Origin of the sequence: Pseudomonas sp. ICMP 460, from assembly GCF_002723595.1 — a bacterium.
GTDB classification, from domain to species: Bacteria; Pseudomonadota; Gammaproteobacteria; order Pseudomonadales; family Pseudomonadaceae; genus Aquipseudomonas; species Aquipseudomonas kitaguniensis.
In genome coordinates this window covers 228,369-283,885 of record NZ_LKBR01000001.1, presented here as the reverse complement: position 1 = coordinate 283,885, position 55,517 = coordinate 228,369, and the positions used below count along the sequence as shown (strand labels likewise).

Annotated in this window: 56 protein-coding genes (2 of these 56 cut by a window edge); 24 read left to right on the top strand and 32 right to left on the bottom strand. The window is 61.1% G+C overall.

The features are described from left to right. From AO240_RS01315 to AO240_RS01285, 7 genes are all read left to right on the top strand, one after another. Positions 1-31 carry the 3' portion of a heavy metal translocating P-type ATPase gene (locus tag AO240_RS01315; protein ID WP_099234866.1) on the top strand. It extends 2,228 nt beyond the left edge of the window, so 31 of the gene's 2,259 nt are visible here — the last part of the coding sequence; its start codon lies beyond the left edge, outside the window; the stop codon is at positions 29-31. 16 nt (positions 32-47) lie between these two features. After that, positions 48-911 (top strand): LysR family transcriptional regulator, encoded by an 864-nt coding sequence (locus AO240_RS01310; RefSeq protein WP_099234865.1) that lies wholly within the window; start codon positions 48-50, stop codon positions 909-911. A gap of 145 nt (positions 912-1,056) precedes the next feature. Continuing rightward, the gene (locus AO240_RS01305; RefSeq protein ID WP_099234864.1) at positions 1,057-2,121 is read left to right on the top strand and encodes a putative 2-aminoethylphosphonate ABC transporter ATP-binding protein; all 1,065 of its coding nucleotides are present in this window, start codon (positions 1,057-1,059) and stop codon (positions 2,119-2,121) included. Position 2,122: 1 nt separating this feature from the next. Next, positions 2,123-3,847, top strand: coding sequence for a putative 2-aminoethylphosphonate ABC transporter permease subunit (locus AO240_RS01300; RefSeq protein ID WP_099234863.1), 1,725 nt, complete (start codon positions 2,123-2,125; stop codon positions 3,845-3,847). Positions 3,848-3,872: 25 nt separating this feature from the next. Further along, complete coding sequence (locus AO240_RS01295; protein ID WP_099234862.1) at positions 3,873-4,889, top strand: putative 2-aminoethylphosphonate ABC transporter substrate-binding protein; 1,017 nt, start codon at positions 3,873-3,875, stop codon at positions 4,887-4,889. A 124-nt stretch (positions 4,890-5,013) separates the two neighbouring features. Further along, positions 5,014-6,144 carry a TIGR03364 family FAD-dependent oxidoreductase gene (locus tag AO240_RS01290; protein WP_099234861.1) on the top strand — a complete coding sequence of 377 codons (1,131 nt, stop codon included), beginning with the start codon at positions 5,014-5,016 and terminating at the stop codon, positions 6,142-6,144. Further along, entirely contained in the window at positions 6,141-6,695 is a 555-nt protein-coding gene (locus AO240_RS01285) for a phosphonate degradation HD-domain oxygenase (RefSeq protein ID WP_099234860.1), read from the top strand. The genes AO240_RS01290 and AO240_RS01285 overlap by 4 nt, the downstream gene beginning before the upstream one ends. Here AO240_RS01285 and AO240_RS01280 read toward each other — a convergent pair. Together AO240_RS01280 and AO240_RS01275 are read right to left on the bottom strand one after the other, a co-directional pair. After that, complete coding sequence (locus AO240_RS01280) at positions 6,692-8,059, bottom strand: DUF3482 domain-containing protein (RefSeq protein WP_099234859.1); 1,368 nt, start codon at positions 8,057-8,059, stop codon at positions 6,692-6,694. The genes AO240_RS01285 and AO240_RS01280 overlap by 4 nt on opposite strands. After that, on the bottom strand, positions 8,052-9,431 hold the full coding sequence (locus AO240_RS01275; protein ID WP_099234858.1) for a DUF2868 domain-containing protein: 1,380 nt from the start codon (positions 9,429-9,431) through the stop codon (positions 8,052-8,054). Before AO240_RS01275 ends, AO240_RS01280 begins: the two co-directional genes overlap by 8 nt. A 90-nt stretch (positions 9,432-9,521) precedes the next feature. Here AO240_RS01275 and AO240_RS01270 point away from each other — a divergent pair, with 90 nt between their 5' ends. Continuing rightward, positions 9,522-10,034 carry a dihydrofolate reductase gene (locus AO240_RS01270; protein ID WP_099234857.1) on the top strand — a complete coding sequence of 171 codons (513 nt, stop codon included), beginning with the start codon at positions 9,522-9,524 and terminating at the stop codon, positions 10,032-10,034. Positions 10,035-10,128: 94 nt separating this feature from the next. On the opposite strand, the gene AO240_RS01265 is transcribed toward AO240_RS01270, so the two are convergent. Next, on the bottom strand, positions 10,129-11,520 hold the full coding sequence (locus AO240_RS01265; RefSeq protein ID WP_099234856.1) for an L-cystine transporter: 1,392 nt from the start codon (positions 11,518-11,520) through the stop codon (positions 10,129-10,131). Positions 11,521-11,760: 240 nt separating this feature from the next. Here AO240_RS01265 and AO240_RS01260 point away from each other — a divergent pair, with 240 nt between their 5' ends. Next, entirely contained in the window at positions 11,761-12,819 is a 1,059-nt protein-coding gene (locus AO240_RS01260; protein ID WP_099234855.1) for a phosphorylcholine phosphatase, read from the top strand. A gap of 1,338 nt (positions 12,820-14,157) precedes the next feature. Here the strand turns inward: AO240_RS01260 and ilvD are convergent. Further along, entirely contained in the window at positions 14,158-15,999 is a 1,842-nt protein-coding gene (gene ilvD, locus AO240_RS01255; RefSeq protein WP_058413680.1) for a dihydroxy-acid dehydratase, read from the bottom strand. Between the two features lie 385 nt (positions 16,000-16,384). Here ilvD and AO240_RS01250 point away from each other — a divergent pair, with 385 nt between their 5' ends. After that, positions 16,385-18,118: a DUF4153 domain-containing protein gene (locus AO240_RS01250; RefSeq protein WP_099234854.1), complete on the top strand. Its 1,734-nt coding sequence runs from the start codon at positions 16,385-16,387 to the stop codon at positions 18,116-18,118. A gap of 258 nt (positions 18,119-18,376) precedes the next feature. On the opposite strand, the gene AO240_RS01245 is transcribed toward AO240_RS01250, so the two are convergent. Further along, positions 18,377-19,573 carry a class I SAM-dependent rRNA methyltransferase gene (locus tag AO240_RS01245; RefSeq protein ID WP_099234853.1) on the bottom strand — a complete coding sequence of 399 codons (1,197 nt, stop codon included), beginning with the start codon at positions 19,571-19,573 and terminating at the stop codon, positions 18,377-18,379. Between the two features lie 263 nt (positions 19,574-19,836). Here AO240_RS01245 and AO240_RS01240 point away from each other — a divergent pair, with 263 nt between their 5' ends. Beyond that, complete coding sequence (locus AO240_RS01240) at positions 19,837-20,649, top strand: HDOD domain-containing protein (RefSeq protein ID WP_177445763.1); 813 nt, start codon at positions 19,837-19,839, stop codon at positions 20,647-20,649. A gap of 21 nt (positions 20,650-20,670) precedes the next feature. Next, positions 20,671-21,483: a bifunctional DNA-formamidopyrimidine glycosylase/DNA-(apurinic or apyrimidinic site) lyase gene (gene mutM / locus AO240_RS01235; RefSeq protein WP_099234851.1), complete on the top strand. Its 813-nt coding sequence runs from the start codon at positions 20,671-20,673 to the stop codon at positions 21,481-21,483. A gap of 122 nt (positions 21,484-21,605) precedes the next feature. Here the strand turns inward: mutM and AO240_RS01230 are convergent, their stop codons facing one another. The 3 genes from AO240_RS01230 to AO240_RS01220 all read right to left on the bottom strand — a co-directional run bounded on the left by AO240_RS01230 (position 21,606) and on the right by AO240_RS01220 (position 24,133). After that, positions 21,606-21,857 carry a YfhL family 4Fe-4S dicluster ferredoxin gene (locus tag AO240_RS01230; protein WP_008364838.1) on the bottom strand — a complete coding sequence of 84 codons (252 nt, stop codon included), beginning with the start codon at positions 21,855-21,857 and terminating at the stop codon, positions 21,606-21,608. A gap of 171 nt (positions 21,858-22,028) precedes the next feature. Continuing rightward, on the bottom strand, positions 22,029-22,508 hold the full coding sequence (gene coaD / locus AO240_RS01225) for a pantetheine-phosphate adenylyltransferase (protein WP_048722617.1): 480 nt from the start codon (positions 22,506-22,508) through the stop codon (positions 22,029-22,031). A gap of 197 nt (positions 22,509-22,705) precedes the next feature. Beyond that, positions 22,706-24,133 carry a coniferyl aldehyde dehydrogenase gene (locus tag AO240_RS01220; protein WP_099234850.1) on the bottom strand — a complete coding sequence of 476 codons (1,428 nt, stop codon included), beginning with the start codon at positions 24,131-24,133 and terminating at the stop codon, positions 22,706-22,708. A 145-nt stretch (positions 24,134-24,278) separates the two neighbouring features. Here AO240_RS01220 and AO240_RS01215 point away from each other — a divergent pair, with 145 nt between their 5' ends. Further along, positions 24,279-24,950, top strand: coding sequence for a TetR/AcrR family transcriptional regulator (locus AO240_RS01215; RefSeq protein WP_099234849.1), 672 nt, complete (start codon positions 24,279-24,281; stop codon positions 24,948-24,950). A gap of 33 nt (positions 24,951-24,983) precedes the next feature. Beyond that, on the top strand, positions 24,984-25,838 hold the full coding sequence (locus AO240_RS01210; protein WP_099234848.1) for a sulfurtransferase: 855 nt from the start codon (positions 24,984-24,986) through the stop codon (positions 25,836-25,838). A gap of 90 nt (positions 25,839-25,928) precedes the next feature. On the opposite strand, the gene AO240_RS01205 is transcribed toward AO240_RS01210, so the two are convergent. The 4 genes from AO240_RS01205 to AO240_RS01190 form a co-directional block, all read right to left on the bottom strand. Beyond that, positions 25,929-26,963: a hydrolase gene (locus tag AO240_RS01205; RefSeq protein ID WP_099234847.1), complete on the bottom strand. Its 1,035-nt coding sequence runs from the start codon at positions 26,961-26,963 to the stop codon at positions 25,929-25,931. Positions 26,964-27,036: 73 nt separating this feature from the next. After that, the gene (gene rsmD / locus AO240_RS01200; protein WP_099234846.1) at positions 27,037-27,654 is read right to left on the bottom strand and encodes a 16S rRNA (guanine(966)-N(2))-methyltransferase RsmD; all 618 of its coding nucleotides are present in this window, start codon (positions 27,652-27,654) and stop codon (positions 27,037-27,039) included. Continuing rightward, complete coding sequence (locus tag AO240_RS01195) at positions 27,654-29,144, bottom strand: pitrilysin family protein (RefSeq protein ID WP_099234845.1); 1,491 nt, start codon at positions 29,142-29,144, stop codon at positions 27,654-27,656. Before AO240_RS01195 ends, rsmD begins: the two co-directional genes overlap by 1 nt. Then, positions 29,137-30,492 carry a pitrilysin family protein gene (locus AO240_RS01190; RefSeq protein ID WP_099234844.1) on the bottom strand — a complete coding sequence of 452 codons (1,356 nt, stop codon included), beginning with the start codon at positions 30,490-30,492 and terminating at the stop codon, positions 29,137-29,139. The genes AO240_RS01195 and AO240_RS01190 overlap by 8 nt, the downstream gene beginning before the upstream one ends. Positions 30,493-30,830: 338 nt before the next feature. On the opposite strand from AO240_RS01190, the gene ftsY reads away from it, so the two are divergent. The 4 genes from ftsY to rpoH all read left to right on the top strand — a co-directional run bounded on the left by ftsY (position 30,831) and on the right by rpoH (position 34,939). Then, on the top strand, positions 30,831-32,258 hold the full coding sequence (gene ftsY, locus AO240_RS01185; RefSeq protein ID WP_099234843.1) for a signal recognition particle-docking protein FtsY: 1,428 nt from the start codon (positions 30,831-30,833) through the stop codon (positions 32,256-32,258). Beyond that, positions 32,255-32,926 carry a cell division ATP-binding protein FtsE gene (gene ftsE, locus AO240_RS01180; RefSeq protein WP_003213784.1) on the top strand — a complete coding sequence of 224 codons (672 nt, stop codon included), beginning with the start codon at positions 32,255-32,257 and terminating at the stop codon, positions 32,924-32,926. Before ftsY ends, ftsE begins: the two co-directional genes overlap by 4 nt. Further along, a complete protein-coding gene (gene ftsX, locus AO240_RS01175; protein ID WP_099234842.1) occupies positions 32,923-33,945 on the top strand; it encodes a permease-like cell division protein FtsX in 1,023 nt (340 codons plus the stop codon). Before ftsE ends, ftsX begins: the two co-directional genes overlap by 4 nt. A 139-nt stretch (positions 33,946-34,084) precedes the next feature. Further along, positions 34,085-34,939, top strand: coding sequence for an RNA polymerase sigma factor RpoH (rpoH, locus tag AO240_RS01170; RefSeq protein WP_058413665.1), 855 nt, complete (start codon positions 34,085-34,087; stop codon positions 34,937-34,939). A 739-nt stretch (positions 34,940-35,678) separates the two neighbouring features. Here rpoH and mtgA read toward each other — a convergent pair. Beyond that, positions 35,679-36,401, bottom strand: a complete 723-nt coding sequence (gene mtgA / locus AO240_RS01165) for a monofunctional biosynthetic peptidoglycan transglycosylase (protein ID WP_099234841.1) — start codon at positions 36,399-36,401, stop codon at positions 35,679-35,681. A 74-nt stretch (positions 36,402-36,475) separates the two neighbouring features. On the opposite strand from mtgA, the gene AO240_RS01160 reads away from it, so the two are divergent. The 4 genes from AO240_RS01160 to trmB all read left to right on the top strand — a co-directional run bounded on the left by AO240_RS01160 (position 36,476) and on the right by trmB (position 38,705). Beyond that, positions 36,476-36,856 carry a DUF423 domain-containing protein gene (locus AO240_RS01160; protein WP_099234840.1) on the top strand — a complete coding sequence of 127 codons (381 nt, stop codon included), beginning with the start codon at positions 36,476-36,478 and terminating at the stop codon, positions 36,854-36,856. A 70-nt stretch (positions 36,857-36,926) separates the two neighbouring features. Next, a complete protein-coding gene (gene thiS, locus AO240_RS01155) occupies positions 36,927-37,127 on the top strand; it encodes a sulfur carrier protein ThiS (RefSeq protein WP_058414559.1) in 201 nt (66 codons plus the stop codon). 48 nt (positions 37,128-37,175) lie between these two features. Beyond that, the gene (locus tag AO240_RS01150) at positions 37,176-37,970 is read left to right on the top strand and encodes a thiazole synthase (RefSeq protein ID WP_017845016.1); all 795 of its coding nucleotides are present in this window, start codon (positions 37,176-37,178) and stop codon (positions 37,968-37,970) included. A gap of 9 nt (positions 37,971-37,979) precedes the next feature. Then, positions 37,980-38,705, top strand: a complete 726-nt coding sequence (gene trmB / locus AO240_RS01145; protein ID WP_058414558.1) for a tRNA (guanosine(46)-N7)-methyltransferase TrmB — start codon at positions 37,980-37,982, stop codon at positions 38,703-38,705. Positions 38,706-38,868: 163 nt separating this feature from the next. On the opposite strand, the gene AO240_RS01140 is transcribed toward trmB, so the two are convergent. From AO240_RS01140 to AO240_RS01100, 9 genes are all read right to left on the bottom strand, one after another. Continuing rightward, on the bottom strand, positions 38,869-39,192 hold the full coding sequence (locus AO240_RS01140; RefSeq protein WP_058414557.1) for a DUF3392 domain-containing protein: 324 nt from the start codon (positions 39,190-39,192) through the stop codon (positions 38,869-38,871). A 17-nt stretch (positions 39,193-39,209) separates the two neighbouring features. After that, a complete protein-coding gene (gene hemW / locus AO240_RS01135) occupies positions 39,210-40,412 on the bottom strand; it encodes a radical SAM family heme chaperone HemW (RefSeq protein ID WP_099234839.1) in 1,203 nt (400 codons plus the stop codon). Position 40,413: 1 nt separating this feature from the next. Then, positions 40,414-41,007 carry an RdgB/HAM1 family non-canonical purine NTP pyrophosphatase gene (gene rdgB / locus AO240_RS01130; protein ID WP_058414555.1) on the bottom strand — a complete coding sequence of 198 codons (594 nt, stop codon included), beginning with the start codon at positions 41,005-41,007 and terminating at the stop codon, positions 40,414-40,416. Continuing rightward, positions 41,008-41,442, bottom strand: coding sequence for a DUF4426 domain-containing protein (locus AO240_RS01125; protein WP_058414554.1), 435 nt, complete (start codon positions 41,440-41,442; stop codon positions 41,008-41,010). A 21-nt stretch (positions 41,443-41,463) separates the two neighbouring features. Continuing rightward, the gene (metW, locus tag AO240_RS01120; protein WP_099234838.1) at positions 41,464-42,084 is read right to left on the bottom strand and encodes a methionine biosynthesis protein MetW; all 621 of its coding nucleotides are present in this window, start codon (positions 42,082-42,084) and stop codon (positions 41,464-41,466) included. Between the two features lie 7 nt (positions 42,085-42,091). Beyond that, positions 42,092-43,231: a homoserine O-acetyltransferase gene (locus AO240_RS01115; RefSeq protein ID WP_058414552.1), complete on the bottom strand. Its 1,140-nt coding sequence runs from the start codon at positions 43,229-43,231 to the stop codon at positions 42,092-42,094. Positions 43,232-43,423: 192 nt separating this feature from the next. Further along, positions 43,424-44,011, bottom strand: a complete 588-nt coding sequence (locus tag AO240_RS01110) for a YggT family protein (protein ID WP_058414551.1) — start codon at positions 44,009-44,011, stop codon at positions 43,424-43,426. Between the two features lie 24 nt (positions 44,012-44,035). Further along, a complete protein-coding gene (gene proC, locus AO240_RS01105; RefSeq protein ID WP_099234837.1) occupies positions 44,036-44,854 on the bottom strand; it encodes a pyrroline-5-carboxylate reductase in 819 nt (272 codons plus the stop codon). Between the two features lie 32 nt (positions 44,855-44,886). Continuing rightward, positions 44,887-45,573 carry a YggS family pyridoxal phosphate-dependent enzyme gene (locus tag AO240_RS01100; RefSeq protein WP_099234836.1) on the bottom strand — a complete coding sequence of 229 codons (687 nt, stop codon included), beginning with the start codon at positions 45,571-45,573 and terminating at the stop codon, positions 44,887-44,889. Between the two features lie 57 nt (positions 45,574-45,630). Here AO240_RS01100 and AO240_RS01095 point away from each other — a divergent pair, with 57 nt between their 5' ends. Continuing rightward, positions 45,631-46,665 carry a type IV pilus twitching motility protein PilT gene (locus AO240_RS01095; RefSeq protein ID WP_099234835.1) on the top strand — a complete coding sequence of 345 codons (1,035 nt, stop codon included), beginning with the start codon at positions 45,631-45,633 and terminating at the stop codon, positions 46,663-46,665. A gap of 76 nt (positions 46,666-46,741) precedes the next feature. On the opposite strand, the gene AO240_RS01090 is transcribed toward AO240_RS01095, so the two are convergent. Further along, positions 46,742-47,380: a C40 family peptidase gene (locus tag AO240_RS01090; RefSeq protein ID WP_099234834.1), complete on the bottom strand. Its 639-nt coding sequence runs from the start codon at positions 47,378-47,380 to the stop codon at positions 46,742-46,744. A 248-nt stretch (positions 47,381-47,628) separates the two neighbouring features. Here AO240_RS01090 and AO240_RS01085 point away from each other — a divergent pair, with 248 nt between their 5' ends. Beyond that, positions 47,629-48,057 (top strand): TM2 domain-containing protein, encoded by a 429-nt coding sequence (locus AO240_RS01085; RefSeq protein WP_099234833.1) that lies wholly within the window; start codon positions 47,629-47,631, stop codon positions 48,055-48,057. A gap of 42 nt (positions 48,058-48,099) precedes the next feature. Here the strand turns inward: AO240_RS01085 and AO240_RS01080 are convergent, their stop codons facing one another. From AO240_RS01080 to AO240_RS01040, 9 genes are all read right to left on the bottom strand, one after another. Next, the gene (locus AO240_RS01080) at positions 48,100-49,371 is read right to left on the bottom strand and encodes a dihydroorotase (RefSeq protein WP_099234832.1); all 1,272 of its coding nucleotides are present in this window, start codon (positions 49,369-49,371) and stop codon (positions 48,100-48,102) included. Then, on the bottom strand, positions 49,368-50,372 hold the full coding sequence (locus AO240_RS01075; RefSeq protein ID WP_058414544.1) for an aspartate carbamoyltransferase catalytic subunit: 1,005 nt from the start codon (positions 50,370-50,372) through the stop codon (positions 49,368-49,370). Before AO240_RS01075 ends, AO240_RS01080 begins: the two co-directional genes overlap by 4 nt. Before the next feature lie 24 nt (positions 50,373-50,396). Next, positions 50,397-50,903: a bifunctional pyr operon transcriptional regulator/uracil phosphoribosyltransferase PyrR gene (gene pyrR, locus AO240_RS01070; RefSeq protein WP_058414543.1), complete on the bottom strand. Its 507-nt coding sequence runs from the start codon at positions 50,901-50,903 to the stop codon at positions 50,397-50,399. An 82-nt stretch (positions 50,904-50,985) separates the two neighbouring features. Beyond that, complete coding sequence (gene ruvX / locus AO240_RS01065; RefSeq protein WP_003213744.1) at positions 50,986-51,423, bottom strand: Holliday junction resolvase RuvX; 438 nt, start codon at positions 51,421-51,423, stop codon at positions 50,986-50,988. Beyond that, a complete protein-coding gene (locus tag AO240_RS01060) occupies positions 51,423-51,992 on the bottom strand; it encodes a YqgE/AlgH family protein (protein ID WP_058414542.1) in 570 nt (189 codons plus the stop codon). The genes ruvX and AO240_RS01060 overlap by 1 nt, the downstream gene beginning before the upstream one ends. Positions 51,993-52,119: 127 nt before the next feature. Continuing rightward, on the bottom strand, positions 52,120-53,025 hold the full coding sequence (locus AO240_RS01055) for an energy transducer TonB (RefSeq protein ID WP_058414541.1): 906 nt from the start codon (positions 53,023-53,025) through the stop codon (positions 52,120-52,122). Positions 53,026-53,133: 108 nt separating this feature from the next. Then, positions 53,134-54,105 (bottom strand): glutathione synthase, encoded by a 972-nt coding sequence (gshB, locus tag AO240_RS01050; protein WP_099234831.1) that lies wholly within the window; start codon positions 54,103-54,105, stop codon positions 53,134-53,136. Between the two features lie 114 nt (positions 54,106-54,219). Next, positions 54,220-54,585: a DUF6572 domain-containing protein gene (locus AO240_RS01045; protein ID WP_099234830.1), complete on the bottom strand. Its 366-nt coding sequence runs from the start codon at positions 54,583-54,585 to the stop codon at positions 54,220-54,222. A gap of 18 nt (positions 54,586-54,603) precedes the next feature. Continuing rightward, positions 54,604-55,517, bottom strand: partial view of an S-type pyocin domain-containing protein gene (locus AO240_RS01040; protein WP_099234829.1) — the 3' portion only. The gene runs 295 nt beyond the window's last position; 914 of the gene's 1,209 nt are visible here — the last part of the coding sequence; its start codon lies beyond the right edge, outside the window; the stop codon is at positions 54,604-54,606.

Below are 55,517 nucleotides of genomic sequence, written 5' to 3'. Positions count from 1 at the left end.
GTTCAATGGCCTGCGCCTGTTGCGCAAATAACTGAGGTGAGGGTGGTGTGCTGAGTGCCGAACTGAAGGCGTTTTACAGGGTGGCCCGCCTGGGCAGCATTACCCAGGCGGCGAAAAAACTCGGCCTTAGCCAGCCCACGGTCACCACGCAGATTCGCAACCTCGAAAGCCAGTACGGCGTTGAGCTGTTCTACCGTGGTGGCCGCCGCCTGACCGTCAGCGACGACGGCGCGCGCCTGCTGCCGATGGTCAAGGCGCTGTTGCAGCAAGAAGCCGATATCGAGTTTTTCCTGCGCAACAGTGGTCAGCTCCAGGGCGCGCTGAGGATTGCCGCGACAGCGCCGTATTACATCCTCGACCTGGTTAAAGCCTTTCGCGAACGCCTGCCGCATGTGGAGGTGTCGGTGGAAATCGGCAACTCCCAGTCGGTGCTGGAGGCACTCGAAGAGTACCGGGTGGACGTCGCCGCCTCCTCACAGTTACTTGAAGACCCGCGGTTGATCCGTCGCGTGCTTGGCACCGACCCGCTGGTGCTGGCGGTGCACCGCAATCACCCGTTGGCGGCCTTGGACACTGTGCCGCTCACCGCACTGGCGGGGCATACCTTGCTGATGCGCGAAACCGGGTCCACCACACGGCGCTTGACTGAAGAGATGCTGCAAGGCGCTGGTGTCAGTTACGGCCCACTGCTGGAGATCGGCAGCCGCGAATCGATTCGCGAGGCGGTACTGCGCAATATCGGCATCAGCATCATCGCCCGTCAGGAAGTGCCGCATGACCCGCAGTTACGCGTGCTGACTATCGAGCGCGCACCGCAGATCGCCGAGTATTTGTACTGCCTCAAGGAAAGAAAAGGCGCGCGGCTGCCTGCCGCGTTTCTCGGTTTGGCGCAAGAAATGTCGCCGCTCTGACCGACAAGCCCAATCGCCACACAAACCCACTCTGAATTCCTACACAAATCCACCAATACCACTATCGCCACGTTTTGCCTTTCTGCCACACCAGGGACGCATTGCCTGCCTAGCATGGCCTTCATCAGTTTGATGAGGTGCCTCCATGAACACTGCCCCAACCAACCCCGGCGCGCCGATGACGGTGCGCGGTATCCAGAAGCGCTTCGGCGCCTTCAAGGCGCTGGACAACGTGTCGCTGGACGTCGCCGCCGGCGAGCTGGTGTGCCTGCTGGGCCCGTCCGGTTGCGGCAAAACCACCTTGCTGCGCTGCATCGCCGGCCTGGAACGCCAAGACAGCGGTGAGCTTCACTTGGGTAACCGCGATGTGTCGCAACTGCCGCCTCAGGCTCGCGACTACGGAATTTTGTTTCAGTCCTACGCGCTGTTTCCCAACCTCACCGCTGAAGAAAACATTGGCTATGGCCTGACCGGCAGTGGCCGCGACGAAGTGCGCAAACGCGTCGGCCAGATGCTGGAGCTGGTCGGCCTGGTTGGCAGCGAAAAAAAATACCCCGGCCAACTCTCCGGCGGCCAACAACAGCGCGTCGCCCTGGCCCGCGCGCTGGCGCCTGCGCCTTCATTGCTGCTGCTGGATGAACCGATGTCTGCCCTCGACGCACGTGTGCGCGAGCATTTGTGCAGCGAACTGCGCCAACTGCAGCGGCGCCTGGGCGTCACCACGTTGATGGTCACGCACAACCAGGACGAGGCCATGTTGATGGCCGACCGCATTGCCGTGATGAACAACGGCAAGGTCGAGCAGTACGCCACGCCGCAAGAAATCTACGACCGCCCGGCCACGCCGTTCGTGGCGGAGTTTGTCGGCCAGGGTAACTGGCTGCCGTTCAGCCGCAACAGCGCCAGCCATGCTCAGGTCGGCGGGATGAACATGCGCTTGGCCGACGATGCCAGCGTGGCCAAATCCGGCCGTCTGTTCTGCCGCCCGGAAGCCATCAGCATCAACCCGCTGGGGCATGAAGAAAACCTGTTCCCGGCCAAGGTCTGCGAGATCACGTTTCTGGGCAATCGCTGCCGCATGCGCTTTGAGCTGGAGCAGTTGCCCGGTCACCCGTTGCTGGCCGAACTCGCCCCGGAAGCGATGCCGCGCCTCGGTGCGCAAAATATCTGGGTGGCGCTGCCGCCGCGCAGCCTGCAGGTGTTTGCCTGAGATGGCCGCCGATATGACTCTGCCGCTACCCGGCCACGTGGCGCGCAACGTTTCCCGCGCCGAACTGGGCGACCGCATTTTTGTACTCGGCGGCAAACTCGTCTGGCTGTTGCTGCTCGGTGTCGCCGTATTGCTGCCCTTGCTGGCGATCTTCTGGCGTGGCTTCAGCAGCGAAGCCGGGCAGGGCGGCGGCTGGGTCGCGGCGCGCGAGCTGGTGGCCAGCGATAACTTCCACTGGCTGCTGGGCAATAGCCTGAAAGTTTCCCTCAGCGTTGCGGCCATCGTCGTACCGCTGGCCTACCTGTTTGCCTACGCGCTGCAACGCACGCTGATTCCCGGCAAGGCCATGTGGCGCGGCCTGTCACTGCTGCCGCTGATGGCGCCGTCGATGTTGCCGGGCATTGCGCTGGTGTATCTGTTCGGCAATCAGGGCCTGTTGCGCGGCTTGCTCTCGGACAATATCTACGGCTTCTGGGGCATTGTGCTGGGCGAGGTGATCTACACCTTCCCACACGCCTTGATGATTCTGCTGTCGGCGCTGTCGTTGGCGGACGCGCGTTTGTTCGACGCCGCGTCGAGCATGGGCGCCAGCCCGGCCCGGGCGTTTCGCAGCATCACCTGGCCGGCCACGCGCCAGGCAGTGTTCGCCGCGTTTTGCCTGGTGTTCACCCTGACCATCACCGACTTCGGCGTGCCCGTGGTGGTAGGCGGGGACTACCAAGTGTTGGCGCTGGAAGCCTACAAGGCGGTGGTCGGCCAGCAACAGTTCGGTCGCGGCGCGTTGATCGGCATGGTGTTGCTGCTGCCGGCGCTGTTCAGCTTTGGCGTCGACGCCTGGTTACGCCGCCGTCACGGCGATTCCATGAGCGGCCGAGCGCAAGTCTTCCAGCCCGCGCCGTCGCGCTTGCGGGATGGCTGTTACCTGGCCATCGTGATGCTGATCTGCGCTGCGTTGCTGCTGGTGTTCGGCATGGCGGTGTATTCCTCATTGGTCAAGTTCTGGCCGTACAACCTGTCGCTGTCGCTCAACCATTATCAGTTTGAAGACACCGCGGGCGGCGGCTGGCTGGCCTATCGCAACAGCTTGAAGATGGCGCTGTGCACGGCGTTGATCGGCAGCGTATTGATCTTCACCGGCGCCTACCTGATGGAAAAAACCAAGGGTCAAAAGGGCCTGAACCTGGCGCTGCGCATGCTTAGCTTTGTGCCGATGGCCGTGCCGGGCCTGGTGTTGGGCTTGGGCTATGTGTTCTTTTTCAACCTCAACGGTAACCCGCTGCATGTGTTCTACGGGACCATGACGCTGTTGGTGGTGTGCACCATTGCTCACTATTTGACCACCGCGCAGATGACCGCCACCACCGCGCTGCGCCAGCTCGACAGTGAGTTCGAAGCCGCTGCGCTGTCCCTCAAGGCGCCGCTGTACCGCCACTACTGGCGCGTCACCGTGCCGATTTGCCTGCCGGCGCTGCTGGACATCGTGCGCTACCTGTTTGTGTCGGCGATGACCACCGTGTCTGCCGCGATCTTTCTTTACAGCCCCGACACCATCCTCGCCGCCGTCGCCGTGCTGAACATGGACGACGCAGGCAATGTGGGCGGCGCAGCGGCCATGTCGACCTTGATCCTGTTTACCTCTGCCGGCGTTTCGCTGCTGCTGGCGTGGTGCTCACGTGGCGCGTTGCGCCGCTCCCAAGCCTGGCGCCAAACCGCGCCGGGTCAATAACACCGTCCCTTTTGAGGAATGCACCATGTTCAAGCCCCTGGCGTTAGCCGCTGCTGTGCTCACTGCGTTCAGCCTGAATGCGTTTGCCGCCAAAACCGAGTTGACCGTGTACACGGCCCTCGAAGCCGAGCAGTTGAAGACCTATAAGCAAGCCTTCGAAAAGCAGAACCCGGACGTCGAAATAAAATGGGTGCGTGACTCTACCGGCATCATCACCGCCAAGCTGCTGGCGGAAAAAGACCGCCCGCAAGCTGACGTCGTGTGGGGCCTGGCCGCGTCGAGCCTGGCGATCCTCGATCAGCAAGGCATGCTCAGCAACTACGCGCCCAAAGACCTCGACAAGATCGGCAAGAACTACCGCGACGCTGCCAACCCTCCGGCCTGGGTCGGCATGGATGTGTGGGCGGCGACTATCTGCTTCAACACGGTCGAGGCCGAGAAACAGGGCCTGAGCAAGCCGGTGAGCTGGCAGGACCTGACCAAACCCGAATACAAGGGCAAGATCGTGATGCCTAACCCGGCGTCTTCGGGCACCGGCTTTCTGGATGTGAGCGCCTGGTTGCAGACCTTCGGCGAGAAGCAGGGCTGGCAGTACATGGACGACCTGCACCAGAACATCGGCCAGTACGTTCACTCCGGCTCCAAGCCGTGCAAGCTGGCGGCGTCCGGTGAGTTCCCAATCGGTATTTCGTTCGAATACCCGGCCGTGCAGTTGAAACGCCAAGGCGCGCCGCTGGATATTATTTTGCCCAAGGAAGGCTTGGGCTGGGACATTGAAGCGACTGCCGTGATCAAGGGCACCGCGCACGCGGAGGCAGCGAAACAGCTCGCCGACTTCTCCGCCAGCCCGGCCGCGATGCAGCTGTACAAAGAAAACTTCGCCGTGCTCGCTCAACCGGGTATTGCCAAGCCGCAGACCGAATTGCCGGCTGACTACGAACAGCGGCTGATCAAGAACGACTTTGCCTGGGCCTCGAAAAACCGCGACAGCATCCTGACCGAATGGCGCAAGCGCTATGACGGCAAGTCAGAGAAACAGTAACTGATCATTCCCACGCTCAGCGTGGGAATGCCGCCCTGGACGCTCTGCGTCCGCTCTTGAAAACGTGACGCGGAGCGCCACAGGATGCATTCCCACGCGCAGAGCGTGGGAACGAGAGGAACGCATGAGTAGTGATCTGTTAATCGTCGGCGCGGGCATCCTCGGCCTGTCCCACGCCTTTGCTGCCGCCAAACGCGGCCTCAAGGTCAAAGTATTTGAGCGCAGCGCCACGCCGTTGGGCGCCTCGGTGCGCAACTTCGGCCAGGCGCTGGTCACCGGCCAACCACCGGGGCCGATGCTTGACCTGGCCCGGCAAAGCCGCGACATCTGGGCGCATTGGGCGCAGGTGGCCGGCCTTCAGCTCAAGCGCAATGGCGCGTACCTGTTCGCCCGCACCGAAGCCGAAGAACATCTGCTGGAAGCGTTCTGCGCCGGTCGTGCGCAAGAGCACGGCTACAACGTCGAGCTGCTGCAAGGCGCGGCCATGAACGCGTTGTACGGCGGCCAATTCAGCCATCATCGCGCGGCGCTGCACGGCAAGGACGATCAGCAACTGTATTCGCGTGAAGCGATCCCGGCGCTGATCAACTACCTTCGCAGTCAACTGAACGTGGAGTTTCACTTCTCCACGCTGGTGCGCGATGTAGAACCTGGCCAGTTGCACAGCACGGCGGGCAGCTTTCGCGGTGAGCAGATCATCGTCTGCTCCGGTCACGATTACCAAACCCTGCTGGCCGACGCGATGGCCGAACTCAACCCGAGTATCTGCCGCCTGCAAATGCTGCGTGCGCGGCCGGCAGCCAACTTGAACCTGCAACACGCGTTGCTGACCGGTTTGAGCTGCGTGCATTACGGCGCCTTTGCCGACTTGCCGGAAGCGCTGCCGGTGCAGGCGCAAATCCTGCGCGATGCGCCGCACCTGCATGAACACGGGATTCACCTGCTGATCAGCCCCACGCCGTATGGCGAGCTGATTATTGGCGACTCGCACGACTACGGCAGCGATGCCTCACCGTTCAACGCCGAACAGGTCGATGACTGGCTGATCGAGCTGGCCGAGCAGACCTTGGGTTGCAAGGTAAACGTGGTCGAGCGCTGGCAGGGCGTGTACGGCTCGCGCGGGCCGGGGCCGTTTTCATTCGTGCAGGCGGCACCGGGCGTGAGCGCCGCACTGATGCACACCGGCGTGGGCATGAGCGTGGGGCCGGCGCTGGCCGAGCGTAACATCAGCACTGTGTGGGGCGCGGCGGGATGAACCCTGAGCAGGCAATTGCCGAGGTGTTCGGCTTGTACGAGCAGCACGGCGCGGCGGATTACATCGGCGAGCCGGTGTCGCAGATCGAACACATGTCCCAGGCCGCGCAGTGGGCGATGGCCGAAGGCTTTGACGATGAAGTGGTGCTGGCGGCGTTTTTTCACGACATCGGCCATCTCTGCGGCGAGGGCGGCGCGAACATGGGCGGTTATGGCGTGGTCAGCCATGAGCGTCTGGGCGCGGATTATTTGCGCCGCGCAGGCTTCAGCGAGCGCATTGCCAGGCTGGTGGAATATCACGTGCAAGCCAAGCGCTACCTCATGTTCAGCCAGCCGAACTACTACGCCCGCCTGAGTGAGGCCAGCCGGATTACCTTGGGCTATCAGGGCGGCGTGATGACGGCAGAAGAAGCGCAAGCGTTTGAGCAAGACCCGCTCTACCTGATCAGCCTTCGCCTGCGCCACTGGGATGAGCAGGCCAAGCAAATGCGCGTGCCGCTGCTCGACCTTGAGGTGCTCAAGGCCAAGGCGCGCAAGGTGCTGGCGGCTTAGCTCTGGTCGAGGCGCAGGGCGAGGGCTTTGACCTGTTCCTGGCGCTCGGCCTGGCTCAGTTTGGCGTGGGCGTTAAGCGACGACCATTGCGGGTGAGCACGGGCTTTGTGCAGTGCGTCCGGCAACTTGCCTTCGCGCCAGGTTTTGTCTTGGGGCGTGTCGACCTTGATGCTCTGCAGTGCCGCATGGCCGCGCAGGTTCAGGGCTTTGAGCAGCTGGCGTTGGCGCAGGGCAAGCAGGCGCAGCACGCTGTCGTCGACGGTCAGCTCGCGATGGCCTTTGAGTTTGCCGAGCAAGCGGCTGCCATAGCCGCGCGCCGTTTGCAGCGCGCCACCGGCAATCGCACCGGCAATCGCGGCGGCGCCGAGGGTGAGGCCGCCGACCAGCAGGTCGACACCGGCACCGGCCGCCGCGCCTGCAGCGATTCCGCCGCCGACGCGCACGCCGAGTTGCTTGAGGGTTTCGGGGTTGAACAGGTCATCGCCCCAACGTCCATCGAGCAACGGCAAGTCACTGGCGGCGGCGTCTTGCGGGCGGAAGCCGAACAGTTTGAGCAGGGCTTCCACACACTTTTGTTCGCGCTGGCGCACCGCTTTGCGCAGTTCACCCACCGCCTCTTGTTCGGCTTCGGTGACCACGCTGCGTCGGCACGCGGCGCAGTCGATCAACAGCTCGGCGATCAACCGTGCGGCGCTTTGCTGGCGTGCCTGGCGTTGCGCGTGCTGGTCGAGAATCAGCCGTTCCAACTGCGGTCGCGCGGTTTCCAGGAGCAAGGCGAGGCTTTCATACAGCCGACGTTCACCGTCTTCGGGCGGTGCCACGCTGTCGAAACGCACCAGCGCGTGCAGGCCAAGACGCGCCAGGGCTTCACGCCAGTCCGGCTCGCGGTGGTCGCTGCTGCTGACAAAATTGAGTACCGGCAGCAACGGCTTGCCGCAACTGGCGAGCACTTGCAGCTCGTCGCGGTACTTGGCCAGCACCGGCTCGCGGGCATCGATCACATACAAACCGGCGTCCGAGGCGAGCAGTTGGCGCAGCACCTTGGCTTCTTGTTCAAAACGCTGGCGCGCCTCGCTGCCGTCCAGAAACCGCGCCAGGCGTGCCGGGCCGTCGAGGCGTTCGCCGGGGCGGTCGAGGCGTTCCAGATAATCGAGCAGGGCGATGGCATCTTCCAGGCCGGGCGTGTCGTACAGCTCAAGCAACGCCTCGCCGTCGACCGACAACCGCGCGCCTTCGACGTGCCGCGTGGTGCTGGGGCGATGCGAGACTTCGCCGAAGCCGACGTCACGCGTCAGCGTGCGCAGCAGCGAGGTTTTGCCGACATTGGTGTGGCCGACCACGGCGAGTTTCAGTGGTTTAGTCATGACCGGTCTCCAACCAATTCAGCGGCGCGCAGTCGGCGAAGGGCAGCTCCAGTTGTTGCAGCGCGGCGTGCCAATCACCCAGGCGCTCGGCGTCAAGCGCTTGGCCTGGCGGCGCTTGCAGCAGCCACACGCGGGTCGCGGTGGCGCTGCGCGCCAGTTCGGCGATCAGCGCGAGGCTGCCACGGTCCGGCGAGCGGCGCGGGTCGCAGGCGATAGCCAGCCGCGCGGGTGGGAAGCGGGTGAGTTGTTCCAGCAGTTTGTTACGCGACTCGCGGCTGTCGAGGATGCCGGCATTCTTCACGCTGGCCGGCAGTTTGGGCGGCCAGGCGTGTTGGTCGTCCAGTTCGATGGCCACCAGCAAGGCGCCGTCGCTGTGCAATTCGCTGACGCCGCCGGTGACCGCGTGCAGTTGCTGCGGCGCGGCGTCGTTGACGCCAAGGCGTTCGCTGCTCGGCATGAGGCGCTCGCGCAACGCGCTGTAGCCGGGCAAGTTGAGGTCCAGGCGCAAGGCCGCGCGCCCGCGTTTCCAGCGCCACAGGCACAGCAGGGCGAGGACCAGCCTTGGCAACAGGCCGTAAACCAGCAGCACGCCCACCAGCCAGGTGGCCCAGGCTTGGCGAGGGCTTTCGATGTTCAGGGCGGAATCGCCACTGGCGCGGATCATCTCGACTGTCGGCACATTAAAGCCCAGCAGCGCGGGCAGGCTGCCGAGCGCTTGGGTGACGGCGACAAAGGTGTCAGCGCCGAGCAAGGTGGTTTCCCACACAAAGCCGTAGCGCCGTGTGGCAAGCAGCGTCAGTAAAAACAGCAGGGCGCTGAGCAGCGCCAGCAACCACAGGCTATTGACCAACACACCCACGGCCCAGCGATTGAGTTTTTGGCGCTGCAACAACAGCAGCAACGCTGGCGCTAACTGCGCGGCCTTGGCATCGCGCGCGAGTTTTTCGCTGAGCCATAACCACAGGCGCCCGAGGCTGGCGCCGTGCTCGCCGGCAAACAGCAGGCCCAACGCCCAACTGATTAACAGAATCAGGTTCAGGCCGAGCAAGCTGCCCAAGGCCCAAAACACATTCACCGGCGTCAGGCCGTTGCCCAGCGCGGCAAACGCCAAACCGGCACCGCTGACGATCGCCAGCACCGCCAGCAGCACCAACGCCAAACGCGCGCCTTGCAACCAGCGGGTGAGGGCGGCGCTCAGGCCGTCGCGCTCGGCCAAGTGCAGGGCGCGCTGCTGAATGCGCGTCGGCAGATCGCCACCGGCCGTGCGGGCCAGGCGGTTGGCTTCAAGGTCTTCCAGCGGGCCTGCGTGTTCTTCACGCAGGCGCACGGTTTCTGTCAGCCAGAGTTTTTGCAGGGGGTTCAGTGCTGTCACGCGCCGTCCTGTTGTGTTCGTGAGCCTGGAGCATAACCGCTGTGCAGCCGGTTGGGGAAAGCTGCGCGGCGCTCTGGTATTCTCGTCGGCATGAAAAAAACTCTCCCTTTAAGCCTGATCGCAGCCCTCGGTGAAAACCGCGTGATCGGCGTCGACAACAGCATGCCCTGGCATTTGCCGGGGGATTTCAAATATTTCAAGGCCACCACGCTCGGCAAGCCGATCATCATGGGGCGCAAGACCTGGGATTCGCTGGGCCGACCGCTGCCGGGGCGCTTGAACCTAGTGGTTAGCCGTCAGACCGATTTGGCGCTTGAAGGTGCGGAAGTTTTTCCGTCACTCGACGCAGCCGTCGAGCGCGCCGAGGCGTGGGCGCTGGCGCAGGGCGCGAACGAGCTGATGCTGATCGGCGGCGCGCAGTTGTATGCGCAAGGGCTGGCGCAGGCGGATCGCCTGTATTTGACGCGCGTGGCGCTGAGCCCGGAAGGCGATGCGTGGTTTCCGCAGTTTGATGAGCAGCAGTGGAAGCGGGTGTCGAACGTCGAGAACCCAGCGGAGGGCGAAAAGCCCGCGTACAACTTCGAGGTTTGGGAAAAAGCTTAAAAGCATCGGGAGCAAGCCCCCTCCCACATTGACCGCATGCTCATGTTGGAGCTCGGTCCAATGTGGGAGGGGGCTTGCTCCCGATAGCGGTCTATCAGGCCTGCGCCAACTCGGCATGCTCCTCGGCATGCAACAGGTCTTTATCCGTCTGCCCCATGATCTGGCTGGTAATCGCGCCCGCCGTCATCGAACCGTTGACGTTCAACGCCGTACGGCCCATGTCGATCAGCGGCTCCACGGAAATCAGCAGCGCCACCAGTGACACCGGCAAGCCCATCGCCGGCAGCACGATCAGCGCGGCAAACGTGGCACCGCCGCCTACGCCGGCAACGCCTGCCGAACTCAGCGTCACAATCGCCACCAGGGTAGCGATCCACAGCGGGTCCAGCGGGTTGATGCCCACGGTCGGCGCAACCATCACCGCCAACATCGCTGGGTAAAGACCGGCGCAACCGTTCTGGCCGATGGTGGCGCCAAACGAGGCGGCGAAACCGGCGATGGATTGCGGGATACCCAAGCGGCGGGTCTGCGCCTCAATGCTCAGCGGAATGGCCGCCGCGCTGGAGCGGCTGGTGAAGGCAAAGGTCAGCACCGGCCACACTTTGCGGAAGAACTGCAGCGGGTTCACCCCGGCCAGCGACAAGAGCAGGCCGTGCACCACAAACATCAGGCCCAGCGCCAGGTACGAGACCAGCACAAAACTGCCGAGCTTGATGATGTCTTGCAGGTTGGAACCGGCAACCACCTTGGTCATCAGCGCCAGCACGCCGTAGGGCGTCAGCTTCATCACCAGGCGCACCAAACGCATCACCCAGGCTTGCAGGGTGTCGATGGCGTTGAGCACTTTCTGGCCTTTTTCGACGTCATCCTTGAGCAGTTGCAACGCGGCAACGCCGAGGAAAGCGGCGAAAATCACCACGCTGATGATCGACGTCGGTTTGGCCCGGGCCAAGTCGGCGAACGGGTTGGCCGGCACGAACGACAGCAGCAATTGCGGGATATTCAGGTCGGCAACCTTGCCCGCGTAATCGCTCTGGATCACTTGCAGGCGCGCCATTTCCTGGGTGCCTGCCACCAAACCTTCGGCGGTGAGGCCGAACAGGTTGGTCAAGCCGATGCCGATCAACGCCGCAATCGCGGTGGTGAACAGCAGCGTGCCGATGGTCAGGAAGCTGATCTTGCCCAGCGACGAGGCGTTATGCAGCCGCGCCACGGCACTCAGGATCGAGGCGAACACCAGCGGGATCACGATCATTTGCAGCCACTGTACGTAACCGTTGCCGACCAGGTCGAACCAGCCGATCGAGGCCTTGAGCACGGGGTTACCGTCGCCATAAATAGTGTGCAAAGCCGTCCCAAACAGCACGCCGAGAACGAGTGCAAACAGCACCTTCTTGGCGAGGCTCCATTGGGTACGGCGGGTTTGTGCCAGGCCCAGCAACAGGGCCACGAACACCAGTAAGTTGAGAATCAGGGGCAGATTCATTGAAGCTCCGTTGAGTAGGCAGCCAATCGCGTGAGCTTGCGATTGCAACCGGAAAGCCTAACAGCTTGAAATATATTGATTTAATACCGATATGGAATGGTCACTGTCGTTTCTGGAATAAGCGCATGGCGCTCAGGCACATGCGGTTGGCGCGATCACGACGCAAGCAGTCGCGCTCGGGTGGTGACTGTCATACAGATTTGTTAGCGTCGATGTCTTTGACTCTGGGAGAAATTGCTTATGAAGCTCGCGCCAACACTGCTGGCCGCCGCGTTGTGTCTTGGCCTCGGCAGCCAGGCCTTTGCCGCCACCGAGCTCACGCACTGGCCGGCGCCTGCCGCCAAACAACTGAACGAAATGATCGCCGCCAATGCCAACAAGGGCAACTTCGCGGTGTTCGACATGGACAACACCAGCTACCGCTACGACCTTGAAGAGTCGTTGCTGCCTTACCTTGAAAACAAAGGCCTGATCACCCGCGACACGATGGACCCTTCGCTGAAGCTGATCCCGTTCAAGGACACGGCTGAGCACAAGGAAAGCCTGTTCAGCTACTACTACCGCCTGTGCGAAGTCAACGACATGGTCTGCTACCCGTGGGTTGCGCAGATTTTTGCAGGCTTCACGCTCAAGGAACTCAAGGGCTACGTCGACGAGATGATGGCGTCGGGCAAGCCAGTGCCGGTCACCTACTACGAAGGTGATGTGGTGAAAAACATGGAGGTGCAGCCACCCAAGGTCTTCACCGGCCAAGCTGAGCTATTCAACAAATTGATGGAAAACGGCATCGAAGTGTACGTGATGACCGCCGCTTCTGAAGAGCTGGTGCGCATGGTCGCCGCCGACCCGAAGTACGGCTACAACGTTAAGCCTGAAAACGTCATCGGCGTGAGCACGCTGCTCAAGAACCGCAAGACCGGCGAATTGACCACCGCGCGCAAGCAGATCGCCGCCGGAAAATATGACGAGAAAGCCAACCTCGGCCTGGAGTTGACGCCGTACCTGTGGACCCCGGCGACCTGGATGGCGGGCAAACACGCAGCGATCCTGACGTACATCGACGAGTGGAAAAAACCGGTGATCGTCGGCGGCGACACACCGACCAGCGACGGCTACATGCTGTTCCACGATGTAGACGTGGCCAAGGGCGGCATCCACCTGTGGATCAACCGCAAAGACAAATACATGACTCAGCTCAACGGCATGATGGCCAAGCACGCGGCCGCGCAAGCCAAGGAAGGGCTGCCGGTGACAGCTGACAAAAACTGGGTAATCGTCAAGCCGGACGAGATTCAATAGTGAGTTAAGCACCTCCCACATTGAACCGGGTTCCAGCATAAGAATGCGGTCACCTGTGGGAGTGGGCTTGCTCGCGATAGCAGTCACTCAGCCAGCAACTATATCGCCTGACACTCCGCTATCGGCAGCAAGCCACCTCCCACATTGAACCGGGCTCCGGCATAAGAACGCGGTCACCTGTGGGAGCGGGCTTGCTCGCGATAGCGGTCACTCAGCCAGCAAATATATTGCCTGACACTCCACAATCGGCAGCAAGCCACCTCCCACATTGAACCGGGCTCCGGCATAAGAACGCGGTCACCTGTGGGAGCGGGCTTGCTCGCGATAGCGGTCACTCAGCCAGCAAATATATCGCCTGACACTCCGCCATCGGCAGCAAGCCACCTCCCACATTAAACCGGGTTCCAGCATAAGAACGCGGTCACCTGTGGGAGCGGGCTTGCTCGCGATAGCGGTCACTCAGCCAGCAAATACATCGCCTGACACTCCACAATCGGCAGCAAGCCACCTCCCACATTAAACCGGGTTCCAGCATAAGAATGCGTTCACCTGAGGGAGCGGGCTTGCTCGCGATAGCGGTCACTCAGCCAGCAAATATATCGCCTGACACTCCGCCATCGGCAGCAAGCCACCTCCCACATTAAACCGGGCTCCAGCATAAGAATGCGGTCACCTGTGGGAGCGGGCTTGCTCGCGATAGCGGTCACTCAGCCAGCAACTATATCGCCTGACACTCCGCCATCGGCAGCAAGCCACCTCCCACATTGAACCGGGTTCCCGCATAAGAATCCGGTCACCTGTGGGAGCGGGCTTGCTCGCGATAGCGGTCACTCAGCCAGCAACTATATCGCCTGACACTCCGCCATCGGCAGCAAGCCACCTCCCACATTGAACCGGGTTCCCGCATAAGAATCCGGTCACCTGTGGGAGCGGGCTTGCTCGCGATAGCGGTCACTCAGCCAGCAACTATATCGCCTGACACTCCGCCATCGGCAGCAAGCCACCTCCCACATTAAACCGGGTCCCAACCTGAAAACCCGGTCACCTGTGGGAGCGGGCTTGCTCGCGATAGCGGTCACTCAGCCAGCAACTATATCGCCTGACACTCCGCCATCGGCAGCAAGCCACCTCCCACATTAAACCGGGTCCCAACCTGAAAACCCGGTCACCTGTGGGAGCGGGCTTGCTCGCGATAGCGGTCACTCAGCCAGCAACTATATCGCCTGACACTCCGCCATCGGCAGCAAGCCACCTCCCACATTTGATCTCCACGGGTTTGAAGAATCGAGCAGGCAAAAAAATGCCCCGCACCTGGCGGGGCATTTTTATGAGTGGGCCTTACAGCCCATCCAGCATCGCCTTGTTACGCACGGCGCCTTTGTCGGCACTGGTCGCCAGCAGGGCGTAGGCTTTCAACGCGGTGGTGACTTTGCGCGGACGCTTCTCGACCGGCTTCCAGCCCTTTTTGTCCTGCTCAACCCGGCGTGCCGCCATTTCTTCATCGCTGATCAACAGGTTGATCGAGCGGTTAGGAATGTCGATCAGCACTTTGTCGCCGTCCTGCACCAGGCCAATCGCGCCGCCAGCCGCCGCTTCCGGCGAAGCGTGGCCGATGGAAAGACCCGACGTGCCGCCCGAAAAACGGCCGTCCGTCAGCAGGGCGCAGGCTTTGCCCAGGCCCTTGGATTTCAGGTACGACGTCGGGTAGAGCATTTCTTGCATGCCCGGGCCGCCTTTCGGGCCTTCGTAGCGGATGATCACGATGTCGCCTTCTTTGACTTCGTCCGCGAGGATGCCGCGTACGGAGCTGTCCTGGCTTTCGTAGATCTTGGCGCGCCCTTCGAACACGTGAATCGACTCATCCACGCCGGCGGTTTTAACTACGCAACCGTCCAGGGCGATGTTGCCGTACAGCACGGCCAGGCCGCCTTCTTGCGAGTAGGCGTGCTCGACACTGCGGATGCAGCCGTTTTCACGGTCGTCATCCAGCGTTTCCCAACGGGTGGACTGGCTGAACGCAGTCTGCGTCGGGATACCGCCCGGGCCTGCCTTGAAGAAGGTGTGCACGGCTTCATCGTCGGTTTGGGTGATGTCCCACTTGGCGATGCCTTCGGCCAGCGATTTGCTGTGCACGGTCGGCAGGTCGGTGTGCAACAGGCCGCCACGGGCCAGCGAGCCAAGGATCGAGAAGATCCCGCCGGCGCGGTGCACGTCTTCCATGTGGTACTTCTGGATGTTCGGCGCGACCTTGCACAACTGCGGCACATGACGAGACAAACGGTCGATGTCGCGCAGGTCGAAGTCGATCTCGGCTTCCTGCGCGGCGGCCAGCAAGTGCAGGATAGTGTTGGTGGAACCGCCCATGGCGATGTCCAGCGTCATGGCGTTTTCGAACGCCTTGAAGTTGGCGATATTGCGCGGCAACACCGACTCGTCGTTTTCGGTGTAGTAACGCTTGCACAGCTCGACGATGGTGCGGCCAGCCTGCAGGAACAACTGCTCGCGGTCGCTGTGGGTGGCCAACGTGGAGCCGTTGCCCGGCAAGGCCAGACCCAGCGCTTCGACCAGGCAATTCATCGAGTTGGCGGTGAACATGCCGGAGCACGAACCGCAGGTCGGGCAGGCACTGCGCTCGTATTCCGCGACCTTCTCGTCAGAAGCGCTGGAATCGGCGGCGATGACCATCGCGTCGACCAGGTCCAGGCCGTGCGAGGCCAGTTTGGTCTTGCCGGCTTCCATCGGGCCACCGGAAACGAAAATCACCGGGATGTTCAGGCGCAAAGCGGCCATCAGCATGCCAGGGGTGATTTTGTCGCAGTTCGAGATACACACGATGGCGTCGGCGCAGTGAGCGTTGACCATGTATTCCACGGAGTCGGCGATGATCTCGCGGCTCGGCAGGGAATACAGCATGCCGTCATGGCCCATGGCGATGCCGTCATCCACGGCGATGGTGTTGAATTCTTTGGCTACACCGCCGGCGCGCTCGATCTCGCGGGCGACCAGTTGGCCCAGGTCCTTGAGGTGAACGTGGCCGGGTACGAACTGGGTAAAGGAGTTGGCAATCGCGATGATCGGCTTTTTGAAGTCGTCATCTTTCATCCCCGTGGCGCGCCACAGAGCACGGGCGCCGGCCATGTTGCGGCCGTGGGTGGATGTTTTCGAGCGATAATCTGGCATGGAGCTCTCCGGGCGGCTAATCAGGTGCTAATCAGGTGCTAAAGGGGAAGTGAGCCTCTATTGACGTCTGGAACACTCAGAAAATGGCCGTGTGTCCAAAAGTTGCCACTCGCGTCGCGGGATCGCCGCTTGCTTGGGCCTTGAGCTCATAAACCCGCCGGGGGATGACTGGCGATGAATAGGTCCGATTCTACACCGCTGGCGGCAGGAAGGAATGGCCCGCTTTTAGTGTTGGATGCGGGCGCTGGCGGATTTACACCGTTGGTCGCCGTCAGAGATAAAACCCCCTCTCGTCAGTAGAAGCCTACATGTGCGACGCCTGGCCTTGGCAGATGTTGTTTAGACTCACCGGCTTCGGCCTGCCTATCACCCCAAAGGAAATGGAATGCCCGGTATCAATCGTTTATTAGGGTTTTATCTGCTGATCGGCCTGGTCCAAGGCCTCGTGTTCTATTACTCCGCCGAGCTGTATCGCGCGAGTACAACGCTGTTTTTTGTCACCAACACCCTGATCCTGGTGGGTGGCACCGCGTTGCAGTTGCTCGGGGACAAAGCCCGCCAATGGCGCACTGTGTTACTGACACTGGCGTTCACCTTGCTGATGGGCGGTATGACGCTGTGGCTGTGTTACGGCGACGCGTCTGTGGTCGACAGCCAGTGGGTAATGGCTTGCTGGTGCGTCAGCCTGGTGCTGATCAGTTATATCTGCGCCTGTTTTCTGTACGCCTGGCCTGTCGCCAAGGGGCAGCGCTGGCGCTACGAAGACTTGTTTCAGCAAGCCTGGAACAGCGTGTTCATCGTGCTGTGTGCGCTGATCCTGGTGGGTATGTGCATGCTGCTGCTCGAACTCTGGGCGCAGTTGTTCGTGATGCTGCGCATCGATTTTTTTGAGCGCCACTTCCGGAGCCGGTTGTTCCTGTGCATCAGCCTGCCGCTGGTATTTGCGCTGGGCATGCACTTGGGCTCGCGTAACGACAGAATCATCGGCCAGATGCGTGGCATGCTGCTGGGTGCCTGTCGACTGTTGTTGCCGTTGATTGCACTGATCAGCTTGCTGTTCACCCTGACCCTGCCATTTACCGGGCTTGCCCGGATCTGGGCAACCGGTTACTCCACGCCGATTCTACTGGTACTGGCCGGTGCTCAATTGTTCTTGCTCAACGGCGTGTTCCAGGCGGGTGACCAGCCTCGGCCTTACCCCACATGGCTGACACACTTTATCGCGCTGAGCCTGTTATGCCTGCCGGTGCTCGCCGGCCTGGCGTTTTACTCAAGCTGGCTGCGAGTCGAGCAATATGCCTTGTCGCCGCAACGCTTTATCGCCTTGGCGCTGGCGCTGTTGTGTGGCTTGTATGGTTTGGCCGCAGTGTGGGCGGTGGCGCTGCGTTCGCAGGTCTGGCTGGGCAACTTGCGCAGGACTAACCCGCCGCTGGCGTTGCTGTTTTGTGTGTTGTTGGTGTTGATCAATACGCCGGTACTCGATCCGGTTCGGCTCAGCGTCGACGATCAGGTCCGGCGGCTGCTCGACGGGCGCACTGAGGCTGAAGCGTTCGATGCTTACAACCTGCGCTTTGGTCTTGGAAAGCTCGGTGAGGAGGCGTATGCCAAGTTGCAGGTCGAGCTGGATCAGGCGCGCATTCTGAACGCGCAGGGGCGTAGCGCGTTGCGCGAGAGGATGGATGACACGTCGCTGAGCTACAGCGAGCGGTATATGAAGTCGCGGGCCGCGCGGCCCAAGCCCGAGCTGGAATGGATCGGCGCCAAGCCCACAGGCAGCGAGCAGTTTGTTGATATCAGCTTGAGCCCCGACTCGATTTGCGAGACCGCCTGTGTGCTATGGGCGGTCGACCTCGACGAGGACGGCCAGGATGAAGTGCTGGTCGTGCCCCGTACCCGTTTGCACCATGACACTAAGCCGCCGCGCATTTATGCCTTGGACAAGAACGGCCAGTGGGACAATCGCGGCCCTTTGCTATGGACACAACAGCCGGATGCTTACATAGACACCGAAGTGCTGATTCGCGACATCCGCGAAGGCAAGGTCGCGTTGGTCAAGCCGCGTTACCGGCAATTGCAGTTCAGCGATGGGCTGCTGACTCCCGTGATTCGGGAGCCTTGAACAGCGTGCTACGCGACGCGTGACCGCTCGCCTATCTGCGCATTCAAGGCGAGGCCGATGCCGGCAAGGATCAAAAAGCACAGGCCCAGCGCGGTGATCAAGTTGTCGGTCACAAGGTTGATCAGCAGGCCGGTGGCCGGATTGAAGATGTGGGATCTGGCGTGCTTTTGATCACGGTGTGTCAGCCAATACAGTCATCGACTGATACACCGCCTTCGCGAGCACGCCCGCTCCCACAGTTGATTCGCGCTCTATTGCTTAGCTATTGGGCAACAACCGGCACGTGATGCTCTTGATGTAACGCGTTTCGGCAATTGCCGGGTGCACCGGATGGTCCGGGCCCTGGCCGCCACGTTCGAGCATCTGGATATTGCGGTCCAGGTGGCGGGCGCTGGTCAGCAGGATGTTTTGCAGGTCGTCTTCCGGCAGGTGCATCGAGCACGATGCGCTGACCAGGATGCCGTCCTTGCTGAGCAGGCGCATGGCTTGCTCGTTGAGGCGGCGGTAGGCGCCTTCGCCGTTTTTCATGTCTTTTTTGCGTTTGATGAAGGCCGGTGGGTCGGCGACGATCACGTCGAAGCGTTCTTCGCTGGCTTTCAGTTCTTTGAGGGCTTCGAACACGTCGCCTTCGATGCAGGTCATTTTTTCGGCAACGCCGTTCAGCGCAGCGTTGCGCTCTACGCCGTCGAGGGCGAAAGCGGAGGCGTCGACGCAAAACACTTCACTGGCGCCGAACGCGGCGGCTTGCACGCCCCAGCCGCCGATGTAGCTGTACAGGTCGAGTACGCGCTTGCCTTTGGCATACGGGGCCAGGCGTGCGCGGTTCATGCGGTGGTCGTAGAACCAGCCGGTTTTCTGGCCCTGGATGACGGGCGCTTCAAATTTAACGCCGTTTTCTTCCAGCGCAACCCACTCCGGCACCAGGCCGAAAACGGTTTCGACGTAGCGGTTGAGGCCTTCAGCGTCACGCGCGGCGGAATCGTTCTTGAACAGAATGCCGCTCGGCTTGAGCACTTGGGTCAGCGCGGCGATCACGTCTTCTTTGTGGGTTTCCATGGTCGCCGAAGCGATCTGTACCACCAGAATGTCGCCGAAACGGTCGACTACCAGGCCCGGCAACAGATCGGAGTCGCCGTAGACCAAGCGGTAGAACGGCTTGTCGAACAGGCGGTCACGCAGCGACAGGGCAACATTGATGCGGTGCACCAACAGCGACTTGTCCAGCGGCAACTTGATGTCGCGCGACAACAGGCGTGCGCAGATCAGGTTGTTCGGGCTCATGGCCACGATGCCCAGGGTCTTGCCGCCGGCCGCTTCCAGGATAGCCTGGTCGCCTGCCTGGAAGCCGTGAAGTGGGGTGGCGGCCACGTCGATTTCGTTGCTGTAGACCCACAGGTGGCCGTTGCGCAAACGACGATCGGCGTTGGCTTTGAGACGCAGGCTTGGCAGGGACATGACGTCGCTCCGGAAAAAAGAGCGGGAGTATAGCGTGTTACATCAAATTCGGCGGCGCTGCCGGACATGTGGCCGTTGCTGTTCCCTGTGGCAGCCGGGCTTGCCCGCGATGCTAACGACCATTTGATCGGGGCTCAGTTCGGCTTTTTGAGGTGTCGGTCAGGTTCCCATAGAGGTTAGAATCGCCCCCTAGCCCAGAGTGTGTATTTATGTCCCAAGAGCTTTCCGCCGAACAGATCCAGCAGGCCCTGCAAGGCATCAGCGTGCCGCCTCAACCGCAAATCATGGTGGATTTGCAGATGGAGCAGTACATGCCCGACCCGGACCTGGATGTGATCGCACGGTTGATCTCCCAGGACCCTGGCTTGTCCGGCGCGTTGTTGAAGCTGGTCAACTCGCCGTATTACGGGCTGAGCAACAAGATCGCCTCGATCCAGCGCGCGGTGAACCTGCTGGGCAGCCGTTCGATCATCAACTTGATCAACGCGCAGTCGATCAAAGGCGAGATGAGCGACGACACCATCGTTGCCCTCAACCGTTTCTGGGACACCGCCCAGGATGTGGCCATGACCTGCCTGACGCTGGCCAAGCGCACCGGCTCGCAAGCGGTGGACGAGGCCTACGCACTCGGCTTGTTCCACGATTGTGGCGTGCCGTTGATGCTCAAGCGGTTCCCCAGTTACATGGGCGTACTCGAAGAGGCCTACGCGAATGCCGGCCCCGATTGCCGCGTGGTCGACACCGAGAACAAAACGTTCAACACCAACCACGCCGTGGTCGGCTACTACACCGCCAAATCCTGGCGCCTGCCGGAGCATGTGACCGACGCCATCGCCAACCACCACAATGCCTTGGCGATTTTCAGCGATGAGTCGTCGCGCAACCCTCAGCTGAAAAACCTGTTGGCGATCCTGAAAATGGCTGAACACATCTGCGCGTCCCATCGCGTGCTGGGTAACCAGGCGGTGGACCATGAGTGGAATGCCATTGGCCACCTGGTGCTGGATTACGTGGGCCTGTCGGACTACGACTTCGAGAGCATGAAGTTGTCGATCCGCGAGCTGGGCGCGCACTGACCGTTTTTTCACGAGGTACACATGCCCGAGTTACCAGAAGTCGAAACCACCCGGCGCGGGATTGCGCCGCACCTGGAAGGCCAGCGCGTCAGCCGCGTGGTAGTGCGTGAACGGCGGCTGCGCTGGCCGATCCCGGAAGATTTGGATGTGCGCCTGTCCGGGCAGCGCATCGTGCTGGTGGAGCGGCGGGCCAAGTATTTGTTGATCAATGCCGAAGTGGGCACCTTGATCAGTCACTTGGGCATGTCGGGCAACCTGCGGCTGGTGGAAGTCGGCACGCCGGCGGCCAAACATGAGCATGTGGATATTGAACTCGAATCCGGCCTGGCCCTGCGCTACACCGACCCGCGACGTTTCGGCGCGATGCTCTGGAGCCAGGACCCGCACAACCACGAGCTGTTGATTCGATTGGGGCCGGAGCCGTTGACCGACCTGTTTGATGGCGAACGTTTGTTCACGCTTTCGCGCGGGCGCTCGATGGCGGTGAAGCCGTTCATCATGGACAACGCGGTGGTGGTGGGCGTGGGCAATATCTACGCGACCGAAGCGCTGTTCGCGGCGGGCATAGATCCGCGCCGCGAGGCTGGCGGTATTTCACGCGCGCGTTATTTGAAACTGGCGATTGAGATCAAGCGCATCCTGGCAGCGGCCATCGAGCGCGGCGGCACTACGTTGCGCGACTTTATCGGGGGTGACGGGCAGCCGGGGTATTTCCAGCAGGAGCTGTTCGTTTATGGCCGTGGCGGCGAGGCGTGCAAGGTCTGCGGCGCCGAGTTGCGTAATGTGGTGCTGGGGCAGCGGGCGAGTGTGTTTTGCCCCAAGTGTCAGCGCTGATTGCTGTGTGATGGCTTAAGTCGCCATCAGGAGCAAGCCCCTCCCACACTTGACTGTATCCACACATCCAAATGTGGGAGCTGGCTTGCCTGCGATGAGGCCCTAATGGGCGTCACAAAGTCTCAGGCCTTACCGGTAATCTTGCGGTACTTCTCCATCAACTGCTCTTCCGATTCCGGATGGGCCTCATCCAGCGGAATGCAATCCACCGGGCACACTTGCTGGCACTGAGGCTCGTCGTAGTGGCCGACACACTGAGTGCACAGGTTGGGGTCGATCACGTAGATCTCTTCGCCCTGTGAAATCGCGGCGTTCGGGCACTCGGGTTCGCAGACGTCGCAGTTGATGCAATCGTCGGTGATGATCAAGGACATGGAAACTCCTGCCAGGGCTGTCAGCCAAGGCATCTGAAAACTAATGCGCGCAATTGTGCCGCATTGGCGCCCGCAGTGCGAGCGGGTCTGACCTGTGGCCCGTCAGATCTTGTGGCGAGCGGGCCCTGTGGCGAGCGGGCTCGCCACAGGGCCCGCTTGCTACTACAGAAACTACTTTTTGAAACGCAACGTCAGCGCATCCGCCACAGCCGGGTGCACGAATTTGGTGATATCTCCGCCCAAAGCGGCGATTTCACGAACTAACGTCGAGGAAATAAACGAATAACGCTCCGACGGTGTGAGGAACAAACTTTCCACGTCCGGCGCCAATTGGCGGTTCATGTTCGCCAGCTGAAATTCGTATTCAAAGTCCGACACCGCACGCAGGCCGCGCAGGAACACGTTGGCGTTCTGCTCTTTGGCAAAATGCGCCAGCAGCGTCGAAAAACCCATCACTTCCACGTTGGGCAGGTGTTTGGTGACCTCTCGCGCCAGCTCCACGCGCTGTTCCAGGGGAAACAGCGGGTTTTTCTTGGGGCTGGCAGCGACCGCGATGATCACATGGTCGAACAGGCGAGAGGCGCGTTCGACCAAATCGCCATGGCCTTTGGTAATCGGGTCGAAGGTACCTGGGTACAACACTCGGTTCATCGCGTCGTCCTGGCGGAGTCCGTTGGGGAACCGGATGGTATCGCAGCATTAACGGTGGGCCAAGTCGACTTATGGTCAATGGGGTTTTTCTGCGGTGTTTTGCAGACCAGCGTTACGCGTGCAGTCATGTGTTCAAAGGTCGGGCGGGTCGCTTGGGCTAATAACGCTCGGATTTCTGCTGGCCGGCGTTGGCGGCATCAGCGAATAAACAGCTTCTGAATCAACCTCTGGATCGACTTGCCGTAGGGCGGGTAGATCAACTTCGCCGCGTTCAGGCGCTGTTTCACCAGCACACCTTTGGCTTTGCTGAACGTGAGGAACCCTTCGTGGCCGTGGTAGTGGCCCATGCCTGACGGGCCGATGCCGCCAAACGGCAGGTCGTCTTGAGCCACGTGCAGCAGGGTGTCGTTCAGGCACACGCCGCCGGAATGAGTTTCGTGGAGCACGCGGTTTTGTTCGCGCTTGTTGTAGCCGAAGTAATACAGGGCCAATGGGCGAGGGCGCTGGTTGATGTAGGCAAACGCCTGGTCGATGCCGCGATAAGGCACGATCGGCAGCAAGGGGCCGAAGATTTCGTCCTGCATCACCGTCATCTCATCACTGACATTCAGCAACAGGCTGTGGGCCATGCGCCGTGCCTGGCCCTGGTCGTACAGCGCAATCAGCGTGGCGCCTTTATCGGTCGCGTCCTTGACATAGGCATTCAACCGGGCCAACTGTCGCTCGTTAATGATGGCGGTGTAGTCCGGGTTATCAGCCAAGGTTGGATAAAACCCGCGAACCGCCTTGCTGTAGGCCTCGACGAAACCCTGCACGCGGTCTTCCGGCACCAGCACGTAGTCCGGCGCCACGCAGGTTTGCCCGGCGTTAAGCGCTTTGCCGAAAGCGATGCGCTCGGCGGCGTCTTTGAGCGGTACGTCGGCGGAGACGATGGCCGGCGACTTGCCGCCCAGTTCCAGCGTCACCGGCGTGAGGTGTTCGGCGGCCGCGCGCATCACGTGCTTGCCGATGCTGGTGGCCCCGGTAAATAGCAGGTGATCAAAGCGCAGTTTGGAAAACGCCATGCCCACGTCCGCTTCGCCCAGCACCACGCACACCAGGTCTTCGGGGAAGACTTTGGCCAATAGCGCCTTGAGCAGTTCGCCCGTGGCGGGCGTGGACTCACTGAGTTTGAGCATCACCCGGTTACCTGCCGCCAAAGCGCCGACCAACGGGCCGATGGCCAAGTACAGCGGGTAGTTCCAGGGCACGATTACCCCGACCACGCCCAGTGGCTGGTAGATGACTTTGGCCGAGGCGGGTTGAAACGCGATGCCTACCGCGCGTCGCGATGGCTTCATCCAGCCCTTGAGGTGTTTGCTGGCGTAGTGAATGCCGTGCAGGCTCGGCATCAGTTCGGCGAACAGGGTTTCGTCTGCGCTGCGATGGCTGAAGTCTTGGCTGATCGCATTGATCAACGCTTGGCGTTCGTCGCTGAGCAGGTCGCGCAGGGCCTTGAGCCATTGCTGGCGTTGCGCCGCTGGCGGCATCGGGTTGGCGGCATAGGCGCGGCGTTGGGCGTCGAACAGGTGCTGGAGTTGATCCAGCGCTTGGGAATCTTGCAGGCAGGCAACGTTGGCAGGCATGGCGCAGTTCCCGTGTGTTATAGGTCTGCCTGAGTTTCTAGAGTTATTGCTCTAAATTGTCAAATGCCGTTGCAGCAATATGCGGATTTATCCTGATAAGGATAGGCCGTAAGATGTTCCATCACGTGTACAGAAGCTGATCCCTATGGCACCCCGAGTAAAGACCAGCGAACGCATTGTGCAAACCAGCCTGGAGCTTTTTAACCAGCAAGGTGAGCGCAGCATCAGTACCAACCATATCGCCGCCCACATGGAAATTTCGCCGGGCAACCTGTACTACCACTTCCCGAATAAGCAGGCGATTATCGCCGTGCTGTTTCGCGAATACGAAGCCTTGGTAGACAGCTTCCTGCGCCCGCCTCAAGGCCGCGCAGTGACCGTCGAAGACAAACGGTTCTACTTGCAGGCGGTGCTGGCCGGCATGTGGCGTTACCGTTTCCTGCACCGCGACCTCGAACACCTGCTGGAAAGCGACCCGGAATTGGCCACCGGTTACCGGCGCTTTTCCCAGCGTTGCCTGATTCAGGGCGGCGCCATTTACCAAGGGTTTGTCGACGCCGGCATCCTCACGATGGACCCGGTGCAAACGGAAGCCCTGACCCTGAACGCCTGGATCATCCTCACCTCGTGGGTGCGTTTTTTGTGTACCACCAATGAAAATTCCGCCCACTTGAGCGCCGAGGCGATCAAGCGCGGGGTGTATCAAGTGCTGGTGCTGGAGGCCGGGTTCGTCACGCCCGAAGCGAAAGAGGCGGTGGATGCCTTGTTCAAAGAGTTTTACGTGCCGTTGAACCAGGCACTGGAAGAAGTGAAGTAGGACCTTTCCCGAATCTGTTCACAGGAGTGCCGCATGCCGCTTGCCCAACTGATCAGCCCGCAGCAATTGAACGAGCGCCAACAGCTTGGCGCTCTGGTAATTCTGGATTGCCGTTTTGCCCTGGAAGACACGGACTACGGGCGTTGCAGTTATGCCGAAGGGCATATCGAAGGCGCGCAATATGCCGACCTGGAACGCCACCTCAGTGGCCCGGTGACCAAAGGCGTGACAGGTCGTCACCCGCTGCCGGCGGCAGGCGCGCTGGTTCAGCAACTGCGGGCCTGGGGCGTCAACGCCGACACCGACGTTGTGCTGTATGACGACGGCCCTGGCGCCTTTGCCGCCCGCGCCTGGTGGCTGTTGGCCTGGTTGGGCAAGCGCGAGGGCGTGTTTGTGCTCGACGGTGGCCTGAAGGCCTGGCACTCGGCCGGTTTCCCGCTGAGCCTGGATGCGCCGGTGGTTGAGCCGGGGACTTTCGCGGGTACGCCAGACAACCGCCTGCTGCTGGACGCCGGCCAGTTGCAAAAACGCTTGGGCGAACCCGGCATGACGTTGATTGACGCCCGCGCCCAGCCGCGTTTTCGTGGCGACGTGGAGCCCATCGACCCGATCGCCGGGCACATTCCCGGTGCGCAATGCGCAGCCTTCAATGAAAACCTGGGCAGCGACGGCCGCTTTCTTCCGGCGCCGCAGCTCAAGCAGCGCTTCGCCGCGCAGTTGCAAGGCCGTTCACCGGATGAACTGGTGGCGTATTGCGGCTCGGGCGTAACGGCCTGCCATAACCTGTTCGCCCTGAGCTTGGCGGGTTATCCGTTGGGCAAGCTGTATGCGGGCTCGTGGAGCGAATGGATTACCGACCCGGCGCGGGCAATCGCTACCGGCGACTGATCGTACTGATCGTTCCCACACTCTGCGTGGCAATGCCGGCTTGGACGCTCTGCGTCCCGCTGTAAGCGAATGTATAAGTGACGCAGAGCGTCACGGGATGCATTCCCACGCAGAGCGTGGGAACGATCTACAACCCTGTTGTGACAGTAGCCATTCTGGAATTCGTCGTTCGAGGTAGTAACCTGGCTGTTTCAGCGACCCCTCGACAAACCCCACATGCCCGCCTTTGGCGAGCAACTCGAACTCGGTGCACGCCGACAGTTCGCTGGCCTCGGGCAAGCTGTGGGCGAACACGAACGGGTCGTCGGCGGCCTGGATAATCAACGTCGGCGTGCGGATTTTACCGAGGTAATACCGACTCGACGCGTGGCGGTAATAGTCCTCGGCACTGAGGAAACCGTGCAGTGGCGCGGTCACACGCCCGTCGAAATCCCAGAACGTGCGCATCTTTTCAAGCGAACCGAGTGACTCCAGGGTTTTCAGCCCGTCAGCACGGCCATCCTGTAGAAAACGCCTTTGTTTAACGCGGATATACGCGAGCATCTCGCGCATGAAATGCTTTTGATAAACCCGCGAAAAACCCAGCCCAATGCGGTCGGCGCACTGGTCCAGACGAAACGGTACCGACACCGCTGCCGCGCCTTGCAGTCCGCAGGCCAGCCCGGTTTCGCCCAGGTGCTTGAGCAGCACATTACCGCCCAGCGAATAACCCACGGCATACAGCGGCGCCAGCGGCCGCTTGGTACGCAGGTGTGCAATCGCTGCTGCCAGGTCTTCGCTGGCGCCCGAGTGATAACTGCGTGCCAACAGGTTGGGCTCGCCCGAGCAGCCGCGCCAGTTCAACGCTGCGCTGGCCCAGCCTTGAGCGGCGAGAACCTTTTGCAGGCCGGCCACGTAGGGCGAATTGGACGACCCGGTCAGCCCGTGCAGCACCAGCACCAACGGCGCTTGCGCGTCATGCGGGCCATGCCAGTCAAGGTCGAGAAAATCGCCGTCGTCCAGCCACAGGCGCTCGCGCTGGCGCTCGATATGCGTGGTGGGGCGCAGTAACGGCCCCCACAGCGTTTGCACGTGAGGGTTGCCGAGGCCGAAGGCGGGTTTGAACAGGTCGACGGAAGGGGTCATGAATGTCTCGTTGCGAACAAACGCTCTGTGGTGAGCGGGCTGGTTGTGGCAAGCCCGCTCGCCACAAAAGCGCTTATGCAGCGCTTTCGACAAAACGGTGCCACAGCGCGTAGTAAACCCGCCCGGATTTTTGCTCGCGGTGCAGGCGCCAGCTCCCCGGCAGGCCGAGGGTAGACGGCGCAGTCTCGCTTTCAGTGTAAACCCACGCATCCGCGGCCAGCCATTGGCGCTCTTCCAGCAATGCGCACACGGTGGGCAACAGGTTCTGGTTGAACGGCGGGTCGAGGAACACAACGTCGTATGCGGTGGCCAGCTGGGTTTCCAGGTAACGCAACGCGTCGGCAGTTTGCACCTGGCCGGTGGTGCAGCGCAGGGTGCCCAGGTGTTCCTTGAGGCTGGAAACGGCCACATTGCTCGCGTCCAGCGCCTGGGCCTGGGCTGCGCCACGCGACAGCGCCTCCAGAAACAGCGCGCCGCTGCCGGCAAACGGGTCGAGTACCTTGGCCCCGCCGATATACGGCGCGAGCCAGTTGAACAGGGTTTCACGCACGCGGTCCGGCGTAGGGCGCAGGCCCACGACGTCAGGGAAGCTCAGCTTGCGGCTGCCCCATTCGCCACCAATGATGCGCAGTTGGCCCACACCGTTATGCACGTTGTGGACAGGTTTTTTCGGGCGAGATGAACTGGCCATTAATGCTCCGGAACCCCGAGCGGCTGCTCGGCAGGTTTATCAGTGGGGGGCGGTAGTGGCTTTTGCGCAATCGTCGGGCCGGCGGTCACGATGACCATCTTGTCGGCGCTCAAGTGTTTGTTCATTGCAGCCTTGACCTGCTCTACGGTCAGGGCCTGGGATTGTTTCATGAAATCTTCCAGATAGCTCAACGGCAGGTTGTAGAAACCCATGGCGCCCAACTGCCCGACAATATCGGCGTTGCTCGCGGTCGACAGCGGGAAACTGCCGGCCAGCTCGCGCTTGGCGTCATCCAGCTCTTTTTGCGTCGGGCCGGTCTTGAGGTAGTCGGCCAGCACGTCCTCGACCAGGCGCAGGGTGCCGCCGCTCATTTCGGCGCGAGTCTGCAGGTTGATCATGAACGGGCCACGCACTTGCATCGGCGAGAAACCGGAGTACACGCCGTAGGTCAGGCCGCGCTTTTCACGCACTTCGCTCATCAAGCGGGTGCCGAAACCACCGCCGCCGAGTATCTGGTTGCCCAGCGACAAGGCCGCGTAGTCCGGGTCGGCGCGGTCGATGCCCAATTGGGCGAACAGCAGGTGCGTTTGCTTGGACGGGAACTCGATATGGCTCAGGCCGGCTTTCGGCTCGGTCGGCTGGGCGATCTTCGCCATGGCCGGGCCTTTGGGCAGCGACGCCGACACCTTCGCCGTCATCGCCTCAGCCTCGGCGCGGGTCAGGTCGCCCACCACGGCAATCACCGCATTACCCGCGGCGTAAGCCTTGGCGTGGAACGCCTGCAACTGCGCCAGGGTAATCGCCGGAACGCTCTCGGGCGTGCCTTCGCTCGGGTGCGCGTAAGGGTGGTCACCGTACAGGCGCTTGAACAGTTCAAGGCTGGCCAGCTTGGCCGGGTTCTGCTTCTGGTATTCAAAACCTGCGAGGATCTGGTTCTTGATGCGCGCCAGTGAGCCGGCCGGGAAGGTCGGCTTGCCGATCACGTCATCAAACAGCGCCAGGGCCGCGTCGCGTTTATCGCTGTCGCTCAGGCTGCGCAGCGACACCAGTGCCATGTCGCGGAAAGCGCCATTGCCAAAATCAGCGCCCAGGCCTTCAAACCCGCTGGCGATCTGGCTGACGTCCTTGCCCGGCACGCCTTCGTTGAGCATGGCGTTGGTCAGCAGCGCCACGCCGGGCGTATTGCCGTCCTGGCTGCTGCCCGCGGCGAACAGAATGCGCAGGTCGAACATCGGCAGTTCATGGGTTTCGACGAACAGCACCTTGGCGCCCTCGGCGGTGGTCCAGGTTTGTACGTCGAGCTTGCGGTTGGTCGGCGCCTTGCCGTCCAACTCCGCCAGCGACTGCAGTTTGTTCGTCGATTGAGCCTTGTCCAGCGCCTGGCTGGCGACGGACTCGCTTGGGCGCAGGAAGTACACGGCGCTGGCCGCGATCAGGGTGACGATCACCAGGCCGGGGAAAATCAGGCGGCTGCTTTTGCGATCACTCATGAGCGGTCTCCTCAGGCAAAACATGGGCGACGCTCAAACGTTCGCGGGTGAAATAGGTGCGCGCAGCCTTCTGGATGTCTTCCGGGGTCACGCTTTGCAGGTCGGCCAGTTCAGTGTCCATCAGCTTCCAGGACAGGCCGACGGTTTCCAGCGAGCCAATGGCCGTGGCCTGGCTGGTGATGGAGTCACGCTGGTAGACCACGCCGGCAATCACTTGGGCGCGGATACGCTCAAGTTCTGCGGCGGTCGGCGGCTTGGCTTTTAACTCGTCCAGCAAGCGCCACAGGCCCGCTTCGGCTTGCGCAATGGTCTTTTTCTTTTGCTGGTTCGGTGTGGCAGAAAGGCTGAACAAGCTGTCGCCACGGGTGTACGCGTCGTAGTTGGTAGAGGCGGCGGAAACCAGTTCTTCACCGCGTTCCAGTTGCTCGGAAATACGCGCGCTGTAGCCGCCATCCAGCAGGGCCGAGATCAGGCGCAGGGCTTGCACCGAGCGTTTGTCTTCAGCGGTGGCCAGGCCAGGCACGTTGAAACCAAGAATCACGCTGGGCAGTTGCGTCTGGACATGCATAGTCAGCAAGCGCTCACCGGGCTCAGCCAGTTCCAGCGGGATCTTGGCCGGCGGCACATCACGTTTGGGGATTGGGCCGAAGTAGCGCTGGGCCAGGCTCTTCACCTCGTCCGGGGTGACGTCGCCGACCACCACCAGCGTGGCGTTGTTCGGCACATACCAGGATTGGTACCAGTGGCGCAGCTCTTCAACCTTCATGCGTTCAAGGTCAGCCATCCAGCCGATGGTCGGCGTGTGGTAGCCGCTGGCCGGATACGCCATGGCCTTGAAGCGCTCAAAAGCCTTGGACATCGGGTTGTCGTCGGTGCGCAGGCGGCGCTCTTCCTTGATTACCTCGATCTCGCGGCTGAACTCGTCGGCCGGCAGGCGCAGGCTGGCCATGCGGTCGGCTTCCAGTTCAAAGGCGACGCCCAAGCGATCACGGGCCAGCACTTGGTAGTAGGCGGTGTAGTCATCACTGGTGAACGCATTTTCTTCGGCGCCCAAATCGCGCAGGATCAGCGAGGCTTCACCGGGGCCAACTTTGGCGCTGCCCTTGAACATCATGTGTTCCAGCGCGTGGGACAAACCGGTCTGGCCGGGGGTTTCGTAGCTCGAACCGACCTTGTACCAGACCTGGGAAACCACCACCGGCGCGCGATGGTCTTCGCGCACGACCACCTTGAGGCCGTTATCCAGAGTGAATTCATGCGTGGGTTGTGGGTCGGCAGCCAAAGCTGAAAGGGGCAGACAAACTGTGCCGAGCAGCAGGCCTGCGGCGCGGCGGGCTAGAGCATTCATTCGTTTTTAAACCTGTTGAGCTGCCCGCGTGGTCTTAGCGTCGGCGGGCGAGGAGGTGCTAGGATACTGATCCGATTTGGACACGGCCACTGCGGCAGTCATCTTGTCCAGAATGCAGTTGTAGGAATGTGGGCGTTCGTGCTGGTATTTACCGACGATCCGCCACTTTTCGACGATTTTATCGCTTCAGTCCTATATTGAAACGATTCGTGAAGGCCTCTATTTACGCCTTACAAAATGTTGCGCATGAACAAGCGAGCGTTAAAACAGTCTGTTCTGCATCGAATTTATTTACCGAGGCGCCCTGGCGCATCGCCACTTTGAGATAGCCGTCCTCCATGTTTGGTTCCAACGACGACAAGAAGAGCCCAGCTGCGGCTGGCGAGAAAAAAGGCCTGTTCGGATGGCTGCGCAAGAAGCCGCAGGAAACCGTCGTCGAACAGCCGCAGGTTCAACCTGAGCCAATCCCCGAACCGTTGGTAGACGCCGCGCCGGTTGCCGAAATCCCGGAACCCGTGGTGTTGCCAATGGCCGAGCCGGTGTTGCAGCCGCTGGTTGAGGCAGCGCCTGAACCTGCGCCCGACCACACGCCTTGGCCGACATTGCCGGTGGCTGAAGAGCCCGTGGCGTTGGTTGAAGATGTGCAGGCTGAGCACGTTGCGCCGCCGATTCCGGTCGTGGTTGAGCCGCAGCACGTTGTGGCAGACGTACTGCCAGCCGTCGAAGCGCCTGCGCCAGTAGTCGTCGAGCCTGCGCCCGTTGTAGTGGCTGCTGCCCCCGCAATTATTGAACCGCCGGTTGCGCCTGCGCCTGTCGTGGCTGCCGCCGAAACCAGCAAAACCGGGTTCTTCAGCCGTCTCAAGCAAGGCCTGAGCAAGACCAGCGCGAGCATCGGCGAAGGCATGGCCAGCCTGTTTCTCGGCAAGAAGGTCATTGATGACGAGTTGCTCGAAGACATCGAAACCCGCCTGCTGACCGCCGACGTGGGCGTCGAGGCCACTGCGGTGATCATCCAGAGCCTGACGCAGAAGGTCGCGCGCAAGCAGCTAACCGACGCCGACGCGCTCTACAAATCGCTGCAAGCTGAACTCGCGGCGATGCTCAAGCCCGTAGAAGCGCCGCTGGTGATCACCCCGAACAAACCGTTCGTGATTCTGGTGGTCGGCGTCAACGGCGCTGGCAAAACTACCACCATTGGCAAGCTGGCTAAAAAACTGCAGTTGGAGGGCAAGAAAGTCATGCTCGCCGCCGGTGACACCTTCCGCGCCGCTGCCGTGGAGCAGTTGCAAGTGTGGGGCGAGCGCAACAATATTCCGGTCATCGCCCAGCACACCGGTGCCGACTCCGCGTCGGTGATCTTTGATGCTGTGCAAGCTGCCAAGGCGCGCAACATCGACGTGTTGATCGCCGACACCGCCGGCCGCCTGCACACCAAAGACAACTTGATGGAAGAGCTGAAGAAAGTCCGCCGCGTGATCGGCAAGCTCGACGCAGACGCGCCGCATGAAGTATTGCTGGTGCTCGACGCCGGTACGGGCCAGAACGCCATCAGCCAGGCCAAGCAATTCAACCAGACGGTGCAACTCACCGGCCTGGCGTTGACTAAGCTCGACGGCACGGCCAAAGGCGGCGTGATCTTTGCGCTGGCTAAACAGTTCGGGTTGCCGATTCGTTATATCGGTGTCGGTGAAGGCATCGACGACCTGCGCACCTTTGAAGCCGAACCCTTTGTACAGGCACTGTTTGCCGAGCGGGAGCGTTCATGATTCGATTCGAACAGGTCGGTAAACGCTACGCCAACGGGCATGTGGGCTTGCATGAGCTGAGCTTTCGCGTGCGTCGCGGCGAATTCCTGTTCGTGACCGGCCACTCGGGCGCGGGCAAAAGTACCTTGCTGCGCTTGCTGCTGGCCATGGAGCGCCCGACCACCGGCAAGTTACTGCTGGCAGGCCAGGACTTGGCCACCATCAGCAATGCACAGATTCCGTTCCTGCGCCGCCAGATCGGCGTGGTGTTCCAAAACCACCAGTTGCTGTTCGATCGCACGGTGTTCAATAACATTGCCTTGCCGTTGCAGATTCTTGGACTGTCCAAGGCCGAAATCGTCAAGCGTGTGGATTCGGCTCTGGAGCGCGTGGCGCTGTCGGACAAAACCGATCTGTACCCTGGCGACTTGTCCACCGGCCAACAACAGCGCGTCGGTATTGCCCGCGCCATCGTCCATCGCCCGGCATTGCTGCTGGCCGATGAACCCACCGGCAACCTCGACCCGCGCTTGGCGGCCGAAATCATGGGTGTGTTCGAAGACATCAACCGCCTGGGCACCAGCGTATTGATCGCCAGCCACGACCTGGCACTGATCGCGCGCATGCGCCACCGCATGTTGACCCTGCAACGCGGCCGCCTGATCGGCGACGGGGAGGCCGGCGTATGAGTGCCACTCGCAGCCCTAAAGTGTCCGAGCGCGTGGCGCCGAAACCGGCCGACCCGCAACCACGCAAGAAAAAACGCGACGACGACGACGGCCCGGATTTCAGCACGCTGCTGCGCGCCTGGGTCGAAAGCCATCGCGCCAGCTTGCTCGACAGCCTGCGCCGCCTCGGCAAGCAGCCGGTCGGCAGCTTTTTCACTTGCCTGGTGATGGCCGTGGCCTTGAGCCTGCCGATGGGCTTGTCGCTGCTGCTTAATAATGTCGAGCGTCTGGGCGGTTCCTGGCAGCGCGCGGCGCAGATTTCGCTGTACTTGAACATCGACGCCAGCGCCAAAGACGGCGAGAGCTTGCGCGATGACATCAAGAACCTGCCGGGCGTAGCGGAGGCCGAGTACATCAGCCGTGACCAGGCGCTTGAGGAGTTCCAGCAACAATCCGGTTTGGGCGAGGCGCTTAAAGAGCTGCCGCAGAACCCGCTGCCGGGCGTGGTGCTGGTGACGCCGAATGAAGTCGACAAACCCGCCCTTGAAGCCCTGCGACAAAAACTTGCAGACATGCCCAAGGTGCAACAGGCGCAACTTGATCTAGTCTGGGTAGAGCGCCTGGCTGCGATTCTCAAACTGGGTGACCGCTTTGTGTTCGGTCTGACGGTGCTGTTGGTGTCTGCATTACTTTTGGTGATAGGCAATACCATTCGTCTTCATATTGAAAACCGTCGCACCGAGATAGAAGTGATTAAACTGGTCGGCGGCACGGACAGCTATGTGCGTCGGCCTTTTCTGTACATGGGCGCGCTTTATGGCTTCGGCGCCGGGATTTTGTCCTGGGGCGTGCTGGCGTTCGGCCTGGACTGGCTGAACGACGCGGTCGTCGGGCTTGCCGGTTTGTATGGCAGTGATTTTGCCCTGGCTGGGGTGCCGGTCGCCGATGGATTGAGCCTCTTGCTTGGCGCGGTATTGTTGGGGTATATCGGTGCCTGGATTGCGGTAGCAAGGCATTTACGTGAGCTGGCACCGAAGTAGTTTGAAAGCGTTAACGTCAGATTAATGTGGTTTCGTTTGTATTGACCGTATCAGTGGTTTAGGGAACTTGTCCTACGGTTCTCGGTCAATTTTCGCAGTGCTGAACTGCACGAGTTATGTGAGTCGGAGGTTTTTTCGTATGACCACTTCTATGCAACCTGTTTACGCGTTGGTCCCGGGTGCGAACCTGGAGGCTTATGTGCATACGGTCAACAGCATTCCATTGCTGACGCCCGAGCAGGAGCGAGAACTGGCCGAGAGTCTCTATTATGAGCAGGATTTGGGGGCGGCTCGGCAGATGGTGCTCGCCCACCTGCGTTTTGTCGTACATATCGCCCGTAGCTATAGCGGCTACGGCTTGGCACAGGCTGACCTTATCCAGGAAGGCAACGTCGGCCTGATGAAGGCTGTAAAGCGCTTCAACCCGGAAATGGGCGTGCGCCTGGTGTCGTTTGCCGTGCACTGGATCAAGGCGGAAATTCACGAGTTCATCCTGCGCAACTGGCGCATCGTGAAAGTCGCGACCACCAAGGCCCAGCGCAAGCTGTTCTTCAACCTGCGCAGCCAGAAGAAACGCCTGGCGTGGCTGAACAACGAAGAAGTGCATCGCGTGGCTGAAAGCCTCGGTGTGGAACCGCGTGAAGTGCGCGAGATGGAAAGCCGCCTGACCGGCCATGACATGGCTTTCGACCCGGCCGCCGAAGCGGACGACGACAGCGCTTTCCAATCGCCGGCCAACTACCTGGAAGACCATCGGTACGACCCGGCGCGTCAACTGGAAGACGCCGACTGGAGCGACAACTCCAACCACAACCTGCACGAAGCGCTCGAAGTGCTCGACGACCGCAGCCGCGACATCCTCTACCAGCGCTGGCTGGCGGAAGAAAAAGCTACGCTGCACGACCTGGCGCAGAAGTACAACGTGTCGGCCGAGCGCATTCGTCAGCTTGAGAAAAGCGCGATGAACAAGCTGAAGTTGTCGATCGCCGCCTGACCAGTAGTTTGGTCAACATGTGGGAGGATGTTTGCTCCCGATAGCAGTGCATCAGTCACTTATATATCGACTGACACAACGCCATCGGGAGCAAGCCCCCTCCCACAGTTGTTTTGTGCCGCTTGTAGATGCGATCAAATGTGGGAGCGGGCTTGCTCGCGATGGCGCAATGTCTATCACCGCAAAATGTTAACTGCGCCAGCCCCATTCTCCAGCAAACCCTCTCCCACAGTTGTTTTGTGCCGCTTGTAGATGCGATCAAATGTGGGAGCGGGCTTGCTCGCGATGGCGCAATGTCTACCACCGCAAAATGTTAACTGCGCCAGCCCCATTCTCCAGCAAACCCTCTCCCACAGTTGTTTTGTGCCGCTTGAAAATGCGATCAACTGTGGGAGCGGGCTTGCTCGCGATGGCGCAATGTCTACCACCGCAAATGTTAACTGAGCCAGCCCCATTCTCCAGCAAGCCCCCTCCCACAGTTGTTTTGTGCCGCTTGTAGATGCGATCAACTGTGGGAGCGGGCTTGCTCGCGATGGCGCAATGTCTACCACCGCAAAATGTTAACTGCGCCAGCCCCATTCTCCAGCAAACCCTCTCCCACAGTTGTTTTTTGCCGCTTGTAGATGCGATCAACTGTGGGAGCGGGCTTGCTCGCGATGGCGCAATGTCGATCACCGCAACTGTTAACTGAACCACCCCCATTCTCCAGCAAGCCCCCTCCCACAGTTGTTCGTGTAGTTCAGTCCGACCAGGGCGCTTTGCGGGAATTGTTCAGTTCCACCAGGTAACCATCGCCACCCAACTGGCCCATCTGCTGACGAATCCACGCCGCGCGCTGCGCCACATAGGCCGTTGGGTGGCTGGCGCTCCACACCCGAGGGTTAGGCAGCACCGCCGCCAGGTAGCTGGCCTGCTGGCGCGAAAGCGCTTTGGCGCTCACCCCAAAGTGATGCCGCGCCGCCGCCTCTGCGCCAAACACACCTTCGTCCCATTCCACGCTGTTGAGGTACACCTCAAGAATCCGCTGCTTGGGCCACAACACCTCGATCAGCCCGGTAAACCAGGCTTCCAGGCCTTTGCGCAGATAGCTGCGGCCGGTCCACAGGAACAGGTTTTTCGACACTTGCTGGGTCAAGGTACTGGCCCCGCGAATCGAACCGCCGCGCTCGTTATGCAGCAACGCCGCCTGAATCGCGCCAAAATCAAAGCCCCAGTGCTGCGGGAAGCGCTGGTCTTCACCGGCCATCACCGCCACTTTAAGGTCATCCGAGATCTGGTCCCACGACACCCACGTGCGCTGCAGGTCAATCGGCTCACCGTCGACCCAGGATTCAACCTTGCGCTCTACCATCAGCGCGGTGAACGGCGGCGGCACCACACGAAACAGCAGCACCAGCAGCACGCTGCCGATGGCAAACCATTTCACGACTTTGAGAAAACGCTTGAAGAGGATACGCAGCATAGAGATGGCTTGGCCGAACCCGTTGAGCGGGCCATTATACAGACCAGGCCCTTTGAGTCTGATTGGAGTTCCTCATGCTGCGTAGCTTTCTGATGCTGGCTGCCTTCTTCGGCTTCACCGGCGTTGCCCTGGGTGCCTTTGCCGCCCATGGCCTGAAAAACCGTCTGAGCGCCGAGTACCTGGCGATCTTCCACACTGGCGTGACCTACCAGTTAGTGCACGCGCTGGCGCTGTTCGGCGTGGCGTTATTGGCCGTGCACATTCCCGGCCGACTGGTGACGTGGGCGGGCATCTCGTTTGTCGTCGGTATCTTGCTGTTCTCCGGCAGCCTGTACGCGCTGACGCTGACAGGCATCAGCAAACTCGGGATCATCACGCCGTTTGGCGGGCTGGCGTTCCTGCTCGGCTGGTTCTTCCTGGGCCTCACCGCTTGGCGTTTGCAGCTGACCGCTTGACGCTCGGTGCTGACCTTTAGTGCCAATCGGGCTAGAATGCTGGCCCCTAAAAACGATGGCGGCCCGTGGCATGCGCATTCTGTTGAACGGCGAACCCTTTGAACTGCCCGACGGCGAAACCGTTGCGGCCCTGTTGACCCGCCTGGACTTAACCGGGCGTCGGGTCGCAGTGGAGCTCAATCAGGACATCGTGCCGCGTAGCCAGCACGCCGAGACCGCGCTCACCGAGGGTGACCAGGTTGAAGTGGTCCACGCCATTGGCGGCGGCTAGTCGCCCGCCGAGATTCTGCAGAACCTCACCCTATTTCGAGGATTTCCCATGAGCATCGTTCGTAGCGACAAGCCTTTCGTCTTGGCCGGTCGTACCTACCAGTCGCGTCTTCTGGTGGGCACCGGCAAGTACCGCGACATGGAAGAAACCCGCCTGGCCATTGAAGCCTCCGGCGCCGAGATCGTGACCGTGGCTGTGCGCCGCACCAACATCGGCCAGAACCCGGGTGAACCGAACCTGCTGGATATTCTGCCGCCGGACCGCTACACCATCCTGCCGAACACTGCCGGTTGCTACGACGCCATCGAAGCCGTGCGCACCTGCCGCCTGGCGCGTGAGCTGCTCGACGGCCACAACCTGGTGAAGCTGGAAGTGCTGGCCGACCAGAAAACCCTGTTTCCCAACGTGATCGAAACCCTCAAGGCCGCCGAAACGCTGGTCAAGGAAGGCTTTGACGTGATGGTCTACACCAGCGATGACCCGATCATCGCCCGCCAACTGGCCGAAATTGGCTGCATCGCGGTGATGCCACTGGCTGGCCTGATCGGCACTGGCCTGGGCATCTGCAACCCGTACAACCTGCAGATCATCCTCGAAGAAGCGAAAATTCCGGTGCTGGTGGACGCAGGCGTGGGCACTGCCTCCGACGCCACCATCGCAATGGAGCTGGGCTGCGAAGCGGTGCTGATGAACTCGGCCATCGCCAATGCCCAGCAGCCGATCATGATGGCCGAAGCCATGAAACACGCCATCGTCGCGGGCCGTCTGGCTTACCTCGCCGGGCGCATGCCGAAAAAACTGTACGCCAGCGCCTCCTCGCCGCTGGATGGTCTGATCAAGTAAGAGCCATTGATGACTGAATCAAACGAAACGCCGAACACCGTGGACGAAGGCGACGAGTCCAAGCACCGCCGCATCAAGAGTTTTGTGATGCGTGCCGGTCGCATGACCGAAGGCCAGCAAAAAGGGCTGGAGCAGGGCACGCCGCTGTTCGTCTTGCCGTTGGCCGATGCGCCGGTGGATTACGACCAGGTGTTCGGCCGTTCGGCCCCGCGTTCCCTGGAAATCGGCTTCGGCATGGGCCACTCCCTGCTGGAAATGGCGGCGGCCTCGCCGGAACAGGACTTTATTGGTGTGGAAGTGCACCGTCCGGGTGTCGGCGCGCTGCTCAATGGCGTACTGACGCAAGGCCTGACTAACCTGCGTGTTTACGACTGCGACGCGATCGAAGTGCTCAATCGTTGCATCGCCGACAACAGCCTCGACCGCCTGATGCTGTTCTTCCCGGACCCATGGCACAAGTCGCGCCACCACAAGCGTCGCATCGTGCAAGCGTCCTTCGCGGAACTGGTGCGCAGCAAGCTGAAAACCGGCGGCATTCTGCACATGGCCACCGACTGGGAACCGTACGCGGAGTACATGCTGGAAGTGATGGACGTAGCGCCCGGCTACCGCAATTTGGCCGAAGACGGCAAATGCGTGCCACGCCCGGCTGAGCGCCCGATCACCAAGTTCGAGCGTCGCGGTGAGCGGTTGGGGCATGGCGTGTGGGATTTGAAGTTCGAGAAGCTGGCTTAATTCGTCTTCGACTTGAAATGCAATCAAATGTGGGAGGGGGCTTGCTCCCGATGGCGGTGAATCAGTCACATTGATGTCGACTGTTAATCAGCCATCGGGAGCAAGCCCCCTCCCACATGTGTATCTCCCACAATGTGTATGTGTAGCTGTATCGGCTCGGGGCTCAGCGGCGGTCGGCGACTACGCCGATCAACACCAGCACCACCACCAACACTGGCGCCAGGCTGTAGTTATTGAACTGGCTGAGCCCGCGCACAATCCACGGGGTGGCGTAGATCAACGCCGCGCCGCTGCCGACCATGCACACCAGCGCCATCAACGGTACGCGCAAGGCGCCGGCGATACTGCCCAGGCGCCCTTCAACCCAGCCTTTGATGTCGGCGCCGAACAGCACCAGCAGGCAGCCGACAAGCGCCAGCGAGATTTCCGACAGGTTGCTACGGCTCCAGCGCGACGCGGTGGCGAGCAGGTCGAGTACCCAATCCATTCGATTTCCTTAGAGCGTCAGCTCAAAAACTTCTGCAACAGGTCATTGAGAAAGAGTTGCCCGCGGTCGGTCGCCGCCAGGCGTGACGGTTCGACCTGCATTAAGCCACTTTGTTCTGCCTCTTCGCGTGCTTCAGTGAGGCTCGCCAGATCGAGGCCTGTGCGCTCGGCGTAGAGCCTGGCGTCGACGCCTTCGGTGAGCCGCAACGCGTTCATCAGGAACTCGAACGGCAGCTCGTCGTTGGTCAGTTCTTTCGCGCCGGCCTGAAAGCTTTTGGCCGGGTTCAGGTAGTCCTTTGGCGCGCGGGTTTTCCAGGTGCGCACGATGCGCCCGTCCGGGTGGCTGAGCTTGCCGTGGGCGCCGGCGCCGATACCGATAAAGTCGCCGAAGCTCCAGTAATTCAGGTTATGCCGCGCCGGGCGGCCCGCTTGAGCGTAGGCCGACACCTCGTATTGCGCGTAACCGTGTTCGGCCAGCAGCGCCTGGCCCGCTTCCTGAATGTCCCACAGCGTATCGTCTTCCGGCAGCACAGGCGGCTGGTTCCAGAACACCGTGTTGGGTTCCAGCGTCAGTTGGTACCACGACAAATGCGTCGGTTTGAGGGCGATGGCCTGGCGCAGGTCGTTCAAGGCGTCTTCCAGTGACTGGTCGGGCAAGCCATGCATCAGGTCCAGGTTGAAGTTATCGAACCCGGCCTGACGCGCCATGCCGGCCGCACGCACGGCTTCGTCGCCGTTGTGGATACGGCCCAGCGCCTGGAGTTTTTCCTGCTGGAAGCTCTGGATGCCAATCGACAGGCGGTTGATCCCCAGCGCCCGGTAGGCCACAAACTTCTCTTGCTCAAAGGTCCCGGGGTTGGCTTCCAGGGTGATCTCGATGTCGGCGGCAAACGCAATGCGCGCCTCTACGCCCTCAAGCAAACGGCCCAGCGCGGCGGCGCTGAACAGGCTGGGCGTACCGCCACCAAAGAAAATCGAACTCAGCTCACGGCCGTAAACCGCGTGCAGGTCTTGATCAAGGTCAGCCAGCAACGCATCCACGTACTCTTCTTCCGGCAGCACCTTGCTCGCGGTGTGGGAGTTGAAGTCGCAATAAGGGCATTTGCGCACGCACCACGGGATGTGGATGTACAGCGCCAGGGGCGGCAGCAGCGGCAGTGGCGCCCGCGGTGTTTGCGCGCCGCCGTGGATCAGCGGCTGCGCAGAGGTGTTCTGGGTCATTTCAGTTCAGGCCCAGACGCTGACGCAGCAGCACCATGGCGCGGGCGCGATGGCTGATTTGGTTCTTGTCCGCCGGGCTCAGTTCAGCGCTCGACACATTACGCTCCGGCACCCAGAACAATGGGTCGTAGCCAAAACCCTGTTCGCCGCTGGCGGCGTGCAGGATGCGCCCGTGCCACAGGCCTTCGCAGAGAATCGGCAACGGGTCATCGGCATGCCGCACCAGCGCCAGCACGCACACAAACTGCGCGCCGCGTTGTGCATCCGGCACGTCCTTGAGCGCGTCCAGCAGCTTGGCGTTGTTCGCCGCGTCGCCCTTGCCGTCGGCATAACGCGCCGAGTAAATGCCGGGCGCGCCGCCAAGAAAATCCACCGCCAGGCCCGAGTCATCCGCCAGCGCCGGCAGGCCGGAAATACGCGCGGCATTGCGCGCTTTGAGGATGGCGTTCTCGACGAACGACAGGCCGGTTTCTTCCGGCTCAACCTGGCTGAATTCGCCAATTGAGCGCAGTTGCACGGACTCACCGAGCATGGCCTGGAGTTCTTTGAGTTTGCCGGCGTTATGGCTGGCCAGTACGAGGTGCGTGAGGTTCATTTATTCAGCCGGAAAGAGTTCTTGGACGAAATTGAAACTGTGCGCCTTGCCACCGGTTTCAACGTTGATCGTGAAGGTCCTGAATTCCTGTTGCGGCACCGAATACGGCGCGAGGTAATTGGTCGCGCCTTTTTCGGTGATCTGCTTGAACGTCAGTACTTCGCTCTTGCCGCTCAAGTCTTTGATGGTGCCGGTGACTTGCGCCACCACGGGCGTCACGCCCTTGAACACCGACACATTGATCAAACCCTTGTTCTTGCTGCGCACCACGCCCACCGCCTGCGCGGTTTCGGGCTGCAGGAAGCTGGACGTGAAGGTGTTGTAGCGCACGGTGATGTCGCCAAATTCTTTCTTGCGATCAGGGTCGATAACGTCGGCCGCCATGGCGTTGACGCCAAGCAGTGCGGTCAGTAAAAAAACAGCCAAACGGCTCATGTGCGTCCCTCTTGAAAATGATTAGACGGCAATTTTGTGGTCGGCGAGGCCCGGGCTGCTGACCCGGTAAATACCGATTTCGCCCAACAGATTGGGCCATAGTTTACTCGCCCAGCCGTGGCGGTGCTGTTGATCGACAGCAAGGCGGTTGATCACTTTGGCCTCACGTTCGCCGCACAACGCTTCGAAGTCCTGGAAGGTGCAAAAGTGGATGTTCGGCGTGTTGTACCACGTGTATGGCAGGAAATCCGACACCGGCATCCGGCCCTTGGTGGCCAGGTACCATCGGCAGCGCCAGTGGCCGAAGTTGGGGAAAGTGATGATGCACTGGCGGCCCACACGCAGCATTTCGTCAAGAATGCGGTCCGGGTAATGCACCGCTTGCAGGGCTTGGGTCATCACCACGATGTCGAAGCTGTCGCTGGCAAAGTTGCCGAGGCCTTTGTCCAGGTCCTGCTCGATCACGTTGATGCCCTTGGCCACGCACTGGGCGATGTTGTCCGGGTCGTTTTCCAGGCCATAGCCGGTGACTTGCTTGTTGTCGCGCAGCCAGCTCAGCAGTTCGCCATCGCCGCAGCCAAGGTCGAGCACGCGGCTGCCGGCGGGGATCCAGTCTTGGATGATTTCCAGGTCGGCTCTCATGGCGTTCTCACAAAATGATGCGGTTCATGTAGTTGCTGAAAGCCTGCAGGTAGCGCGGGATCGGAATCAGGAAGGCGTCATGGCCTTGCGGAGCATCGATTTCCAGGTAGCAGACGTCTTTCTTGGCGGCCATCAAGGCGTCGACCAGCTCACGCGAGCGTGCTGGCGAGAAGCGCCAGTCGGTGGTGAACGACATCACGCAGAACTTGGCCGTGGCGCCTTCGAAGGTTTTTGCCAGGTCGTCATCAAAGTTCGCCGCAGGGTCGAAGTAGTCCAGCGCCTTGGTCATCAGCAGGTAGGTGTTGGCGTCGAAACGCCCGGAAAATTCTTCGCCCTGATAACGCAGGTAGCTTTCCACTTGGAACTCGACGCTGTGGAAGTCGTAGTTGAGCTTTTCGCTCTTGAGCCCACGGCCGAATTTCTCGCCCATGGAATCATCCGACAAGTAGGTGATGTGCCCGACCATTCGCGCGAGCATCAAGCCGCGCTTGGGGATCACGCCAGCTTCCTGGAACGAACCGCCATGGAACTCGGGGTCGGTGAGAATCGCCTGGCGCGCCACTTCGTTGAAGGCGATGTTCTGCGCCGACAACTTGGGAGCCGAGGCAATCGCCAGGCAATGGCGTACGCGGTCCGGGTAGCTGATGGTCCATTGCAGCGCTTGCATGCCGCCGAGGCTGCCGCCGATAACGGCAGCCCATTGGCGAATGCCCAGCAGGTCGGCGAGGCGCGCCTGGCTATGCACCCAGTCTTCGACGGTGAGCACCGGGAAGTCTGCGCCGAACGGCTTGCCGGTCTCCGGGTTCAGGCTGCTCGGGCCGGTGGAACCGTTGCAGCCGCCGAGGTTGTTCAGGCTGACAACAAAGAATTTGTCGGTGTCGATGGGCTTGCCGGGGCCGATGCAGCTGTCCCACCAGCCGGGCTTGCGCTCGTCAACGCTGTGGAAACCAGCAGCGTGGTGATGGCCGGACAAGGCGTGGCAGATCAGCACGGCGTTGCTCGCCGTGGCGTTCAGTTGGCCGTAGGTTTCGTAGATCAGGTCATAGGCAGGCAGCGAACGCCCGCAGGCCAGGGCCAGCGGTTCGCCGAAGTGCGCCACTTGGGGCACGACCAGTCCAACAGAATCTTGGGGAAAGGCAGTTGGCATCGACCCTGCTCTCGTTTAAATGAGGCGTAAGTCTAAAGAGCAGTGACCCCAGCGGCAAGCAAAGGCCTGCACCAGTACGCAGATACAAAATGTGGGAGCTGGCTTGCCTGCGATGCAGGCACCTCGGTGTTCCAGTGACACCGCAGTGATTCAATCGCAGCCAAGCCAGCCCCCACACACGCGGCTCGCGAATCAGATCAGCCCGAACAGCTCTTTAGGCATGAACGCATAGTAAGCCAGGCGCGGGATCACCCAGCTTTGCAGCAGTTGGATCGCGATAAACGCGAAAATCGGCGAAATATCCAGGCCACCGAGGTTGGGGATCAACCGACGGAAAGGCGCCAGCACTGGCTCGGTAATTTGGCCCACCAGCTCGGCACCAGGGCTGCGGCTGCCCGGTGCGACCCACGAGAGGATCACGCTGATGATCATTGACCAGAAGATGATTTTCAAAAACAGCGAGAAAATGCCGATCAGGCCCCATGGCAACAGCAGCACGGTGAAGGCCTGGTAGCCGCTGAGCATCAGGATCACCACAAACAGCGCAATCTGCAGCAGCAACGCCAGCACCAGCGACGACATGTCCAGGCCGAACAGGCTCGGGATCACTCGGCGCAACGGCTTGAGCAGCGGTTGGGTGGCCTTGACCACGAACTGGCAGAGCGGGTTGTAGAAGTTCGCCCGCACCAGTTGCAGGATAAAACGCATCAGCACGATCAGCAGGTACAGGCTGCCCAAGGTCTGGATGATGAAAATGGCAGCGTCATTGATTCCGAGCATGTTGGTTTCCTATGAAGGGGACGACTATTTGCCCAGTTGCTCGGCCATTTCAGCCGAACGATGCGAGGCAGCACCCAGTGCTTTTTCCACCAGGGCTTCAAAGCCTCCGGCCTGGAACGATTCGATGGCAGCCTGCGTGGTACCGCCTGGCGAGGTTACGCGGCGGCGCAGCTCGGCAGCGTCCACTTCGCTGGACACCGCCATTGTCGCAGCGCCCAGCGCCGTTTGCTCGGCCAGTTGCTCGGCAATTTCGCGTGGCAGGCCCAGCTTCACGCCAGCGGCGGTCATGGCTTCGATCAACAGGAAGAAGTAGGCCGGGCCGCTGCCGGACACGGCGGTGACCGCGTCCAGTTGCTGCTCGTGTTCCAGCCACACGGCGATGCCCACCGCAGACAACAGTTCTTGCGCCTGATCACGCTGTGCGGCGTTGACTTCGGCAGTCGCGTACAAGCCGCTCACGCCCTTGCGCAGCAGCGCCGGGGTGTTGGGCATGCAGCGCACGATGGGTTGAGCACCGAGCCATTGGGTCATGCTGGCGCAGGTAATACCGGCGGCGATCGACACCACCAACTGCTGCGGTTGCAGGCTCGGGCGCAGGCTTTCGCACACGGCCTTCATGGCTTGCGGCTTGACCGCCAGCACGATGACGTCAACGCCCTGGATGGCCTCGGCGTTGTCGGCAAACGTTTCAATGCCGTGCTCGGCGCTGACGCGGGCGCGGGTCTCGGCGCCCGGGTCGCTGGCGCGGATCTGCGCGGCTTCCAGGCCTTTGGCCCGCAGGCCACCGATCAGACTGGCCGCCATGTTACCGGCGCCGATAAAGGCAATACGCGTGTTGCTCATGACAGGTCCTTATTCAGAGGGAAGTCAGCCATTTACGGCTGGCCGTAGTCGCGGGCGCCAAACAGCGCGGTACCGATCCGCACCCACGTGGCGCCTTGGGCGATGGCCGACTCAAGGTCTTCGCTCATGCCCATGGAAAGTGTGTCGAGCGGCAGGTTCAAACTGGCTTGCAACTGGCGCACCGTGGCGAACGCGGCGTCTTGCGCGGCGCGGTCGTCCGTCGGCTCAGGGATTGCCATCAGGCCACGCAGCTTCAGGCGCGGCAGGGCGCTGATCGCATTGGCCAGGGCCGGCAGGTCGGCGGGCGTACAGCCGGACTTGCTGGCTTCGCCACTGACGTTGACCTGAATGCAGATATTCAGCGGCGGCAGGTCGGCCGGGCGTTGTTCGGACAGGCGTTGTGCGATTTTCAGGCGTTCCACGGAATGCACCCAAGCGAAGTTCTCGGCGATAGCGCGCGTCTTGTTCGATTGAATGGGGCCGATGAAGTGCCAACTCAAGGGCAGATCGGTTAATTCGGCCTGTTTGCCCAAGGCTTCCTGAAGGTAGTTCTCGCCAAAATCGCGGGCCCCGGCGGCAAACGCTTCGCGCACGGCTTGCGCGGGTTTGGTCTTGCTCACGGCCAGCAGGTGAATGCTGCTTTCGTCACGTTGCACGGCGTGGGCCGCGGCACGGATACGTTCGCTAACCAAGCCAATGTTGTCTGCTATCGTCGACATTCAAGATGCACCCGTGGATATGGAGTCCGCGGCATTCTACTGGAAATGGAAAGCCCTATGGATATCACTGAATTGCTCACGGCCAGCGTGCGCCGTGGCGCCTCCGACCTGCATTTGTCGGCCGGGCTGGCACCGATGCTGCGCGTCGATGGTGAGGTCTGGCCGCTGGATGGGCCGGCGCTTTCACCGCCGCAAGTTGCGGACTTATTGAGCCCTTTGCTCAGCCAATACCAACAAAAGGATTTCGAAACATCTCTTGAAACGGATTTTGCCTTTGAACTGCCGGGCGTGGCGCGGTTCAGGGTGAATGTGTTTAAGCAGGATCGCGGCATGGGCGCGGTGTTTCGTACGATTCCGGCACAGGTACGAAGCCTCGAAAGCCTGGGGCTGGGGCCTGTGTTTCAGCGCATTGCCGAGTTGCCGCGCGGCCTGGTGTTGGTCACCGGGCCTACCGGGTGCGGCAAGTCCACCACACTGGCGGCGATGATCGACTACCTCAACCGGCACCGGCGTCAGCACATCCTCACCCTGGAAGACCCCATCGAATTTATCCACACGCCGCAGCTGGCATTGATCAACCAGCGGCAAGTGCACCGCGATACCCACAGTTTTTCGGTAGCGCTGCGTTCGGCGCTGCGCGAAGACCCGGATGTGATTCTGGTGGGCGAGTTGCGTGACCTCGAAACCATCCGCCTGGCGCTGACCGCGGCCGAGACCGGGCATCTGGTCTTTGGCACCTTGCACACAACCTCGGCGGCGAAAACCGTAGACCGGCTGGTCGATGTATTCCCGGCGGGGGAAAAGGCCACGGTGCGCTCGATGCTGTCTGAGTCGTTGCAGGCGGTGGTGGCCCAGGTGCTGGTGAAGAAGGTCGGCGGCGGGCGAGTGGCGGCGCACGAAATCATGCTGGGCACGCCGGCCATTCGTAACCTGATTCGCGAGGACAAGGTGGCGCAGATGGTTTCAGCGATTCAGACCGGCGGGGCGCTGGGCATGAAGACGCTGGACATGAGCTTGAAGGCGTTGGTCGGCGAGGGGCTGGTTAGCCTGGAAGACGCGCGCGGGCAGGCGAGGGTGCCAGCAGACCTATGAAGTGGCTCGGCAACTGAAATCAAATGTGGGAGGGAGCAAGCGCCCTCCCACATGTTTTACCGCATTCAGCCCGGTATCAGCGCTGCACAATCCGCAGATTGCTTTGTTCTTTAGGCAGAACACGTTTGGCAACCACGTAGTTCTTGTCCCAGAACGGCTTTTTCAGCGTGTCGATGCTCACCGCTTTGCCACGGCTTGGGGCGTGGATAAAGCGATCGTTGCCCATGTAGATGGCAACGTGGTTGACCTGGCGGCTCTTCAATTTGAAGAACAACAGGTCGCCCGGTTTCAGGTCTTTGCGATCAACCTTCATCCCGTGGCCGGCGGCCATGGCGTTGGAGGTGCGTGGCAAATCCACCGCTTTTACGTCATTAAACGCATATTTCACCAAACCACTGCAGTCGAACCCTTTACTTGGGCTGCTGCCGCCCCAACGATAAGGAGTGCCGAGCACGTTAACGGCGCGGCTGAGGACGTTGCTGCTTTGCTTGGTGTTAACCGCCATAAGACCGGGAGTGGCTTTGCCGTTGTGGGCCTTGCTCAGTTGAGTTGGGCGTTTAACAGTCAGCTTTGCGGTTTTGGCAGTGCCTGGAGCGCTATGAACTTTAGGGGTAAAACCGTTAACGTTAGGAAGTCGTTGCTCACGATTGGTGGCGTGGGCGGCCAGTGGCATTAATAGGCAGATGGTTAGCCATGTCTTGAAAAATGGTCGCATTCGGCGTGGCTCTTTTAGGTTTGCGCGCAACTTTATAACAGCTTTTTGTGTCGTTCTCAGGCCGTTTGTCGACTGAACCCTGGGGTCAAATTCGTTAAAACGCGACGAATTGGCGCTATTGTCCGACAGAAGTCAGGTGGCATAAGGCTTTGCGGGAAGGACGATACCATTTGCCGTGCGTCGGGCGCCCGTAAAAAAGTCACAAAGAAAATGAAAAAATTTATCTATCGAGGCAAAAGAGGTACGTCATGAACACCTATCGACAGGATTATTCGCAGCAAGACACCCACAGCAAGGTGATTGGTTACCTGCTCTGGATTTTGGGTTTTACCGGGGCGCATCGTTTTTATTACGGCAAGCCTGTGACCGGGACGATCTGGTTTTTCACCTTTGGCTTGTTCGGTATCGGCTGGCTGATCGACTTGTTCCTGATCCCGGCGATGGACCGTGAAGCGGACCTGCGTTTTACCGCCGGGCCTATCGAATACAACGTGGCCTGGATACTGCTGGCGTTCCTGGGTGTGTTCGGTGTGCACCGCATGTACCAGGGCAAATGGATCACCGGCCTGATCTACCTGTTCACCGGCGGTTTGTTTCTGGTAGGGGTGCTGTATGACTTCTGGACGCTGAACACGCAGGTGTCGATACGCAATGCCGAGCGCATCGGCGGGCGCTGAGTCTGTTGATCATTCCCACGCAGAGCGTGGGAACGATCGCTATCAGGCCTGGTAGCTGATTCGCCCATCCACCAGGGTGTACCGCACCGTCGCCGGCAGGCTATGGCCGATGAACGGGCAGTTCTCACCTTTGGACAGCCACTGTTCACCGGCCACTGTGGAGCGGGCCGGATCAAACAGCACCAGATCCGCCGCCGCGCCCACCGCCAACTTACCCGCCGGCAAACGCAGCGCTTCGGCTGGGCCTGCGCTCAGGCGTGCCAGCAACGTCGGCAGGTCGAGTAAACCGTCTTGCACCAACGTCATCGCCAATGGCAGCAACAGCTCGACGCTGCTGATGCCGGGCTCTGTCGCGCCAAATGGGGCCAGCTTGGCATCCCGCTCGTGCGGTTGGTGATGGCTCGAGATCGCCGAGATCACACCCGACTTCACTGCCGCACGCAACCCGTCGCGGTCAGCCAGGGTGCGCAGCGGCGGCTGCACGTGGTACAGGCTGGAGAAGTCGATCAGCGCTTCATCGGTCAAAATCAGCTGATACAGCGCCACATCCGCCGTCACCGGCAGGCCGCGCGCCTGAGCTTGGGCGATCAGGGCGACGCCGCGAGCGCTGGTCAGCTGGCTGAAGTGCGCGCGTACGCCACTTTGTTCCACCAGCAGCAGGTCGCGGGCCAGCGCCACGGTTTCTGCGGTTTCCGGGATGCCCGGCAGGCCGAGGAAGCTGGCCACCGCGCCTTCATGCGCCAAACCGCCTTCGGCCAAGTCGCGGTCTTGCGAGTGGAAGATCACCGTCAAATCGAACGTGGCCGCGTATTCCAGCGCGCGGCACAGTGTGCGGGTGCTGCGAAAGCCTTCCAGGCCGTTGCCGAAGGCCACGCAACCGGCGTCGCGCAGGGCGATCAGTTCAGCGAGTTGTTCGCCTTCCAGGCCTTTGCTCAGGGCGCCGATAGGGAACACTTTGCAATTGCCGGCTTCGCGGGCGCGGTCGAGGATCAGCTCGGTCACGGCCGAGGTGTCCAGCACCGGCTTGGTCTGCGGCGGGCAGCACAGGCTGGTCACGCCACCTGCAGCGGCGGCACGGGTTTCACTGTTGATGTTGCCTTTGCGGCTGTAACCCGGCTCGCGCAGGGCGACGTTCAGGTCGACCAGGCCCGGCGCGGCCACCAAGCCTTTGGCGTCTATGACCTGGCTGGCGCTGAAACCGCTGGGGGCGGCGCCGATGGCGATGAGCTTGCCGGCTTCCAGATGAAGGTCGGTAACGTGATCCAGGCCACTGGCCGGATCGATGACTCGGGCGCCAAGAATGCTGAGCTTCACTGGGCCTTCTCCTGCTCGAATTGACGTTGCGCGGTTTGCCCGCTCATGGCCATGGACAGAACCGCCATGCGTATGGCGATGCCGTAAGTCACTTGGTTCAAGATCACCGACTGCGGGCCGTCGGCCACCGCCGACTCAATCTCCACGCCGCGGTTGATCGGACCTGGGTGCATCACGATGGCGTCCGGTTTGGCGCCGGCCAAGCGCGCGGTGGTGAGGCCGAACAGGCGGTAAAACTCGCCTTCGCTCGGCAGCAGGCCACCTGACATGCGCTCGCGTTGCAGGCGCAGCATGATCACCACGTCCACACCCTTGAGGCCTGCGGCCATGTCGGTGTAAACCTTCACGCCGTACTGCTCGATGCCGACGGGCAGCAGGGTTTTCGGTGCGATCACGCGGATATCCGGGCAACCCAGGGTTTTCAGGGCCAGCATGTTCGAGCGCGCCACCCGCGAATGCAGGATGTCGCCGACGATGGCCACCGAGAGGTTTTCAAAGCCGCCTTTGTGCCGACGGATCGTCAGCATGTCGAGCATGCCTTGGGTCGGGTGGGCGTGGCGGCCGTCGCCGCCGTTGATGATCGCCACCTGCGGGCACACGTGTTCGGCGATGAAATGCGCGGCGCCGGAGTCGCCGTGGCGCACCACGAACATGTCGGCGGCCATGGCTTCCAGGTTGCGCAGTGTGTCGAGCAGGGTCTCGCCCTTGCTCGCCGACGAGGTCGACACGTTCAGCGTGATCACGTCGGCGGACAGGCGCTGGGCCGCCAGTTCAAAGGTGGTGCGGGTGCGGGTCGAGTTCTCGAAGAACACGTTGCAGATGGTTTTGCCGCGCAGCAGCGGGACCTTCTTCACCGCTCGGCCACCGACTTCGAGGAACGAGTCGGCAGTGTCGAGAATTTCAGTGAGCAGTTCGCGGGGCAAACCGTCGAGGGACAAGAAGTGTTGCAACTGACCCTGAGCATTGAGCTGCAGCGGGCGCTTGGCATCTAAAGGCGTCATCGCGGGGACTCTTTACAAGGCGGTTTAAAGGGCAAGGTCTTGCAGTTCGAGTTCGAGCGGCGTGGGACCGGACAATTTTACCCGCTGGTGGGCTGAAAGCGACAGCGTGGCACCGACCACGTCCGGGCTTATCGGCAATTCGCCAGCCTCAAGGTCAAGCAAGCACACCAGTGTCACGCTGGCGGGGCGGCCGTAGTCGAACAGTTCGTTCAGGGCGGCGCGGATGGTGCGGCCGCTCATCAGTACGTCATCGATCAGCACCAGGTGCTGGCCTTCGATTTCGAACGGCAGCGCCGATGGCCGCACTTGCGGGTGCAGGCCGTTCTGGCTGAAGTCATCGCGATAAAACGACACATCCAGCGTGCCCAGTGGCGAATCGCTGCCCAGTTCTTCCAACAACGCCTGGGCCACCCACACACCACCGGTACGAATGCCGATAAAACGCGGTTCGCTGATGGCACGCTGTTGCAGGTGCGCCTTGAGGCTAGTTGCCATCTGGCTGATCAGTTCGGCGGGATTGGGCAGGCTCATGGTGGCTCCTTCAAGGCCTTGCGTAGCGAGGTGGCCGCAAGGTCCGGGCTCAAACGTAAAAAGACGCGGCAAGCCGCGTCAGTCAGGATTCAAATAACGCGGTGTTTTCGTCCAGCCAACCTTGCAACAGCAGAGCGGCGGCGATGGCGTCCACGGGGTTGTCGCGGTAGCTGCCTTTTTGCCCGCCACGGTCGCGGCGCTCACCTTTGGCTTCAAAGGTGGTCAGGCGTTCGTCGTGGGTATAGAAGGGCAGGTTGTAGCGGCCATTCAGGCGGCGCGCGAACTTTTCGGCGCGCAGGCACATCTCGCTCGGTGTGCCGTCCATGTTCAACGGCAGGCCGACCACCACCGCGTCGGGCTTCCACTCCTTGATCAGCGCTTCGACCTGGTTCCAGTCCGGCACGCCGTTCTGGGCTTTGAGGGTGCACAGTTCGCGGGCCTGGCCGGTAATGACCTGGCCGACCGCTACGCCGATCTGTTTGGTGCCGTAGTCAAACCCAAGGATCAACCGCAAAGCCATCAGGCGTGCCCTGCCTGGCTGGTCAACAGGCTGAGGTTGACGCGCAGCTTGGCCGCCGCCGCTTCCAGGCGCGCCTCGCTTGCGGTATTGAACAGGATGTCGGCGTCGAAAGGGCAGGTCAGCCAGGCATTGTCGGCCAGCTCGGCCTCCAGTTGCCCGGCTTCCCAGCCGGCATAGCCGAGGGTGATCACGCTTTGCTCAGGCCCGATGCCGTCCGCGATGGCGAACAATACGTCTTGGGACGTCGACAGCGACACGCCGTCAAGGTCCACCGTGGCCTGGAACGTCGGCCCGGTGCGGTGCAGCACAAAACCGCGATCAGTCTGCACCGGCCCACCGTTGTAGATCGGCACGTGTTGGCAACGCGCTGGCGGGTCGATTTCGGGGCGCAATTGCTCAAGAATATCCGCCAGGTTCAGCGTTTGCGGGCGATTCACCACCAACCCCATCGCACCATTGGCCGTGTGCTCGACAATGTAGGTCAAGGTTTGCGCAAAGTTCGGGTCTGCCATATGCGGCATGGCGATCAAGAATTGATGCTTGAGGTAGGTCGGGCTGACATTTTTCATGTCCTCTAGTGTGGCGTTGGAGTGGCGAACTGACAAGCTGGAGTTAACGAAACCTGTGGCGCTCGCCACAACAAGCCCGCTTGCCACAGTGGGCAGCATTACCGCAGCCAACAGGGCTCTTGCGCCTTTAATTGCTCGACAGGCGGTCGCCCCGGGCGAATTTCCAGGTGCGGATAATTTCCAGGCGGTCGACGTCGTTCAGGTCGCCGGTGAACGGCGCGAAAGGCGCGGCCAGGCGCACGATGCGCTGGGCGGCTTGGTCGAGCAGCGGCTGGCCGGATGACTCCAGCACCTGCACTTCGTATAACGAACCATCACGGTTGATCGACACCAGTAAGCGCAAATTGCCATAGATTTGCTGGCGTCGGGCCTCGTCCGGGTAATTGAGGTTGCCGATGCGTTCGACCTTTTTGCGCCACTCGTCCTTATACCAGGCACCTTTGTCGCGCATGGTCGAGGCGGCGTTCAGCCGGTAGATGCGCGGGCGTTTGGCATACAACTGTTGCTCGTTGGCCAATTCCGCCTCAAGGCTGGAGATCTCGTCGGAAAGCTGCGAGCTGTCGAAAGTCGGTGCCGGTTTAACCGGCTCGGGCTGCGGCTCGGTCTTGGTTTTCTCGCGCTGGGTCGGGGCTTTTTGCGGTTTGGGCGCGACGGTGGTGACTGCGGCCTTGGGCGCAGCCTGCTTGACCTCGGGCTTGGGCGTCGGCGGCGGCGAGACTTTATTCACCTTGTTGTCCTGGAAAGGCGCCACTTCGGTGGTTTTGGGCACGGCTTTTTTGTCGAGCGTACCGCTGCCTTGCTGGTTGTCCTGAGCCAGAAAGTCGGCCTTTTCGGGCTTTTTTTCGCTCTTGAACGTGGCGAGGGTGATTTCCAGGGTTTTGCTGATTTGCTTGGGTTCGGCAAAGGTGAAGCCCAAGCCGAGCAGCAACGCGAGGTGGATCAGTGCCGCCAGGAACAGTGTAAATCCGAGCCGATCAGCCGGGCGCACGCCGCTTCGGGAGAGTTCGGGGGGCAGATCGGACGGGAGCGTCATCACAAAAAAACCAACATCGCGCGTTTCACAGGTTGCGCATGATAACGCAATGTTGGTTTTTAGCTTCAAGCGACAAGTTACAAGCCGCGAGCTTGTACGCGGTTCGCCTTAAGCTTGCGGCTTGCGGCCTGCGGCTTGCAGTTTTGCATGTATGGCTGCCATCAGCATTTCGCCGATGTTCGTGCCAAATGCGTTGTCTATCTCGCGAATACACGTCGGGCTGGTGACGTTTATTTCGGTAAGGTTCTCACCGATTACGTCAAGTCCTACAAACAGCAGGCCTTTTTCCCGCAGGGTTGGGCCGACTTGGGCTGCAATCCAGCGATCTTTTTCTGTCAGCGGGCGCGCTTCGCCGCGACCACCGGCTGCCAGGTTGCCACGGGTCTCGCCCGCTGCCGGAATACGCGCCAGGCAATAGTCCACCGGCTCGCCGTCGATCATCAGGATGCGTTTGTCGCCGTCCTTGATCGCCGGAATATAAGCCTGGCCCATGATCTGTTGGGTGCCCAGCGCCGTCAGGGTTTCGAGGATCACCGACAGGTTAGGGTCGCCTGCGCGGTGACGGAAGATCGAGGTGCCGCCCATGCCGTCCAGCGGCTTGAGGATTACGTCACCGTGTTTGGCGGCGAATTCACGCAGCACATCGGCGCGGCGGCTGACCACGGTGGGTGGCGTGCACTGTGGGAACAGGGTGGCGAACAGCTTTTCATTGCAGTCGCGCAGGCTCTGCGGCTTGTTGACAATCAGCACGCCAGCGCGTTCGGCCTGCTCCAGCAGGTAGGTGGAGTAAACAAACTCCATGTCGAACGGCGGGTCCTTGCGCATCAGGATCACATCCAGATCGCTCAGCGGGCTGTCGATCTCGTCCGCAAGCTCGAACCACTTATCGGGGTTGGCAAACACCTGCAGCGGGCGCATGCGTGCACGGGCCTCGCCGTCGCCTTGGTAAAGATCGCGCTGTTCCATATAGAACAACGTCCAGCCACGGGCCTGTGCGGCCAGGAGCATGGCCAGCGAGCTGTCCTTTTTATAGGAAATGCTGGCGATAGGGTCCATGACAATGCCGACGCGTACGCTCATGGGGGATTTCCTCTAGCAAATTAGGGCGCATAAAAGTGGCGTCAGAGTGGCGCTGCGGCCCTTGTGGGTCAAGGAAAAACCACTGTCAGAGAGCCTGCGTGTCAGGCTGAACTGTCAGGTGCGAAAGGCTGCGAATTGTTCTTTATCACCGTTGTATTCGAATTCCAGCCCTATGCCGAGGGGCTCCAGCACCGCCGTTGCTTGCTTGATGAACCGCTCGCCTTGTTCCGAGAGCTCATATAAAGCAGCGACTTGGATGATCGGATATTTGCCCAGTGCGCCAGGCACCTCGGTGTAAATCTCTCCGCTCTCAATGAACGCGACATACGCATTGATTTTTGCCTGGAGCATCAGCAGGTGTTCACCCTGCTCAGTTGGATTAGCCCAGCCGAGGTGATCTGTGATGGCTAGAATTATCGTGGAGTCATCCAACTTGGGGATGCCCAGCATATCGATCACGTTGGCGTCTGTTACTGACATGGTTGTTCCTTATTAGCGTTAATTTTGGTTCGGACGCGAGATTTTTATTGTCGTGGGCGAGATGACTGTCCCCCCAGGAAAACCAGGTTTACCTTTGCCCACAATGACCGCGCCACTTTCTTCAATCTCAGGAAATGCTCGTTTTTGATTGCGCGTCAGTGGTGCTGTTTCAGAGGCTTTGCATTCGACGCAAACGATTTCCCCATTGTGGGTTCTACCGATCATGTCCACGCGAACCCTTGTACCGCGTTCAGTTTTAAATGTTACCTGCTGTGCTGAGGCTTTCATTTGTTCTGAAAAACTTGAATGGAATTCCTCTTCATAAGCAGCCCCCGCCACCTTGTTCTTCTCCAACTGCGTACTAAGCACCACATAAATCGGCTCAATACCCGCATCCGCTGGAAACCAGATAATCGCATCCTGAAACTCCGGCGGATGTTGCGGGTTGTGCAGCGCAGCTTCCGCCTGCGGTGTCGGCGGGTACACCCAAACCGTGCGCAGCGGTGGCGCACCTTCCAGTGCCGGAATACCCAGCACACCCTGCGGATTCACCGCGGGCGTCCACGTCAGGCCAATGCCGTTGCCTATATCGGCGACGTACTGCTCGCCCTTTTTTTCAGCCTTGATAACCGGAACACTTTCCCAGTCCGCTTTACCGCCCGTGTAGAAGCCGTAGGCGTTGACCGAACCATCCGGCAAGGTCTTCACGTTGACGCGCACCCGTGTGCGGCCCGCTTCAAGCGTTGCGTACTGGTCTTGTGTGTAGAAGGCACTGTCGGCTGCGATAGCGTTCGGCATCAGCAGTGCGACGGTGCCGACTGTGGCGCTTGCAGCCAAAGCGCCCGCGCCCTCCAGCAGTGTCAGCGCCAGCGAGCCGGCCAGACGATTGGCGACAGCGCGGCCGGAGGCAGAGCCAGCAACCCATTGCAGCG

Coding starts and splice junctions, on each gene's coding strand:
- AO240_RS01305 (WP_099234864.1), top strand. CDS start 1,057: ATGAACACTGCCCCAACCAACCCCGGCGCGCCGATGACGGTGCGCGGT.
- AO240_RS01300 (WP_099234863.1), top strand. CDS start 2,123: ATGGCCGCCGATATGACTCTGCCGCTACCCGGCCACGTGGCGCGCAAC.
- AO240_RS01295 (WP_099234862.1), top strand. CDS start 3,873: ATGTTCAAGCCCCTGGCGTTAGCCGCTGCTGTGCTCACTGCGTTCAGC.
- AO240_RS01290 (WP_099234861.1), top strand. CDS start 5,014: ATGAGTAGTGATCTGTTAATCGTCGGCGCGGGCATCCTCGGCCTGTCC.
- AO240_RS01285 (WP_099234860.1), top strand. CDS start 6,141: ATGAACCCTGAGCAGGCAATTGCCGAGGTGTTCGGCTTGTACGAGCAG.
- AO240_RS01280 (WP_099234859.1), bottom strand. CDS start 8,059: ATGACTAAACCACTGAAACTCGCCGTGGTCGGCCACACCAATGTCGGC.
- AO240_RS01270 (WP_099234857.1), top strand. CDS start 9,522: ATGAAAAAAACTCTCCCTTTAAGCCTGATCGCAGCCCTCGGTGAAAAC.
- AO240_RS01265 (WP_099234856.1), bottom strand. CDS start 11,520: ATGAATCTGCCCCTGATTCTCAACTTACTGGTGTTCGTGGCCCTGTTG.
- AO240_RS01260 (WP_099234855.1), top strand. CDS start 11,761: ATGAAGCTCGCGCCAACACTGCTGGCCGCCGCGTTGTGTCTTGGCCTC.
- ilvD (WP_058413680.1), bottom strand. CDS start 15,999: ATGCCAGATTATCGCTCGAAAACATCCACCCACGGCCGCAACATGGCC.
- AO240_RS01250 (WP_099234854.1), top strand. CDS start 16,385: ATGCCCGGTATCAATCGTTTATTAGGGTTTTATCTGCTGATCGGCCTG.
- AO240_RS01245 (WP_099234853.1), bottom strand. CDS start 19,573: ATGTCCCTGCCAAGCCTGCGTCTCAAAGCCAACGCCGATCGTCGTTTG.
- mutM (WP_099234851.1), top strand. CDS start 20,671: ATGCCCGAGTTACCAGAAGTCGAAACCACCCGGCGCGGGATTGCGCCG.
- AO240_RS01230 (WP_008364838.1), bottom strand. CDS start 21,857: ATGTCCTTGATCATCACCGACGATTGCATCAACTGCGACGTCTGCGAA.
- coaD (WP_048722617.1), bottom strand. CDS start 22,508: ATGAACCGAGTGTTGTACCCAGGTACCTTCGACCCGATTACCAAAGGC.
- AO240_RS01220 (WP_099234850.1), bottom strand. CDS start 24,133: ATGCCTGCCAACGTTGCCTGCCTGCAAGATTCCCAAGCGCTGGATCAA.
- AO240_RS01215 (WP_099234849.1), top strand. CDS start 24,279: ATGGCACCCCGAGTAAAGACCAGCGAACGCATTGTGCAAACCAGCCTG.
- AO240_RS01210 (WP_099234848.1), top strand. CDS start 24,984: ATGCCGCTTGCCCAACTGATCAGCCCGCAGCAATTGAACGAGCGCCAA.
- AO240_RS01205 (WP_099234847.1), bottom strand. CDS start 26,963: ATGACCCCTTCCGTCGACCTGTTCAAACCCGCCTTCGGCCTCGGCAAC.
- rsmD (WP_099234846.1), bottom strand. CDS start 27,654: ATGGCCAGTTCATCTCGCCCGAAAAAACCTGTCCACAACGTGCATAAC.
- AO240_RS01195 (WP_099234845.1), bottom strand. CDS start 29,144: ATGAGTGATCGCAAAAGCAGCCGCCTGATTTTCCCCGGCCTGGTGATC.
- AO240_RS01190 (WP_099234844.1), bottom strand. CDS start 30,492: ATGAATGCTCTAGCCCGCCGCGCCGCAGGCCTGCTGCTCGGCACAGTT.
- ftsY (WP_099234843.1), top strand. CDS start 30,831: ATGTTTGGTTCCAACGACGACAAGAAGAGCCCAGCTGCGGCTGGCGAG.
- ftsE (WP_003213784.1), top strand. CDS start 32,255: ATGATTCGATTCGAACAGGTCGGTAAACGCTACGCCAACGGGCATGTG.
- ftsX (WP_099234842.1), top strand. CDS start 32,923: ATGAGTGCCACTCGCAGCCCTAAAGTGTCCGAGCGCGTGGCGCCGAAA.
- rpoH (WP_058413665.1), top strand. CDS start 34,085: ATGACCACTTCTATGCAACCTGTTTACGCGTTGGTCCCGGGTGCGAAC.
- mtgA (WP_099234841.1), bottom strand. CDS start 36,401: ATGCTGCGTATCCTCTTCAAGCGTTTTCTCAAAGTCGTGAAATGGTTT.
- AO240_RS01160 (WP_099234840.1), top strand. CDS start 36,476: ATGCTGCGTAGCTTTCTGATGCTGGCTGCCTTCTTCGGCTTCACCGGC.
- thiS (WP_058414559.1), top strand. CDS start 36,927: ATGCGCATTCTGTTGAACGGCGAACCCTTTGAACTGCCCGACGGCGAA.
- AO240_RS01150 (WP_017845016.1), top strand. CDS start 37,176: ATGAGCATCGTTCGTAGCGACAAGCCTTTCGTCTTGGCCGGTCGTACC.
- trmB (WP_058414558.1), top strand. CDS start 37,980: ATGACTGAATCAAACGAAACGCCGAACACCGTGGACGAAGGCGACGAG.
- AO240_RS01140 (WP_058414557.1), bottom strand. CDS start 39,192: ATGGATTGGGTACTCGACCTGCTCGCCACCGCGTCGCGCTGGAGCCGT.
- hemW (WP_099234839.1), bottom strand. CDS start 40,412: ATGACCCAGAACACCTCTGCGCAGCCGCTGATCCACGGCGGCGCGCAA.
- rdgB (WP_058414555.1), bottom strand. CDS start 41,007: ATGAACCTCACGCACCTCGTACTGGCCAGCCATAACGCCGGCAAACTC.
- AO240_RS01125 (WP_058414554.1), bottom strand. CDS start 41,442: ATGAGCCGTTTGGCTGTTTTTTTACTGACCGCACTGCTTGGCGTCAAC.
- metW (WP_099234838.1), bottom strand. CDS start 42,084: ATGAGAGCCGACCTGGAAATCATCCAAGACTGGATCCCCGCCGGCAGC.
- AO240_RS01115 (WP_058414552.1), bottom strand. CDS start 43,231: ATGCCAACTGCCTTTCCCCAAGATTCTGTTGGACTGGTCGTGCCCCAA.
- AO240_RS01110 (WP_058414551.1), bottom strand. CDS start 44,011: ATGCTCGGAATCAATGACGCTGCCATTTTCATCATCCAGACCTTGGGC.
- proC (WP_099234837.1), bottom strand. CDS start 44,854: ATGAGCAACACGCGTATTGCCTTTATCGGCGCCGGTAACATGGCGGCC.
- AO240_RS01100 (WP_099234836.1), bottom strand. CDS start 45,573: ATGTCGACGATAGCAGACAACATTGGCTTGGTTAGCGAACGTATCCGT.
- AO240_RS01095 (WP_099234835.1), top strand. CDS start 45,631: ATGGATATCACTGAATTGCTCACGGCCAGCGTGCGCCGTGGCGCCTCC.
- AO240_RS01090 (WP_099234834.1), bottom strand. CDS start 47,380: ATGCGACCATTTTTCAAGACATGGCTAACCATCTGCCTATTAATGCCA.
- AO240_RS01085 (WP_099234833.1), top strand. CDS start 47,629: ATGAACACCTATCGACAGGATTATTCGCAGCAAGACACCCACAGCAAG.
- AO240_RS01075 (WP_058414544.1), bottom strand. CDS start 50,372: ATGACGCCTTTAGATGCCAAGCGCCCGCTGCAGCTCAATGCTCAGGGT.
- pyrR (WP_058414543.1), bottom strand. CDS start 50,903: ATGAGCCTGCCCAATCCCGCCGAACTGATCAGCCAGATGGCAACTAGC.
- ruvX (WP_003213744.1), bottom strand. CDS start 51,423: ATGGCTTTGCGGTTGATCCTTGGGTTTGACTACGGCACCAAACAGATC.
- AO240_RS01060 (WP_058414542.1), bottom strand. CDS start 51,992: ATGAAAAATGTCAGCCCGACCTACCTCAAGCATCAATTCTTGATCGCC.
- AO240_RS01055 (WP_058414541.1), bottom strand. CDS start 53,025: ATGACGCTCCCGTCCGATCTGCCCCCCGAACTCTCCCGAAGCGGCGTG.
- gshB (WP_099234831.1), bottom strand. CDS start 54,105: ATGAGCGTACGCGTCGGCATTGTCATGGACCCTATCGCCAGCATTTCC.
- AO240_RS01045 (WP_099234830.1), bottom strand. CDS start 54,585: ATGTCAGTAACAGACGCCAACGTGATCGATATGCTGGGCATCCCCAAG.